Origin of the sequence: Streptomyces sp. MAR4 CNX-425, assembly GCF_048656465.1 — a bacterium.
Classification (GTDB): Bacteria; Actinomycetota; Actinomycetes; order Streptomycetales; family Streptomycetaceae; genus Streptomyces.
The window spans coordinates 1-56,465 of the sequence record NZ_JBMDLF010000020.1 but is presented as its reverse complement, the minus strand read 5'-3'; the positions used below and the strand labels follow the sequence as shown (position 1 = coordinate 56,465).

General features: G+C 71.9%; 41 protein-coding genes and 5 pseudogenes. 11 read left to right on the top strand and 35 right to left on the bottom strand.

Going from position 1 to position 56,465, the window contains the following annotated elements:
- The first annotated feature begins 241 nt into the window (after positions 1-241).
- Positions 242-2,620 (top strand): SpoIIE family protein phosphatase, encoded by a 2,379-nt coding sequence (locus ACHZ99_RS32875; protein WP_420308498.1) that lies wholly within the window; start codon positions 242-244, stop codon positions 2,618-2,620.
- Positions 2,621-2,710: 90 nt separating this feature from the next.
- Here the strand turns inward: ACHZ99_RS32875 and ACHZ99_RS32870 are convergent, their stop codons facing one another.
- The 9 genes from ACHZ99_RS32870 to ACHZ99_RS32830 all read right to left on the bottom strand — a co-directional run bounded on the left by ACHZ99_RS32870 (position 2,711) and on the right by ACHZ99_RS32830 (position 14,563).
- Positions 2,711-5,347, bottom strand: coding sequence for a hypothetical protein (locus tag ACHZ99_RS32870; RefSeq protein WP_420308497.1), 2,637 nt, complete (start codon positions 5,345-5,347; stop codon positions 2,711-2,713).
- The gene (locus ACHZ99_RS32865; RefSeq protein ID WP_420308501.1) at positions 5,344-6,078 is read right to left on the bottom strand and encodes an N-acetylmannosamine-6-phosphate 2-epimerase; all 735 of its coding nucleotides are present in this window, start codon (positions 6,076-6,078) and stop codon (positions 5,344-5,346) included. Before ACHZ99_RS32865 ends, ACHZ99_RS32870 begins: the two co-directional genes overlap by 4 nt.
- Positions 6,079-6,212: 134 nt before the next feature.
- Positions 6,213-8,036 (bottom strand): FAD-dependent oxidoreductase, encoded by a 1,824-nt coding sequence (locus ACHZ99_RS32860; RefSeq protein WP_420308496.1) that lies wholly within the window; start codon positions 8,034-8,036, stop codon positions 6,213-6,215.
- Positions 8,033-9,607 (bottom strand): DUF4127 family protein, encoded by a 1,575-nt coding sequence (locus ACHZ99_RS32855; RefSeq protein ID WP_420308495.1) that lies wholly within the window; start codon positions 9,605-9,607, stop codon positions 8,033-8,035. Before ACHZ99_RS32855 ends, ACHZ99_RS32860 begins: the two co-directional genes overlap by 4 nt.
- Positions 9,604-10,590 (bottom strand): ROK family protein, encoded by a 987-nt coding sequence (locus ACHZ99_RS32850; RefSeq protein WP_420308494.1) that lies wholly within the window; start codon positions 10,588-10,590, stop codon positions 9,604-9,606. The genes ACHZ99_RS32855 and ACHZ99_RS32850 overlap by 4 nt, the downstream gene beginning before the upstream one ends.
- Positions 10,587-11,345, bottom strand: a complete 759-nt coding sequence (locus ACHZ99_RS32845) for a GntR family transcriptional regulator (RefSeq protein WP_420308493.1) — start codon at positions 11,343-11,345, stop codon at positions 10,587-10,589. Before ACHZ99_RS32845 ends, ACHZ99_RS32850 begins: the two co-directional genes overlap by 4 nt.
- Complete coding sequence (locus tag ACHZ99_RS32840; RefSeq protein WP_420308492.1) at positions 11,342-12,277, bottom strand: carbohydrate ABC transporter permease; 936 nt, start codon at positions 12,275-12,277, stop codon at positions 11,342-11,344. The genes ACHZ99_RS32845 and ACHZ99_RS32840 overlap by 4 nt, the downstream gene beginning before the upstream one ends.
- On the bottom strand, positions 12,274-13,152 hold the full coding sequence (locus ACHZ99_RS32835; RefSeq protein WP_420308491.1) for a carbohydrate ABC transporter permease: 879 nt from the start codon (positions 13,150-13,152) through the stop codon (positions 12,274-12,276). The genes ACHZ99_RS32840 and ACHZ99_RS32835 overlap by 4 nt, the downstream gene beginning before the upstream one ends.
- Before the next feature lie 100 nt (positions 13,153-13,252).
- Positions 13,253-14,563: an ABC transporter substrate-binding protein gene (locus ACHZ99_RS32830; protein ID WP_420308490.1), complete on the bottom strand. Its 1,311-nt coding sequence runs from the start codon at positions 14,561-14,563 to the stop codon at positions 13,253-13,255.
- Positions 14,564-14,761: 198 nt separating this feature from the next.
- Here ACHZ99_RS32830 and ACHZ99_RS32825 point away from each other — a divergent pair, with 198 nt between their 5' ends.
- Positions 14,762-16,873 (top strand): glycoside hydrolase family 10 protein, encoded by a 2,112-nt coding sequence (locus ACHZ99_RS32825; RefSeq protein WP_420308489.1) that lies wholly within the window; start codon positions 14,762-14,764, stop codon positions 16,871-16,873.
- Positions 16,874-17,063: 190 nt separating this feature from the next.
- Here ACHZ99_RS32825 and ACHZ99_RS32820 read toward each other — a convergent pair.
- From ACHZ99_RS32820 to ACHZ99_RS32805, 4 genes and pseudogenes are all read right to left on the bottom strand, one after another.
- Positions 17,064-17,418: pseudogene (locus tag ACHZ99_RS32820) on the bottom strand (IS630 family transposase); the annotation flags it as partial.
- A 56-nt stretch (positions 17,419-17,474) separates the two neighbouring features.
- A complete protein-coding gene (locus ACHZ99_RS32815; RefSeq protein ID WP_420308488.1) occupies positions 17,475-17,729 on the bottom strand; it encodes a hypothetical protein in 255 nt (84 codons plus the stop codon).
- An 83-nt stretch (positions 17,730-17,812) separates the two neighbouring features.
- Positions 17,813-18,523: an RHS repeat-associated core domain-containing protein gene (locus ACHZ99_RS32810; protein ID WP_420308487.1), complete on the bottom strand. Its 711-nt coding sequence runs from the start codon at positions 18,521-18,523 to the stop codon at positions 17,813-17,815.
- Positions 18,520-18,933, bottom strand: coding sequence for a barstar family protein (locus ACHZ99_RS32805; protein WP_420308486.1), 414 nt, complete (start codon positions 18,931-18,933; stop codon positions 18,520-18,522). Before ACHZ99_RS32805 ends, ACHZ99_RS32810 begins: the two co-directional genes overlap by 4 nt.
- A 581-nt stretch (positions 18,934-19,514) precedes the next feature.
- Here ACHZ99_RS32805 and ACHZ99_RS32800 point away from each other — a divergent pair.
- The 4 genes and pseudogenes from ACHZ99_RS32800 (at position 19,515) to ACHZ99_RS32785 (ending at position 23,987) form a co-directional block, all read left to right on the top strand.
- A pseudogene (locus ACHZ99_RS32800) lies at positions 19,515-20,892 on the top strand (IS1380 family transposase).
- 509 nt (positions 20,893-21,401) lie between these two features.
- The gene (locus tag ACHZ99_RS32795; protein ID WP_420308485.1) at positions 21,402-21,974 is read left to right on the top strand and encodes a TetR/AcrR family transcriptional regulator; all 573 of its coding nucleotides are present in this window, start codon (positions 21,402-21,404) and stop codon (positions 21,972-21,974) included.
- A 439-nt stretch (positions 21,975-22,413) separates the two neighbouring features.
- On the top strand, positions 22,414-23,574 hold the full coding sequence (locus tag ACHZ99_RS32790) for an MFS transporter (RefSeq protein ID WP_420308484.1): 1,161 nt from the start codon (positions 22,414-22,416) through the stop codon (positions 23,572-23,574).
- Complete coding sequence (locus ACHZ99_RS32785; protein ID WP_420308483.1) at positions 23,571-23,987, top strand: Dabb family protein; 417 nt, start codon at positions 23,571-23,573, stop codon at positions 23,985-23,987. The genes ACHZ99_RS32790 and ACHZ99_RS32785 overlap by 4 nt, the downstream gene beginning before the upstream one ends.
- Before the next feature lie 202 nt (positions 23,988-24,189).
- Here ACHZ99_RS32785 and ACHZ99_RS32780 read toward each other — a convergent pair whose 3' ends face one another.
- The 13 genes from ACHZ99_RS32780 to ACHZ99_RS32720 all read right to left on the bottom strand — a co-directional run bounded on the left by ACHZ99_RS32780 (position 24,190) and on the right by ACHZ99_RS32720 (position 37,283).
- Entirely contained in the window at positions 24,190-24,960 is a 771-nt protein-coding gene (locus ACHZ99_RS32780) for a zinc ribbon domain-containing protein (protein ID WP_420308482.1), read from the bottom strand.
- 520 nt (positions 24,961-25,480) lie between these two features.
- A complete protein-coding gene (locus tag ACHZ99_RS32775; protein WP_420308481.1) occupies positions 25,481-26,044 on the bottom strand; it encodes a phage tail protein in 564 nt (187 codons plus the stop codon).
- 37 nt (positions 26,045-26,081) lie between these two features.
- Positions 26,082-28,043 (bottom strand): putative baseplate assembly protein, encoded by a 1,962-nt coding sequence (locus tag ACHZ99_RS32770; protein ID WP_420308480.1) that lies wholly within the window; start codon positions 28,041-28,043, stop codon positions 26,082-26,084.
- A complete protein-coding gene (locus ACHZ99_RS32765; protein WP_420308479.1) occupies positions 28,043-28,465 on the bottom strand; it encodes a GPW/gp25 family protein in 423 nt (140 codons plus the stop codon). The genes ACHZ99_RS32770 and ACHZ99_RS32765 overlap by 1 nt, the downstream gene beginning before the upstream one ends.
- Positions 28,465-28,782, bottom strand: coding sequence for a PAAR domain-containing protein (locus ACHZ99_RS32760; RefSeq protein WP_420308478.1), 318 nt, complete (start codon positions 28,780-28,782; stop codon positions 28,465-28,467). The genes ACHZ99_RS32765 and ACHZ99_RS32760 overlap by 1 nt, the downstream gene beginning before the upstream one ends.
- Positions 28,783-28,824: 42 nt before the next feature.
- Positions 28,825-30,654, bottom strand: a complete 1,830-nt coding sequence (locus ACHZ99_RS32755) for a VgrG-related protein (protein WP_420308477.1) — start codon at positions 30,652-30,654, stop codon at positions 28,825-28,827.
- Positions 30,651-31,373 carry a LysM peptidoglycan-binding domain-containing protein gene (locus ACHZ99_RS32750; RefSeq protein WP_420308476.1) on the bottom strand — a complete coding sequence of 241 codons (723 nt, stop codon included), beginning with the start codon at positions 31,371-31,373 and terminating at the stop codon, positions 30,651-30,653. Before ACHZ99_RS32750 ends, ACHZ99_RS32755 begins: the two co-directional genes overlap by 4 nt.
- 57 nt (positions 31,374-31,430) lie before the next feature.
- On the bottom strand, positions 31,431-31,856 hold the full coding sequence (locus ACHZ99_RS32745) for a phage tail protein (protein WP_420308475.1): 426 nt from the start codon (positions 31,854-31,856) through the stop codon (positions 31,431-31,433).
- A gap of 29 nt (positions 31,857-31,885) precedes the next feature.
- Positions 31,886-32,233 (bottom strand): hypothetical protein, encoded by a 348-nt coding sequence (locus ACHZ99_RS32740; RefSeq protein WP_420308474.1) that lies wholly within the window; start codon positions 32,231-32,233, stop codon positions 31,886-31,888.
- Between the two features lie 2,347 nt (positions 32,234-34,580).
- The gene (locus tag ACHZ99_RS32735; protein WP_420308473.1) at positions 34,581-34,739 is read right to left on the bottom strand and encodes a DUF6760 family protein; all 159 of its coding nucleotides are present in this window, start codon (positions 34,737-34,739) and stop codon (positions 34,581-34,583) included.
- Positions 34,736-35,239: a hypothetical protein gene (locus tag ACHZ99_RS32730; RefSeq protein ID WP_420308472.1), complete on the bottom strand. Its 504-nt coding sequence runs from the start codon at positions 35,237-35,239 to the stop codon at positions 34,736-34,738. The genes ACHZ99_RS32735 and ACHZ99_RS32730 overlap by 4 nt, the downstream gene beginning before the upstream one ends.
- On the bottom strand, positions 35,236-35,676 hold the full coding sequence (locus tag ACHZ99_RS32725; RefSeq protein WP_420308471.1) for a phage tail protein: 441 nt from the start codon (positions 35,674-35,676) through the stop codon (positions 35,236-35,238). Before ACHZ99_RS32725 ends, ACHZ99_RS32730 begins: the two co-directional genes overlap by 4 nt.
- Positions 35,677-35,711: 35 nt before the next feature.
- A complete protein-coding gene (locus tag ACHZ99_RS32720; protein WP_420308470.1) occupies positions 35,712-37,283 on the bottom strand; it encodes a phage tail sheath family protein in 1,572 nt (523 codons plus the stop codon).
- A 248-nt stretch (positions 37,284-37,531) separates the two neighbouring features.
- Between ACHZ99_RS32720 and ACHZ99_RS32715 the strand changes: the two genes are divergently transcribed.
- Positions 37,532-39,583 (top strand): DUF4157 domain-containing protein, encoded by a 2,052-nt coding sequence (locus ACHZ99_RS32715; protein WP_420308469.1) that lies wholly within the window; start codon positions 37,532-37,534, stop codon positions 39,581-39,583.
- Positions 39,584-39,627: 44 nt separating this feature from the next.
- Here ACHZ99_RS32715 and ACHZ99_RS32710 read toward each other — a convergent pair whose 3' ends face one another.
- From ACHZ99_RS32710 to ACHZ99_RS32695, 4 genes are all read right to left on the bottom strand, one after another.
- Entirely contained in the window at positions 39,628-41,661 is a 2,034-nt protein-coding gene (locus ACHZ99_RS32710; RefSeq protein WP_420308500.1) for an ATP-binding protein, read from the bottom strand.
- Positions 41,662-41,741: 80 nt separating this feature from the next.
- The gene (locus tag ACHZ99_RS32705; protein ID WP_420308468.1) at positions 41,742-42,524 is read right to left on the bottom strand and encodes a DUF4255 domain-containing protein; all 783 of its coding nucleotides are present in this window, start codon (positions 42,522-42,524) and stop codon (positions 41,742-41,744) included.
- Entirely contained in the window at positions 42,521-45,757 is a 3,237-nt protein-coding gene (locus ACHZ99_RS32700) for a hypothetical protein (RefSeq protein WP_420308499.1), read from the bottom strand. Before ACHZ99_RS32700 ends, ACHZ99_RS32705 begins: the two co-directional genes overlap by 4 nt.
- Positions 45,758-45,978: 221 nt before the next feature.
- Positions 45,979-46,698 (bottom strand): response regulator transcription factor, encoded by a 720-nt coding sequence (locus ACHZ99_RS32695; protein ID WP_420308467.1) that lies wholly within the window; start codon positions 46,696-46,698, stop codon positions 45,979-45,981.
- Positions 46,699-46,905: 207 nt separating this feature from the next.
- Here ACHZ99_RS32695 and ACHZ99_RS32690 point away from each other — a divergent pair, with 207 nt between their 5' ends.
- Positions 46,906-48,240, top strand: coding sequence for a hydrolytic protein (locus tag ACHZ99_RS32690; RefSeq protein WP_420308466.1), 1,335 nt, complete (start codon positions 46,906-46,908; stop codon positions 48,238-48,240).
- 481 nt (positions 48,241-48,721) lie between these two features.
- Positions 48,722-48,805: pseudogene (locus ACHZ99_RS32685) on the top strand (DUF397 domain-containing protein); the annotation flags it as partial.
- Between the two features lie 168 nt (positions 48,806-48,973).
- On the opposite strand, the gene ACHZ99_RS32680 reads toward ACHZ99_RS32685, so the two are convergent.
- Positions 48,974-49,351: a hypothetical protein gene (locus tag ACHZ99_RS32680; RefSeq protein WP_420308465.1), complete on the bottom strand. Its 378-nt coding sequence runs from the start codon at positions 49,349-49,351 to the stop codon at positions 48,974-48,976.
- Positions 49,352-49,489: 138 nt separating this feature from the next.
- Between ACHZ99_RS32680 and ACHZ99_RS32675 the strand changes: the two genes are divergently transcribed.
- Both ACHZ99_RS32675 and ACHZ99_RS32670 read left to right on the top strand, forming a co-directional pair.
- Entirely contained in the window at positions 49,490-50,005 is a 516-nt protein-coding gene (locus ACHZ99_RS32675; protein ID WP_420308464.1) for a hypothetical protein, read from the top strand.
- Between the two features lie 2,067 nt (positions 50,006-52,072).
- Positions 52,073-52,266 (top strand): annotated as a pseudogene (locus ACHZ99_RS32670) (ISL3 family transposase); the annotation flags it as partial.
- Between the two features lie 379 nt (positions 52,267-52,645).
- On the opposite strand, the gene ACHZ99_RS32665 reads toward ACHZ99_RS32670, so the two are convergent.
- The 4 genes and pseudogenes from ACHZ99_RS32665 to ACHZ99_RS32650 all read right to left on the bottom strand — a co-directional run.
- Positions 52,646-53,530 carry a hypothetical protein gene (locus tag ACHZ99_RS32665; RefSeq protein ID WP_420308463.1) on the bottom strand — a complete coding sequence of 295 codons (885 nt, stop codon included), beginning with the start codon at positions 53,528-53,530 and terminating at the stop codon, positions 52,646-52,648.
- A gap of 8 nt (positions 53,531-53,538) precedes the next feature.
- The gene (locus ACHZ99_RS32660; protein ID WP_420308462.1) at positions 53,539-53,856 is read right to left on the bottom strand and encodes a toxin C-terminal domain-containing protein; all 318 of its coding nucleotides are present in this window, start codon (positions 53,854-53,856) and stop codon (positions 53,539-53,541) included.
- Between the two features lie 40 nt (positions 53,857-53,896).
- Positions 53,897-54,736, bottom strand: a pseudogene (locus tag ACHZ99_RS32655) (polymorphic toxin-type HINT domain-containing protein); the annotation flags it as partial.
- Positions 54,737-56,090: 1,354 nt separating this feature from the next.
- The coding region (locus ACHZ99_RS32650; protein WP_420308461.1) for a hypothetical protein at positions 56,091-56,465 on the bottom strand (375 nt) is incomplete at its 5' end.

The following is a 56,465-nucleotide window of genomic DNA, read 5'->3' as shown; positions in this document are numbered from 1 at the left end:
GGCGTAAGGCCGCCGCGCCCGGGTCGCAGCCTCTCCGCGTGCGCCTTATCGTGGCTGGTAAGCCACCGCCGAAGGGCGCGGCTCGACTGCACCCGCGCGGTCGCTCAGAGCGCCGACCGCGTCGGGAAGGGGCGACCTGATGCCCGACTCCACGGACCACTCACACGGAGTGAGCGGGGGCGGCCAGGTGCGCGGGAGGCCCGGCAGCACTCCCCCGCCGGTATGTCCCTCCCCCGCCCTCGTGGTCACCGACCGCGAGGGCCGGGTCGCCTACTGGAGCAGCCGGGCGGGGGAGACGACCGGGACGCCCCGTGCCCACGCGGTCGGGCACCGCCTGGAACACGTCCTGGGCGGCACCCCGCCGCTGCGCGCCCGGCTCGCCGCCGCCATCGACCTCGCCCGGCGGACGGGACGGCGTACCGGCCCGGTCGTGCTGGAGGGCGCCGGCGCCCGCCACCTCGCCGTCGAGTTCCACCCGCTGCGCCCGTCCGGCGAGGTGGCCGCGGTCCTGTCCGAATCGGTCGCGCCGTCCGGCCGGGGACCGCAGTGGGAGTACCTCAGGGCCGTCCTCGACAGATCCCCGGTGCCGATGGCCGCCTTCGACCCCGACCTGCGCTACATGCTCGTCAACCGCGCCCTCCAGACACTCAACAACCTGCCGGAGGAGATGCACCTGGGCAAGACGATCACGGAACTGCTGTACGCGGCCGGGTTCTCCGCCGACCAGGCCACCCAGGTCCAGGCCACCGCACTGGGCGTGCTGCGGACCGGCGAGGGGGTGCGCGACGAGGTGTTCGTCCCCAAGCCGGGCGTCGACGACCCCCGGCGCTGGAGGACGTCGTGGTACCGGCTGGAGGGCACGGACGGCGGCGTCCTGGGCGTCGCCGTGGAAGTCACCGAGGTCACCGAGCACGAGCGCGTCACCGCCGAGGCCCAGACCAGCCGCGAGCACCTGGCGCTGCTCGCCGAGGCCGGCAGCCAGACCGGCTCCAGCCTGGACATGGCCCTTACCTGCCGGCAACTCGCCGAACTTCTCGTGCCCCGGCTGGCCGACCACGTCGCCGTCGACCTCCTCACCTCCATCCTGCACCCGGAGCGGCCCTGGAGCTTCCGCGAGGACACCTCCGCGGACCTCCAGCGGGTCACGCTGCGGACGCACGGCCCCGGCGAGGCGACGCTGCGCGCCGGGGTGGCCGCGGTCGGCGAGGTCTTCCGGCTGCCTCCCGGCTCGTTGATCCACCGGTGCCTGACGCGCAACGAGCCGATCCCGCTGACGGACTTCCCCAGCCACCCGCAGGACGGCGAGGCACACGGCCGGGCCGCGCAGGAGGCGATGCGCGCCAGCGGCATCCAGTCGATGGTCCTCGTACCGCTCCACGCCCGTTCCACCCCGCTGGGCATCCTCACCCTCGCGCGCCACCGCAACCGGGCCGTCTTCGAGGACGGCGAAATCCCCCTCCTCCGCGAGCTGGCCTCCCGCCTCGCCGTCAGCATCGACAACGCGCACCTGTACGAACGGGAGCGCGAGGCCGCCCACGTCCTGCAACGCCGCCTGCTGCCCGAGCGGACGGAGCAGCATCCGGGCACCGAGATCGCGCACCGCTACCTGCCCAACAGCGCCTCGCCCACCATCGCCGGCGGCGACTGGCTCGACACCGTGCCCCTGCCCGGCGTCCGCGTCGCGCTCGTCACCGGAGACGTCATGGGCAAGGGCATGGGGTCGATGGCCCTGATGGGCCAGTTGCGCACCACGCTGCGGTCACTGCTCACCGCGGGCCTGCCTCCCGACGAGGCGCTGCACCACCTCGACCGGCTCGTGGCCCAGGCCGGGCCGTTCCAGCTCGCCACGTGTCTCATCGTCGTGTACGACCCGGCCACCGGCGACTGCCGCGCCACCGCCGCCGGCCACCCCCCGCCCCTGGTCCGGAGCCCGCAGGGCGACACCTATTACGCCGGCGTGCCCCCGGGGGCACCGCTGGGCGTCGGCGACGTCCCCTTCGAGACGGTCGACGTCCCCGCGCCGAGCGGAAGCCTGCTCGCCCTCTACACCGACGGCCTGGTGGAGAACGCGGACGCCGACCTCACCCGGGGAATGGCGCTGCTGCGCCGGGCGCTCACGCGCAACGACCGCGACGCGGAGGGCATCTGCGACCGGCTGCTCGACGAACTGGTCACCGAACCCCGCACCGACGACATGGCCCTGCTCGTCGCGCGCGTACGGACCCTGCCCCCGGACGCCGTCGCCTCCTGGGAGCTGGACCTGTCCCCGACCGCGCCCCGCACCGCCCGCAGCCTGGTCCGCCGCCAGCTGGCCACCTGGGGGCTGGACGACCTCGTGGAGACGACCGAGCTGCTGGCCAGCGAGGTCGTCACCAACGCCGTCCGCTACGGCGCACCGCCCGTCGTCCTCCGGCTCCTCCGCCTGGGAAACCTGCGCTGCGAGGTCTCCGACCGCGGCCGGATGCTGCCCCACCTGCAACTCGCCGACCCCGGCGACGAGGGCGGCCGCGGCATCCACATCGTCAGCCTGCTGTCGCGCGCCTGGGGCACCGACCGCACCGACCGCGGCAAAACCATCTGGTGGGAACAGGACATCACCCCCACCGGCGCCACCTGGTGACGATCCCCGTGAGCGCCCCGAAGCGCTGCCCACTCGGGGGTCCGGAACGGCCGGGGCGGCGGGCGCAGCCGGGCAGGGCGGTGGCCGCGTTCAGGAGAGGCGCAGGCTGACCAGCGCGTAGGGCGGCATCGTCCAGGCGAGGCGGCCTCCTTCGAGCGGCGGCAGCTCCGTGCCGGGGTCGGCGCTCTCGTCGAGTCGGCAGGCGTCCGCGGAGCGGCCGCGGGGGGCGTGCAGCACCGTGGGCAGCGGCGCGGGGGTCGGGTTGGAGACGCGGAGGATGAGCCCGTTGCCGTCTTCCGCCGGTTTCAGGGCGGTCAGCAGACCGCCCTGGACGCCGAGGCCGGGGTCCGGCCGGGGCGCGGGGGCGTCGCCGCGCAGCTGCCAGGCGCGCAGGGGCGCCCGGGTGGTCGCCGCCAGCTGGGCCAGCGCGTGGTCGTCGGCCATGGCCCGGCCGACCGCCGTGGTGAGGGTGAAGGCCTGGGGGCCGTGGCACTGGGCCTCGGGGGTGGGGAGCATGGGGCCGGCTCCGGTGGTGCGGGTGCGCAGGTCGAAGCGGGAGAGCCAGCCGACGGCCCGCAGCAGCGTGACGACCAGTTCCTCGCCGGCCCCGGTGCCGCCGGGGATGCCGCGCATCTCCGGCAGTCCGGCCGCGGCGACCGCGACGCGCTGCGCGCCGCGGCCCACGGCGCCGATGCTCTGCACCGGCGCCGCGGCGCAGACGGCTTCGTGGCCGGGCCGGTCCGGGAGCGGGCCGAGGTCCGGTGCGATGGGGCGTTCGACGAGTGCGTAGTGTCCGTCGCCGGTCCAGCGGCCGGCCGGGCCGCCGGTGGGGAAGTGCATGCGCAGCCGGTGGTCGGACGCGCCGTTGTCGAGTTCGACGGTCCAGTCCAGGGCGCCCCGGGGGTCGCCGTGCCACGAGGTGACCGTCACGCGCAGGGGGAGCGTCACGGTGTCCTCGGCGCGGCCGTCGCGGTCCCCGGTCAGGGCCGCCGGCAGGGTGAGCCCGGCGTCGAGCCGCAGCGCGGTGCGCACCGGGGAGGTGATGCGCCGCACCGTGCGCACGACCGGGCTGACGAGCCGGTCGCGGCTCGGCGGGTCGTAGGTGTACGTGTCGCCGCGGTCACCGCCGTCGACGAGCCTCCCCAGGCCGGTCAGCAACTCGCCGTCGGGCAGCCGGAGCGTGAGCGAGGCGTCGTCGCCGGCGGTGACGACCGTACCGTCCGCGGTGGTGAACTCCTGCTGCCCGTCCTCGGTGTGCGCCGCGGCCGAGGGATCGGGGTTCGCCGCCAGCCGTACGCGGTACGCGGCGCTCCCGAGCCCCGGCACGTCCCGTGCCAGCAGGCATATCCGGTGCCGCAGCGAGGGCCGCGAGTCGGGCAGCAGGTCGAGGTCGGCCTCGAACGCCGTCTCCTCGCCGAGGGTCTCGGCTTCGAAGGGGACCGGCGCGCCGTCCTCTCCGGCGACCTCGACCGGGTACCGGCCGGGTGCCGTGAGCAGTTCGACCGTCACCGGACCGGTGTGGGCGAAGCCGTGGGGGTTGAGGACGGCGAAGGAGGTCCGCTCCTTGGGGCGGTCGCCGTAGATGCGGGTGTCGAGGCCGGCGGCGCCCAGGGCGCGCAGCATCACGTGCTCGCCGCTCTGGGTGACCCGTTCATAGCGCACCCGGTTCTCGCGGTGCACCTCGTCCACGCTGCACCCGCAGATGGAGTCGTGCGGGGCGTTGTGCAGCAGGAGGTCCCAGGCGTGCCGCAGGTCCGCCAGCAGCGCCGGGTCGGTGGCCGCGTGCAGTGCCACCGCCGGCTCCGCCCAGCGTTCGAGGAGGGTCTGGGCGGCGGCGTTGGCCTGCTTGAGGTGGGTACGGGCCGACAGGGTGCCCGGCAGCAGGAAGGTCAGCCGGTCGCCCGGGTGCCGCAACTCGCCCTCGACCAGCGGCAGTCCGCCGGCGGGCGGGTTCCGGCGGGCGTGTGCGAAGAAGTCCTCCAGCGTGCTTTCCCGCAGCCCGGCGCCGGCTCGCCGGGCCGCGTCCCGTACGGCCGTCACGCGCTCGGCGGTGTTCCGCGGCGCGAGGTGGTCGCCGCCGTTCATCAGCAGCCAGGGCCCTCCGGGCAGCCGGGTGCGCTCGGCTTCGAGGAAGGTGGCGAGCCGGTCGCCGACGGGCGCGGCCGGTGGGCCGCCGTCCGCCCACAGGACTTCGGCTGCGTGGTACGCCTGGTTCACGGCGAAGACCTCGGAGCCGTCGGGCGAACGCCAGCGGAACCGGGCGTGCGCGGGCGGGGCGCCGCGCCAGACCAGGGCCGTGTCCATGCCGAAGCCGGCGAGGATGCGCGGCAGGTCCGCGGGGTGGCCGAAGGCGTCCGGCGAGTACCCGACGGTGGCCAGCGTGCCGCCGGCCACCCGCCGCGCGGTGAGGAGGTTGCGGATGAGGTTCTCACCGGAGACGAGCTGGTTGTCGGCGAGTACGTGCCAGGGCCCGACGGTGAGGCGGCCGGCGGCGGCGTGCGCGCGGACCCGGCCGGCGAGGTCGGGGCGCAGCTCCTCGATGTCGGAAAGGACGGTCGTCTGGCCGTCGAGGTGGAACGCGGTGATCCGCCCGGTGTCGAGCTCCGCGCACACGTGCTCGGCGAGTTCGACCAGGCGGGCGCGGAAGGCCTCGAACGGGCGGTACCACTCGCGGTCCCAGTGGACGTGCGTGACGACGTGGACCTCGGCGCCGGGGCGGTGCGTCATGCGGGGGTTCCTTCGTCAGTCACGTCGGTGGCGGCGGCCGGTCGGGCCGCCGGAACGGGCACGTCGGCGAGAGCGCCGGCGAAGCGGGCCGTGATGTCGGCGGGCCGGGTGATGGCACCGCCGACGACCACGGAGTGCGCTCCGGCACGGAGCGCGTCGGCCGCCTGGGCCGGCGTCGTGTACCGGCCCTCGGCGACGACCGGCACGGGCTGGGTCCGGCTCAACCGCGCCACCAGCTCCAGGTCCGGGCCCTCGCGGGGCGGGCTGGCGGGGGTGTAGCCGGAGAGGGTGGTGGCGACCAGGTCCGCGCCGGCTCCGGCGGCGGCCCGGCCCTCCTCGGGGGTGGACACGTCGGCCATCACGACCGCGCCCGCCGCGTGCAGCCCGGCGACCGTGGCGGTCAGGTCCAGGCCGTCCGGGCGTGGCCGGGCGGTGGCGTCGAGGGCGACGATGTCGGCTCCGGCCGCCGCGAGTTCGAGCGCGTGCGCGAGGGTGGGGGTGATGTAGACCCCGGTGTCGCCGTCCTTCCACAGCCCGATGACCGGCACGTCGACCGCGGCGCGGACGGCGGCGACGTCGGCCGGCCCGTTGATGCGGACGGCGCGGGCGCCGCCGGCGACGGCCGACCGCGCCATGGCCGCCATGAAGTGCGGGCCGTGCAGGGCTTCGCCCTCGCGGGCCTGGCACGACACCACCAAGCCGCCCGCGCAGCGGTGCAGGTACCGTGCCAGCGTTGCTGCGCGCCTGTGTGCGGGTGCCGTCTGGCGCTGTTCCACGTGCCGCCCTTTCCTGTGCTCCGGCCCGGTGCCGGAGGTCGTGCGCGGGTTCGCCGGTGCCGAATCCCGTCTCCGTACAGAACCCCGGCTCACCGGGCGGCCGGTGCGTCCACGGGGCCGAGCGCCCGGTCCAGGACGTCGCCCAGTGCCCGGGCCGCCTCCCCCCAGGTGCCCGGGGGCCGCCCGGCGTCCGCGGCGTCGCCGACGGGTCCGGCGGCGTCGAGGCGCTCCTCGCCGAGGAGCGTGCACGCGGCCCGGTGGAGCGCGGTCAGCTCGGCGCCGGTGGCCGGGTCCGCGGGCCGTACGGTCAGCTCGGCCGCGCGCGGTCCGGCGAGTCCGCCGGCGGCGGCGAGCAGGTGGGCGGCACGGGCTTGCGGATCGCCGCCGCCGGGCGGCACGTCCAGCAGCCACGCCAGCGGCACGCCGGCCCCGGTGAGGTGCCGTTGCAGCCGGGTGAGTTCCTTCCGGTCCCCCAGCACGCGGGCGGGGGTACGGGACCGGGCGACGCAGTGCGCGGCGAGGGCGCCGCTCGCTTCGCCGACGGCCCACTCGCCGTGGTGGACCCGGTAGGCGGCCGCGGCGACCTGGGTCGCGGCGAGGTTCTTGGCCGCGGCCAGCAGGTTGACGGGCTCGGTGGCGGCGAGGGCGGACAGCGGGACCTGGAAGGGCGCCGTGGGGGCGTACGCGCTGGTGGGGTGGCCGACCCGGGCGTGCAGGTCCAGGTGGTAGAGGGCGACGCCGCCGGCGTCGGCGAAACCCGCCGCGCGTGCGCTGCCCGGGACCGGCAGCAGGTCCTGCTCGCGGACGGTGCGGCGGCCGCGCAGCCGGCGCGACTCGCGCAGGTACGCCTCGGCGGCGAAGCCGTCGGCGGTGCCGGCGACCTCGGGCGCCAGCCGCAGTCCCGGGTAGCCGCGGCCGGTGCCGTCGTCGCGCGGGCACTCGGTGCGCAGCCAGTGCAGGAAGGCGGCGGACAGCGCCTTGGCGCGGGTGTACGCGCCGTGCGGGTCGGCGAGGCTGGAGCTGCCCGCGTAGTCGTTGCCGGCCCAGTTGATCAGGGCGGCGTCGCGGCCCCCGAGCAGGGCGCCGGAGCGCAGCCGGCGGTAGGTCCAGAACGGGAGGTGCCCGTCCGGGCCTTCTTCGAACATGCGGTAGCGGTGGGTGCGGCCGTCCCATCCGCCGATCTCCAGCGTGAACGGCTGGCCGTCGCGCAGGCGTTCATAGCCGTCCGGTGCGGCCGCGGTGTGGTCCTCGCCCGGGACGTGCTCGACCACGAAGCCGACGGTGCACGACTGGACGGCCTCGGGCTTCGGGCCGCCGGGCAGGGCCAGGGACTCGCCGAACCCGTCCGTACCCTCGGAGCCCGCCACCCAGTCGGCGCCGGCCAGGGGCAGCAGAACGCCGGCCTCCGTGGCGTCGAGGAACAGGTCGGCCCGTACCTCCAGCCGCATCGGTTCGGCGCCGCCGGCGCCGCCCGCCCGGCGCATCAGGACCGAGGCGATCCGGTCGCCGTCGCGGATGACCCGGTGGGGCACGAGGCCGGTCAGGACGGTGAGGCGGCCGTCGTCGCGGTAGGGGGCGAGCAGCGCGCCGAGGGCGCGCTCGGCGGCGCCCGGTTCGAAGCACAGTCTGCTGACCCAGCCGTCGCCGGGGTTGGCCAGGCCGTCGTAGGCGCCGCGGATCAGGTCGCGGAAGGCCCGGTAGGAACGGGAGATGCCGCCGGTTTCCACGTGCGGGTGCTCGTCCAGGGCGGGCACGAGCTGGGTGGTGGCCTGGCCGCCGAGCCGGTCGCCGGGCGCGGCCAGCAGGACCCGGCGGCCGGCGCGGGCGGCGGCCAGCGCCGCGGCGACGGCGCCGAGTCCGCCGCCGACGACGGCTATCTCGGTCTCCCGGAAGGGGCGGGGGTGCGTGGTCACGTGTGCTCCACAGAAGGGTGTGCGGTGAGGTCGAAGTCGGCCTCGAAGGTGCGCTGCCAGGGCAGCCGTACGGAGCCGGGCGCCGGGCGGTACTCGGTGAAGGCGCCGAGTTCGCGCCGGCAGGCGGCGAGCTCCCCCTCGATGACGCCGAGCACCGGGGAGTCGGCCGGCAGGCTCTCGTGGCGCGCGGGGTCGCTGCCGAGGGCCGCCCGGCCGGCGGTGCGCGCCCGGGTCATGTAGGCCCAGTCCTCCAGCAGCCGGTGCAGCAGGAGCCGGCGGTGCGCCGCGCGGTCGAAGCGGCCCGCCCACCGGGCGGCGACGGCGGTGACGCCGTGCGCGGCCGCGGTGCCCAGGGTGTTGCCGGCGGTGTTCCAGCCGGCGTAGCCGGCCAGCCGCTCCAGGACGCCGTGCCGGCGCAGGGCCCGTACCAGCAGCGGGTCGGCGCCGTTGGGCTGGCCGCAGTCGGCGACGGCGACCGCCTCCCCGGCGTCGAGGAGGGCGGCGGCGCGCCGGGCCAGCGCCGCCGCCCGGTCGTGGGCCGCGGCGGGCCGGGCGGCCGGCGGCGCGATCGCCCAGTCGGCGCCGCTGCCGTCCGGGGTGTGCACCAGCAGCCGCAGGTCGCACGGCTCCCCGGCGGCCACGGCGACGGCGCCGCACGCCTCGATCTGCCGGGTCGCGGTCTGCCCGACCGGGCCGTTCTCGTACGGGGCGACGCGCTCCAGGCCGGCCGGCTCGGCCGCCTCCACGGCGACCTTCGGACGAGCCGTGCCGAGCCGGTCCAGGACCGTGCGGGCCACGAAGACGGTGGTGGCCTCGTCGGCTCCGGGCCGGACGGACACCGCGTCACCGGCGGCCAGCCAGCCGGCCCAGTTGCGCAGCCAGTCCAGCTCGGCGGTGGCCAGCGCGTACGGCGCGGTGTCGTCGGCGCCGACGACGAGGGAGGTGACGGTGCCGGCGGCCAGCAGCTCCAGCGCGGCCAGGTTGAGGGCGTGGTTGCGCAACCGGCGCCGTACGAAGTCCGCGCGCACGCCCGGCGGCAGCGGCGGCTCCGCGGTCGCGGGGTCCCCGGCGCCCAGGGCCGTTTGGTGCAGGTGGGCGGAGAGCCGGTGCAGGTCCGGGCCGTGCGGGTCCCAGTAGGCGGGCTCTTCGAGGGCGTCGGCCGAATCCGGGGTGCGGGTGACGAGGGCGACGGCGTGCACCGGGACCCCGGCGTCGGCCAGGGTGCGCAGCGGAGCCCAGCGCGCGGTGACGCCGGCCACGGTGCCGGGGGCGGTGCGCGAGGCGATCAGCCCGCCGTACCCGAGGGTCTCCAGCGCCACCACGGCGGCCACCGGGCGCGCGGGCCGGGCCTGGTCCGCGAGCCAGCGGCCGAGCGCCGCGTGGTCGCCGGGGGTGCGCAGCCGCGGCATCAGGTGCGCCGGCGGCGTCTCCACCCGCAGGCCGGCCACCGCGGCGACCATGGCGGGGAGCCTGGTGCACACGGGCCGTTCGTCCAGCGGCAGCAGCGCGATCCGCTGCCCGGGCCGGGGACCGCCGCCGGCCGCGGCCGGTGCGGGGCCGGGGGCGGTCACCGTACGGCCTCGGTCCCGGCCGCGGCACCGTCGGCCGCCGGGCCCGCGCCCGCCGCGTGGGCGGCTCCGACCAGGACGGCGTCGGACCCGAGAGCGGCGGTGGCGACGCGCACCCGGGCCAGCGCGGGCAGCGCCGTGTCGTACAGCGCCGTCCGCAGCCCGTCGAGGTACCAGGGTCCCGAGTGGGTGACGCCGCCGCCGACCACGACGACGTCCGGGTCGAGCGCGCCGACGACGCCGCCGAGCGCGGTGCCGAGCGCCCTGCCCCCGGCGGCCAGCGCCGCCCGCGCGTCCGGATCGCCCTGCGCCGCCAGCGCGGCCACGTCCCGCAGATCGGTGACGCCGGGGCCGGGGTGCGCCCGGCGGAAGCGCTCGGTCATCGCGGGGCCGGAGGCCAGGGCCTCGACGTGCCCGGTGCGCCCGCAGGGGCAGACTTCGCCGTCCGCCCCGGGCACCGGTACGTGTCCCAGATGGCCGGCGGCGCCGTGGGCCCCGCGCAGCAGCCTGCCCTCGGCCCAGACCGCGCCGCCGATCCCGGTGCCGGCCATGACCCCGACCGCACCGTCGGCGCCGGCAGCCGCACCGGCCGTCACCTCGCCGAGCAGGAACGCCTGCACGTCGCCCAGGACGGTGACCGGCAGGCCCAGCGCGGCCTCCAGGCGGTCCGCCACCGGCGTGCCGGCCCAGCCGGGCAGCGCGTCGGTGGCGCCGGTGATGCCGCGGCCGGCGCGCCCCACCACCCCGGCCGAGCCGACGCCGACGGCCGTCACCCGCGGCCCGCCCGCCGTACGGGCGTCGGCCAGCGAGTCCCGGGCCAGCCGGGCGGCGGCCGTCAGCACGGCCCGGGGGCCGTCCGCGGCGGGGGTCCGGCAGGTCTTCCGGAAGCGGACACGGGTGCGGGGGGCGACCTCGACGACGGCGGTGGTGAGGTGCGTACCGCCGATGTCGACGGTGAGCGCGGGCGGGAGGGTGCGGTCGGTCATTCCTGCCGTTCCCGGGAGATGGTGACACGGAAGTCGTAGCGGTCGGCCCGGTAGTGGCTGATGGCGCGCTCCACCGCCCGGCCGCGGGCGTCGCGCGTGACGCGCTGCACGACGATCGCCGGGAAGTGTGCGGGCACGCCGAGCAGTTCCGCCTCCTCGGCGTCGACGACGGTGGCCCTGATGGTCTGGTCGGCCGTCTCCGGCCGGGCGCCCTGCCGCTCCAGCAGCTCGTACAGGGAGTCCAGCTCGCCCAGGTCGACCAGCCCGGGGGCGAACGCCTCCGGCAGCCAGACCCGCTCCAGGCACATGGGCTCGCCGTCGGCCAGGCGCAGCCTGCTGACGTGCACCAGCGGGGTGCCGGGGGCCACGAACAGGTCGCGGGAGCAGGCCATGTCGGCGGCCGTGGTGGCCAGGTGGAGCAACCGGCTGCCCGGCGTCATGTTCCGGGCGCGGATGTCCTCGGAGAAGCTCGTCAGCCGCAGCGACTTGCTGATGGTGGCGGGGTCGGCGACGAACGTGCCGACGCCGTGGACCCGGTAGACGCGGCCCTCCTGGACCAGCCGCTCCAGGGCGCGCCGCACGGTCATCCGGCTGACCTCGTAGCGCTGCATCAGCTCGCGTTCACTGGGCAGCGGCTGGTGCGGCGCCAGCCCGTCCTCGATCCTCTCGATGAGGGCCCGGCGCAGCGACTCGTGCTTGGCCGGGCGGGCCGACGCCGGTCGCCGTGCAGATGTCTGTCCGGTTGTCTCGCTCATCCCTTGACCGCTCCCTCACCGACGCCGCGGAAGAAGTACCGCTGCAGACCGAAGAAGAGGACGAGCAGCGGCACCACGGCCATCATCGTCCCGGCGGCGATCACCCGCTGGTCGTTGGTGAAGGTGCCGGACAGGTACTGGATGCCCACCGTGAGGGTGTAGTTGGCCGGGTCGGACAGCACCACCAGCGGCCACAGGAAGTCGTCCCAGGCGAAGACGAAGCTGAAGATGCCCACCACGGCCAGGGTGCCGCGCACCGAGGGCAGCGCGATCCTGGCGAAGCGCTGCCACTCGTTCGTGCCGTCCAGGACGGCCGCCTCCTCCACCTCGACGGGCAGCGCGAGGAAGGCGCCGCGCATCAGCAGCACGGACAGGCCCGTGACGGCCAGCGGCACCATCACGCCCAGGAGGGTGTCGTGGATGCCCAGGGAGCGGACGATGAGGAACTCGGAGACCAGGATGGACTCGAACGGGATGATGATCGTCGCCAGGAACACGGCGAAGGCGACCTTGCGGCCCCGGAACCGCATACGCGCCAGGGCGTAGCCGGCCATCGAGCCGAAGAGCATGTTGGTCGCCGCGCAGCTCGCCGCCACCACCAGGGAGTTGGTGGCGTAGCGCAGCACCGGCACCGTGTCGGTGACGGTCCCGTAGTGCTCCAGGGTGGGGTGGTGCGGCACCAGCTGCGGCGGGTAGCCGAAGACGGAGTCGCCGGCGCCCTTCAGCGAGGTGGACAGCTGCCACAGGAACGGGCCGACGGTCACGAGCAGGACCACCAGCAGCAGCGCGTAGCGCACGCCGCGGGCGGCGAGGCGGCGCGTACGGGCCGCGCGGCGGCCGGCGGCGCCCCGGTCCGGTCCGGGCGGGGGCACGGAAGCGCCCTTCGGGGGCCGGGCGTGGCCGCCGGCCCGCGGTGTGGTGGTGGTGCTCATGCCCGAGCCTCCCGGGTGTTCATGCGGGTGACGAGGATGGACAGGCCCAGGGTCGCGAAGAAGAGCACCACGCTCATGGCGGAGGCGTAGCCCGCCTCGCCGCCCAGGCCGAGGCCCGTCTCGCGGATGGTGTACACCAGGGTGCGGGCCTCGGCGCCGGGGCCGGCGCTGCCGTCGCTCAGGACGTACACCTCGGCGAAGACTTTGCCCGCCGCGATGGCGGACAGCGTTCCCACCAGCACCATCGTCGGCCGCAGGGTGGGGACGGTGACGCTGACGAAGCGCCGCACCGGCCCGGCGCCGTCGACCTCGGCCGCCTCCAGCAGGTTGCGGGGCACGTTGGCCAGGGCGGCGAGGTAGATCACCATGTAGTAACCCAGCCCTTTCCACACGGTCATCGCCATCGCGCTGAGCAGCAGCAGGCGGGAGTCGGTGAGGAACGGCACCGGCTCGGAGACCAGGTGCAGGCCGCGCAGCGCCGAGTTGACCAGGCCGTCGCTCGACAGCAGCCAGGACCAGATGAGGCCGACGACCACCATCGAGGCGACGACCGGCGAGTAGAACACGGCGCGGAAGAAGCCGATGCCGGCGATCCTGCGCTGCACGAGCATCGCCAGCAGCAGCGGCAGCAGCACGAGCAGCGGCACCACGACGAGGAGGTACAGGGCGGTGTTCCGCAGCGAGAGCCAGAAGGCCGAGTCGTCCATCAGCCGGCTGTAGTTGTCCAGCCCGGTGAACGTGCCGCCGCCCAGGGTGCTCGCGTCGGTGAAGGACAGCACCAGGGTGTTGCCGAACGGCACGATGAAGAAGGTGACGGCGAAGAAGAGCGCGGGTGCGCAGAACAGCCAGGGGACGTACCAGCGGTGGCCGGTCACGCGGGCCTCCAGGATCTCGGTGCGGGCGGGCGGAGGGCGGTCGGCGCCTCCCCTTGCGGCCCGGCCGGGCCCGGCGGCACGCCGCGGGCCCGGCCGGTGCTCACTTCTGGGTGATCGCGTCGGCCGCCTCCACCGCCTTGTCGAGCGCCTCCCGCGGTGACTGGTCGCCCTTCAGCGCCAGTTCGACCTGGCCGATGACGGCCTGGGTGACGCGCTGGTCGTACTGCACGGGCACGAGGTTCTCGGCCTTGGTGATCTGTGCGGCGGAGATGCGGCGGGCCTCCGCCTCCAGGGAGTCGTCGTCCTTCGCGGTGAAGTAGGGGTTCTCCAGGGACTTCTCGGTGCTCGGCAGGACGGTGACGATCTTGCTGAAGGCGAGTTGGTTCTCGGCGTTGCCGATGAACTTGCTGAAGGCGACCGCCGTGGCCTGGTTGTCGCTGGACTTCGGCACCAGGTTGCCCATCACGGACATGTTGGTGACGCCGCTTTCGCCGGTGATCTGCGGGCCGACGCCGGTCTGCTCGGCGATCCCGGGCGCGTTCTCCTTGATGATCGTCAGGAAGTTCGGGCCGGAGGGGAACAGGCCGATACGGCCGCCCTGGTACGCCTCGGTCTCCTTGCTGTGGTCCTGGGTGAGCGAGTCCTTGGGGTAGACGCCCGACTGATACGCCTCGACCAGCGAGGCCAGGTACTTCTCCGCCCGGGGGGTGTTGAACGTCCAGGTCCGGCCGTCGTCGGCGATGATCGGGACGCCCTGCTTGGCGAGGTCGGTGATGAAGCGGTTCTCCAGCGCCGGGTGGATCCCGTAGCGCTCGCCGTCCCCGGCCGCCGCCAGCTTCTCGCCGTCGGCCAGCAGCTCGTCGAAGGTGGCGGGCGGCTTGTCCGGGTCGAGGCCCGCCTGCCGGAAGTGCTCCTTGTTGTACATGGTGACCTCGGAGGTCAGGTACCACGGGATGCCGAACGAACCGGGCTTGCCGGCGACCGTGAACGCCTCCCAGGCGCCGGGGACGTACTCGTCCTCGACGTCGCCCGCGACCTGGTCCATGTCGACGAACATGCCCTTGGCCGCCAGCGCCTGGGCGAACTGCGGGTTGAGGTTCACCACGTCCGGCAGCGACCCGGCGCTGGCGTCCGCGGTGATCTTCTCCTGCGCGCCTTCGAAGGGGATGTCCACCCACTTCACCTCGGTGCCGGGGTGCTGCTTCTCGAAGTCGTCGATGACTCCTTCGATGTAGTCGGTGAACGTCGGCTTCAGCTGGAGGGTCTGGAAGGTGATCTCGCCCTTCACCTCCCCTCCGGCGGCGTCGGCGGAGTCGCCTTCGTCTGCTGAGCCGCCCAGGCCGCACGCGGTGGCGAACGTGGCGGCGGCCAGGGCGGCGACCGCAAGGCGGATACCTCTCGTCGTGGGCATGGCGCTCCTCGGGGATGCGACAGGGAGACCGGCACGACCGATAGTGGTCCGTACCAGTTGCTCGATGGAAGATGTCAGCCCGCCGGTCGGGTGTCAACACCTGCCCGTTCTTTGGGATCGAGCCTCGACCGAACCGTTGACTTGTACGGACCAGTTCCTCATAGTGCCGTGAGTCACCCCTGCCAACCGGAGGTCCCCGTGCCCCTCAGGCGACACATCCCGCTCACCTTCGTCTCCGCGGCGGCCCTCGCCGCATCGCTGCTCGCCGCCGCCCCGAACGCCGGCGCCGCGCCGCCGGCCGTCGCCCCGGACGCCTCCTCCCAGGCGACCGCCCAGGCGACCGCCCCGGCGGCGGACCCGGTCACCGCGACCCTGGACGCCGTGGACCCCTCGGCGGAGAACAACCCCGGCGGCCTGGACTCCAACGGCGCCTGCTTCCCCGGCTGCCGCGGCGCCGAGCAGCTCCTCGCGTACACGCCGGCCTACGGCGAGACGACCGGAACCAACGAGTACGGCACCGAAGTCGTCGTCGAGGACGGCCGCGTGGTCAAGGTCGGCGGAAGCGACTCCCCCATCCCCGCGAACGGCCTGGTGCTGTCCGGTCACGGCTCCCGGGGCAGGTGGCTGAGCGAGCACGCCACCCTCGGCACGAAAGTGGAGATATCCGGCAAGCAGCTGACCCTCACCTTCGACACCGAAGCGCACCTGGTACGGGCCCGCCTCGCCCGCGACGACGCGCAGGCCCGCCTCGAAGCCGCCCGGGACAGCTGCACGGTCTTCCCGGAATCGGACGTACGCGACCGGCTGGACACGGCGGACCGGCGGATCGAGGCCGCCGCGGCGGCGCTCGCCGACGGCCGGGAGCCCGACGCCCTGGCGCTCGCGGCCGAGGCGCGGGAAGCCGCCGCCGCGGCGGGCGACGGGACCCGGGAATCACGCCCGGTGGAAGGGCGCGGGGTGTGGGTACGCCCCACCGAGACCACTCCCGAGGAGATCCGGAACACGCTCGACCGGATCGAGTACGCCGGGTTCAACATGGTCTACCTGGAGACCGTCTTCCAGGGATACACGATCTTCCCCTCCGACGCCGCCGAGCAGGCCGGCATCGAGGCACAGCGCCCGAACATGCGGGGATTCGACCCCTTGCAGGTGTGGGTCGACGAAGCACACAAGCGCGACATCGAACTGCACGCCTGGACGCACACCTTCTTCGTCGGCGCCGACGGCGCCGGCGGCCCCGGCGCCGTCAAGGGCCCCGGCCCGGTGCTGAAGGCCCACCCCGAGTGGGCCGCCGTGGAGCGCGAGGACGTCGGCGCCGACGCCCCGCGGCCCTCCACCCAGGAGCCGGGCTACTACTTCGTCGACCCGGCGATGCCCGAACCGCGCGCCTACATCCGCTCGGTGTTCAAGGAGGTGCTCACCGACTACGACGTGGACGGACTGCACCTGGACTACATCCGCTACCCCGTCTCCCTGCCCTACGACTCCAGCTTCTCCTACAGCGACTACAGCCGGGACGCGTTCGAGGCGAAGCACGGCGTCGACCCCTACACGCTGACGGAGTCCGACCCGAAGTGGGAGGACTGGAACCTGTGGCGGGAGAACAACATCACCACCTTCGTCGAAGGCATCCGCAACCTCCAGCGGAACACCCGGCCGGACACCGCCCTGTCGGCGGCGGTCTTCGCCGACCCCGTCGACGGGCTGAAGAAGAAGTTCCAGAACTGGGGCGCCTGGGTCGACGCCGGATACCTCGACTTCCTGACCGGCATGTCCTTCGGCTCCTCGCCGGAGTCGGTCGGCGAGGACACCCGGGTGATGCGCGAGCGCGTCGGCCTCGCCTACCTCTACACCGCCACCTACGGGCCCTTCAACGGCTCCCCGGCCGCCCTGATGGGCGACCAGCTGCAAGCCGTCAAGGACGCCGACTCCGACGGCACCGCCCTGTTCGCCTACAACCAGCTCACCGACGCCCAGGCGACCGCGCTCCACCACGGCGCCTACCGCACCCCCGCCCGCGCCCCCCACTCCGACCCCGCCACCGCCACCGCCCAGGCCCTGGCCCCCCTCCGCGCCCGCATCGACGCCGCCGCCGAGTGCGTACGCCCCGGCGACGCCCGGCCGGTGACCGCCCGGCTGCTGGCCGCGGAGAAGCTGCTGAAGAACGGCACGAACCCCGACGCGGCCCTCCGCCAGCTCCGGCAAGCGACCGCCGCCGTCGACCGGTGGGAAGGCGCCCAGCCGGACTTCACCGCGGCAGTGGGACGCGACCTCCGCATGCTGACCCGCTGGCTGCAACAGGCCCGCTGAGGCACCCAAGCCGGACGGCGGCGCCCCACCGCCGCCATCCGGCCCGCCCCACCCGGCCCGTACGGCCCAGCGACACCGTCCCCCGGCTCCCGTGACGCGAGCCGAAAGCCCGGCGATGCGGTCGGCAGCCGCGGTCAGGGACAGTTCGTGGAGCCCGGCCAGCCAAGTGTGCAGAACATCATGGAGGGGTGAACTCGCGCAGTGGCTCGACCAGGTGCACGCGCAGGTTGTCCCAGACAAGCACGACCGGCCCGCCGACTGGATGTGCGCTCTGAACATCCGGGACCGCGTGCCCGGCTTGCCACAGATCAGCCCAGCCAAGGACACCCAACGAGAGCCCCGGCACGGACCACCGGCGTTACGCCCTCGCCTCCCCGGCCACTCGCTCACGGCCACGCCATCGACCGCCCGCCCTCGTCCTCGAAGACGACCCGGCCGTCACACGCAGCCGCGATACTCTCACCCCGCGGCCAGACCTCCTTCTTCCACAGCTCCACCGCGTCATCGTCACGCTCGATCGCGCGGCGCGCGGGCTGCTGCCAGGAAGTTCACTCACACCCAGCTCAACGAGCCAGAGAACTTACCGCTTCCGGTCAGTAGGTCAGCCTGGGAGGATTTCCAATAGTCCTTCAACTGTGGCGACCGTGGCGAATAGCATCCCAACTCCGATGAAACCAAAACCTACGACCTTATTGATAATTCGTTGCGCCTTCTTGTCACGCGCCGAAGTTGCGAAACGGCTGGCCACGTTGCGAACATCAAGGACAATGGCTACACCCAATCCGACGCAGAAAAAGCCTGCAAGAAGCGGGCCGAGCAGGCCCCAGCCATCGACCTGGGTTCCATTGGCAGTCAAGACCGCGCAGCAGTTTTGCATACCACCGCAGAGCTCCTAAGCATCAACCACTCCTGGCCTCACTCGAATTGGTGCAGCTAGAGCTATGGCCGCCTTGGTTTCGGCAGAGATAGGCAACGCGTTGAGGATTCCTCCCAGGATTGAGGACTTGTTGTTCTCGTTTGGTTGCCGTAGCCGTGTTTGGTGACTTCGTCGTAGAGCATCTCACCGGTGGGGTCGGTTGCGGTGACGGGGGTGTTGTTTGCGTAGGTGTAGGCGTTGGCCTGGAGGGGGTTGGCGGGGTCGAGGAGGGGGTCGGGGGAGATGAAGGCGCCGAGGGTGGGGTCGTATTCGCGGGCGCCTATGTGGGTGAGGTCGGTGTCGTCGAGGGTGCCGCCGACGAAGCCCTTGGTGCCGGGGAAGTCGGGTCCGGTGCCGGTGCCGGTGGTGGGGCGGGGGGCGCCGAAGGGGAGTTGTTTGCGGCGGATGACGGCCTGGCCGACCGCGAGGGAGACCGCCAGCATCGCGGTGCCCTGGTGGTCGGAGACCACGAAGTGCAGGGGGCTGCCGGGGTTGCGGACTGCGACGGTTTCGTCGTCGTGGGCGTAGTAGCGGGTGCCGGTGACGCTGCCGTCGGGGTTGAGGCGCAGTTCGTTGCCTTCGGGCAGGTAGAGGGTGGCGGTGTTGTCGCTGCTCGTGGCGAGCAGGCGGTTGCCGTCGGTGTCGTAGACGTAGTCGGTGGTGGCGGCGGCGAGGTGGCCCTCAGCGTCCCAGGTGTAGGTCTGGTCGGCGGTGCCGCCGGTGCGGGTGGTCATGTTGCCGGTGGCGTGCTTAAATTTTCCACATCCGAGAGTTCTTGCGACATGAATCGCAGAACAGAGACGCATCGCACGAATGAATGCACATTCACTCCCAAGAAGGCGTCGCTTTGCGGAAGTACGAGCGCGATCCCGAAGGGCTGCGCACGCCCCAGCTGCTGAAGTAGATCCCGCAGCGCATCCCAGTTGGGGGCAGGCCCGCCGGGGATCTTCAACTCCCTCCCGATCTCGGACAGGAATTCTTTTTCTGTCCGCACTCCAGAGAGGTCCGCCTCAGCGACAGTGAATCCAACATTCCTCAATTTCCCCATCACATCTGGAAGCAGGTCTGATTCCAGAAAGTAGGGTTCTTTCGGCAGCCAGGGTAGTACGTCACTTACATCGATCCACGACTTCCATCGATCCATCAATGCACACCCTTCATCAGCGAACCTGTACTACCGCTTCGTAATGATCGGCAGTTACCCCCTGCGCCCAAAATACCGACGACCTCCCTCGCTGCCCCCCGGTCCGCGCAGCCGATCCGCCCCACCTTCACGCCTTCTCCAGCCGACATCCAGCCGGGGTGCGGAGAACGACAGATGACGGCAGGCGACGAGCCGTCAGACCATCCAGCCAGAATCCAGCCACGGTATGCGAACGGGCCCGAGACCGGGACGCCCGCGGCTGACCTGGGGGTTGACTCGACCGGGCCACGGCACGGCGGGGGGCCAGACATTGAAGCGGAATAGCACGTTCATAGCTTTGACCTGCGGGTACGCCGGGGAGGGGGGTGGATCCAGCCGCCGGATACGGCTGGGCCGGGGGCTCGCGTTCACGCTGAGTCCACGAGCCCGGCAAGGGTCCATCCTGGGCCCGTGCCCTAGCCTCGCGCTTTCATGAAGTGGGCTGTCCGACAGGTGATCAGAACAGCAGAAAGTGCCTCTGAACAGCGAGAATGAGGATTGTCGAGGTCCTTGTTCCCGCCACCGTCGGAGGCACTTCCCAGGTGAAGAAGCGTATCGGGTCCTATCCGCATGTCCGCGTCGAGGGCGGCGGTCACGGCGTCGCCTCTCAGGCCGGGGCGGTCCTGCTGGTCGAGACGGTCCGCAAGACCGGCCTGGACACTGCGATATCGGCGGCACTCGCGCCGTGGCGCAAGCCGCGAGCGGTGCACGATCCGGGCAAGATCCTGCTGGACGTGGCGCTCGCGGTGGCACTGGGCGGGGACTGTCTGGCGGATGTGGGCATGCTGCGGGCCGAGCCGTCCGTATTCGGGCCGGTGGCCTCCGACCCGACGGTCTCCCGTCTGATCGACACCCTCGCCTCGGGCGGGCAGCGGACACTGGCCGCGCTCCGTGCGGCACGCTCCGAAGTCCGCAAGCGGGTCTGGCAGTCGGCCGGCGAGGCGGCCCCGGACGCGCACGGGCAGGTGATCGTGGACATCGACGGCGTCCTCGTCCTGGCGCACTCTGAGAAACAGGATGCCGCCGCGACCTGGAAGAAGACCTTCGGCCACCACCCGCTGACGGCGTTCGTCGACCACGGACCGGGCGGATCCGGGGAACCCGTGGCCGCCCTGCTGCGGCCCGGCAACGCAGGCAGCAACACCGCCGCCGATCACATCACCACCGCCCAGCTTGCGCTGGCCCAGTTGCCGAAGACCTACCGGCGCGGACGGGCGGACACTGATCCGCACCGACTCCGGCGGCGGCACCCACGAGTTCGTCGCCTGGCTCACGCAGCGCGGACGCTGGCTGTCGTACTCGGTCGGCATGACCATCACCGACGCCATCCACGCCGCCGTCCTCAAGGTCCCCGCCTCCGCCTGGACGCCGGCCGTCGAGCCCGACGGGGAGATCCGCGACGGAGCCTGGGTCGCCGAACTCGCCGGCGGCGTCCTCAAGGGCTGGCCCAAGGGAATGCGGTTGATCGTGCGCAAGGAACGCCCGCACCCCGGAGCCCAGTTGCGCTTCACCGATACAGACGGACTGCGACTGACCTGCTTCGCCACCAACACCACCGACGACGCGATCGCCGCACTGGAACTGCGCCACCGCCAGCGGGCCCGGGCCGAGGACCGCATCCGCGCCGCTCGCACCACCGGCCTGCGCAACCTGCCCCTGCATGATGCCGCGCAGAACCAGGTCTGGCTGGAGATCGTCCAGATCGCCCTCGACCTACTGGCCTGGATGCCGATGCTCGCCCTCACCGGAGAAACCCGCCGGTGGGAGCCCCGCCGCCTACGGCTGCGGCTCTTCTCCGCCGCCGGGCAGCTCGTCACCACCGGACGGCGCCGCATCCTCCGCCTCGCCGGGCACTGGCCCTGGACCGACGTGATCACCAGCGCCCTGCAACGAATCGCAGCCCTGCCGAACCCCGGCTGACCAGCAGCGTCCCGCCCTCACGAGCAGCACGACCCCGACCGGAGCCGTGGAACCCGGCGCCCACCCGACGCGACAGCCGGGCCCCAGCGCTGCCCGCGATCAGCCCACGCAACCGAAACTGCCCACCAGAGAATCCGACGGACCGTCACGAAAGATCGAGGCTAGGCACGAAGGCCGCGGAGGGAACGGGTCTGCTGCAACCTGGTGTCCGGCGGGAAGCGTTCGCGGAGGCGTCAGACTCCAGCACGGGCTTCTTCGGCTCCCTGACCGAGCGTGGGGACGCGGACGGGCCGGGGCTTGAACGAACGCGGGGGCCACAACCCTCACCGCCAGCAGGGTCCTCTCGAACCGGGCGACCGGCGGGGTGGGCGGCGCTGCCGAGTAGCTGCGCAGGCTCCGCCTCCCCGGCTGCGCCGGCTGATCGGCTCCCGGACCACCGCCCGCAGCTGCCGCCGCCCCGTCGCCCGGGCGGGTTGACAGTCCGCGAGTGTGAGTGGTTTATTACTCATATGGCGAAGACACCAACATCCGGGCGGCAGCTTTCGACCGCCGACGAGCGGAGGAAGACGGTCCTGCGGACCGCGGTCAGCGCGTTCGCGGAGCGGGGGTACTTCGGGACCACGACCACGGATGTGGCTCGGCGGGCGGGTATCTCGCAGGCGTATGTCTACCGGCTGTTCCCGGACAAGGAGATGCTGTTCGCGGCGGTGGTGGAGTACTGCTTCGCCCGGGTCCGCGAGAGCTTGGGCGACGGGGTGGCGGCGGCCGGGGGAAGTTCGCCGGAGGCGGTGCTGGACGCGATGGGGGACGCCTATGCGCGGCTGATCGCCGACCGGGATCTGCTGCTGCTGCAGTTGCACGCACAGTGCGCTGCGGCCTCGGAGCCGGTGATCGCCGAGGTGGTGCGGGCCGGCTACGCGCGTCTGGTGGAGTACGTGCGCGGCGTCTCGGGTGCGGCGGAGGCGGACGTGCAGCGGTTCTTCGCCACGGGCATGCTGTGCCACCTGGTGGCCGCAGTCGACGCCCCGCAGATCGACGCCCCGTGGGCCCGGACGCTCTCCGAGGGGCTTCGCCACTACTGACCGGGGTCCCGGAACGGGACGGGAGGAGGTGAGGACAATGACCCGCAACGTCGCGCTGCGCTGGACCGCGCTCGCGCCCCTGGCCGTTCTGGACGTGGTGCTGTTCATGCTGTGGCGCTGAGCACCCCACGTCCGTACTCCGGGGTCATTTTTTTGGCCCCGAGAGTGAGTGATTGACCACACATAACACCTGACTCGAAGGAGATCGCCGTGACCACTCCTGCTCCCTCCCGCGTCGAGCGCCTCGCCTGGCGGTCCGCGCTCACCGTCCTGATCCTCGCGCTGGCCTTCATGGTCACGCTCTGGGACTGACCTCCCGGCCGATCCCGCGAGAGGAAGGTTCTCCATGGCTGCCGTATCGACTCGGCCGACCAGGCCGCCCCAGGCCCCGCCGCGTCCGGCGCGCGCCGCGGTCCTGGCATCGGCGATGTTGACGATCATGTCCCCGGCGATCATTTCGCCCAGCCTGCCCGCGATGCGGGAGGTCTTCGCCGGCGTGGCCGGTGCGGATCTCCTCATCCGCTTCGCGCTGACCGTCACCTCTCTCGCGATAGCGGTCAGCGCGCCCGTCTCCGGGCTGGTCGCCGACCGGCTGGGGCGCAGGCCGCTGCTGGTGTTCAGCCTGGTGCTGTACGCCATCAGCGGCACCGCCGGATTCTTCGTCACCGACCTGTACCTGCTGCTGGCCACCAGGGCACTGCTCGGGGTTGCGGTCGGCGGGATCATGACGGCGGTCGGCGCCCTCATCACCGACTGGTTCGACGGGCCGCGGCGTGCGTCGTTCCTCGGCCGGCAGCAGGCCTTCGCCGGCCTGGGCGGCGTCGTGTTCCTGCCGCTGGCCGGACTGCTGGCCACGGTCAGCTGGCGGGCACCGTTCTGGATCCACATCGCCTCGGCCGCCGTCGCCGTGCTCGCCGTCCGCGCCCTGCGCGGCGAACCGCGCGTGGAGCGCGCCGCGGTGCCCGGCCGCTCACCTCGCCCGCGCCACCGGATGATGACCGGCGGCATCCTCGGCGTGTACGTGCTGGCGCTGGTGGCGACGCTGGCGTTCTACATGGCGCCCACCCAGCTGCCGTTCCTGCTCCGCAGCCACGGCAGCGGGCCCACCGTCGCCGGCGCGGTGCTCGCCGGCAGCACCCTGTCCAGCGCCCTCGGCGCGCTGGCCTTCCCCGCGCTGCGCCGGCGCATCACCACGCCGCACGTCACCGCGGTCGCCGTCACCCTGCTCGGTACGGGCTGGGTGCTGGTCGGCACCGCCGGCACCGTCGCGCAGATCGCGGCCGGGCTGCTCGTCGGCGGCCTCGGGGTCGGTCTCGTCGTACCCAACCTCAACCTGCGGCTCAGCGAGACCGCCCACCCCGACCAGCGCGCCCGGGTGCTCAGCGGCCTGGTCACGGGGATCTTCCTCGGGCAGTTCCTCTCCCCGCTGGTCGCCCAGCCCCTCATCCAGGCCACCGGCATCGCCGCCGCGTTCACCTGGACCGGATCCGCGATGGCGGCAGGCGCCGTCCTCGCCGCCCTCGCGTCGTGGCCGCGCCGCACCGGCGGGAGCCACGCCAACCCCACTGAAAACACCGCACCGAAAGGAAGAATCCGATGATTCACCACGGCATCCGCTTCACCTTCAAGCCCGGCACCACACCGGAACAGCGCGAGGAGGCCCTGGAGAGCCTGCGCAACCAGGGCCGGGAAGTCCCGTCCGTGACGTCCTTCGTCGTCGGCCGCGACTTCGGCGGCGCGTACGAGTGGGGAGCCACCTTCGCGATCGAGGACCTGGACGGCTACTGGGAGTACCTCATCCACCCCTCCCACCTCCACACCGACCGGATCGGGCTGCCGCTGGTCGACACGTTCGCGTCGTTCGACATCACCGACGACCTCTCCCCGGAGATGGGCGAGCGGATCGCCGCCCTGCACCAGCGGCGCTACGACAGCCTCCCCGACCTCACCCGGCTGGTCTCCGACCTCGGTGAGTACGAAGGCAGCGCGGCACCGGGTCCGCACGCCGCCTGACCGGCGCACCCCGCGGCGCGGGTGGGTACCCCGGGGTACCCACCCGCGCCGCGTCCGTCCGGGGGCAACCTGCCGTCGGCAGCTCGCGCTCCTCGACGGCCCAGTCGCTGCCGGGACGTACGCCCGCGCATCCGGTTCGTTCGCCGAGCGCGGCGCGGCCGTGCCGGTATACGGCCGGGTTGATCGGACGTGGTGGACGAGGTCAGCTTCGTTGGAAGAACTCGACCTCGGCCAGCGCCAGGTGACGGTCCTCGGTGAGGCCGACGGCGGAGCGCAGAACCAGGCGTACCGTCTTCACGTCGCTGATGCCGGTGGGGATCGGCTGGCTGCCCGGTTTGTCGCTGAGGGTGAGCTCCTCGTCGTACTTCTCGCCGTCCTGCGTCGTCACCTCCATGCGCATCTGGAGCGCGCGCGCCTGACCGGCGTACTCCTCCGGCTTCGCGGACGCGCCATTGGTGATGATCAGGTCGACCAGCCGGAACGGCTTGCCGAAGGTGTACGTCACCGAAGCGCCCGTCGCGGGAGCCCCCCAGTACCTGTCGCGCAGTCCGTCGGTGGTGTTCTTCGCCGGGTGCCCGGGGACCTCGGCGCTCGCCTTGACGTCCATCGGCGTCACGGGTGTGGGCTTGCCCAACTTGTCCCGTGTGTCCTCGAACAGGGCACGCCCGGCCGGCAGCAGCAGGAAGCCGCCCGCGCACAGCGCCACCACCACGGCCAGGACCACCAGCAGCCGCACCCCCCGCCCCGAACTCGCACGCACCCGGCGGCGGAACGGCCGCACGGTCCGCCACCACGGCAGCGGGGCCGTCTTCGCGGCGGGCTTCAACTCGGCCGCGCAGTGCCGGCAGAACCGGCGGTTCGGCGCATTGGGCGTCCCGCAGGAGGGGCAGGGCAGGCCCGCTCCCTCGTCCGGCACCGCCGCCTGTCGTACGACGGGGCGGGGGGCCACCGGCTTCGCGGGCTGCACGGGCACGACGGGGTTCCGTGCCGGTGCCTCCGAGGTGGGGGTGGCCGGGGGGCGGAGGCCGGGCGGGTTCGGGGTGGTTGGAGCGGGTGCGGTGGGGGGCGTCGGTGGTGGGGCCGGCTTCTGCGGGGGCCGTGCGGTGGTACCGGATGGGGCGGGTGTGGAGCCGGAGGACGCGGATGCCGCGGGCGTGGGGGTCGATGATCCGGGTGCCCCGGCGCGGGGGGCTTCCTGGGCTTCGTCGGCATGGGGGGACTCCCCGTTGCCGGTGGTCGAGCGGCGCGTGGCGGCGGGCGTGTCGGTTCGGGTGTCGTCGAGTGCGGCCGGGGACGGGGAAGTCGCGGTCTCGTCCCGGCCGGGGTGGGTGTCGGGCCCCTCGTCGGCGCTGGAGTCCGCGCCCGCGGTCGGCATGGCACTCGCGTTCGCGTCCCGCGTCGTGTCCGACCAGCCCAGATATGCGCCGCAGTTGCCACAGAAGTCATCGCTGGAGCCGTTGGACGCTCCGCAGGCGGAACACTCCCGCATGGCGTCATCTCCCCTCGTCGGCGGGCGGGCCGGACAGGGCCTCCACCCGGCAGACGGTATGCGCCGGGCACATGGCCTGGACGATCTCCTGGACCCTGGCCGCGTCCACCCGCGCCGCACGGCCCGGCCACACCCGGACCAGGATCTCGGCGGGGGGCTCCGGCGGCAGCTCGGTTCCGGCGGTGCTCGACCAACGCGAGCCACCGTCGTTGGCCACGTCGGCGTGTACCCCGAGCGCGAGGTTCAGGGCCTCGACCAGACCGCGTCTGGTGCCGCGCCACCGGTGCAGCTCCACCGCGCGGACGACCGCCTCGCGGCGCACCTCGACCGGCCACTGCGGGTCGTCGGTGGCACCCACCCACGACGCCAGCCAGGCCAGGAAGTCGACCGGCGTCACCCACGGGTCGAAGTACGCGGGCAGGTTGTCGAGGGTCGCGAACACCGGGGCGAGGACGGTGTCCAGACCGGCGGTGAACCGCTGCGCGAAGCCGTCGTCGGCGTACAGGGCGGGCAGTTGCTCACCGATCGGGTAGCTGCTCGCCAGCCCGGGTACGGCAGCGCGGCTCATCGCGGTACCTCCGGCTCCACGCCGGTGTCGGCCACGCTCATGCCCGCGCCTCCCGCTCCAGCGCGGTGACAACGACCTGGTGCTGGTAGGAGAAGACCAGCGCACCCGCAGCCACGTCGATGCGGTCTGCCGGGGCGCCCCGGCGGCCGGTGATCGGGTCGGCGGGAAACAGGCGGATCTCCTCCACCAGCGCATCGCCGGTGGCACGTTGCAGGATGCCGAAGACCTCGCCGTACTGCACGGGCCGCCCGAAAGGCCACCCGGTCCCGTCCGGGCCGCCGTGCAGCGGGTTGAGGTGGCGGAACAGGGCTTCGAGCGCCGCCTCGCGGACCCGGTCGGTGTCGCCCGGTGCCGTCACGAGCCGGGCGACCACGGTGACGCCCTGGTAGACCGGGGGCTCCACCACGAGACGGGTGCCGATGAGGCGTCGTTCGTCGAGGCTCACGGTGATCGCTTCGAGGACCTGGTCGGAGGGGATCAGCTGCTCGAAGCGGAGCCGGTTGTCGCCCTCGTCGGCCACCGCGTCCGGCACCACCAGGACCCGTACCGCGCCCGCGTCCTCCGCGGCGGGCAGACAACGGACCCGGCGTACCGAGGGCGCGGCCTGACGGCTGATGATCTCATAATCCTCGGCGGTCACCGCACGCTCCTGCATCCGCAGTACGTCCGGCGCCCGCAGCTTGGCGTTGGCAACGGTCTCACCTGCGACCCCGCCGCGCGCCGCCTCCCGGTTGACGACGCTGGCCACGTACGGAACGGAGCTGCGCAGCACGGAGATCGCGCCGCGGGCGACGTTTCCCGCCGGCCCGCCGCCGGTGCGGTAGCGGGCCACCCGGACCTGAGCCCCCTTGGGCGGTACGGCTCCGCACTGCCGCAGCGTGCCGTCCGGCTCGCGCAGCACCGGGGGGAAGGTGAACTCGCCCGTGGTGGTGTCCACGCGGACGTGGCGGTCGGTGGGCCCGGAACGGCCGAAGTGCTCCACCACGTCCCAGCGTTGCCACCCCTCGGCCGAGGACACCTCCACCACCGGAGGCTCACGGTCGAGGAGGACCGGCGGGCTGCCGAGCCGGAACGTCTGCCCGGCGACGCCCTCCGACGTGCCGAGCGGCACGTCGGTCACGGTCTCGGCGTGCTCGGTGAACACGGTGCCGCCGACGGTGAACACCGCTGCCTCGCGCACCGTCGGGGACTCCGAGTAGAACGGCTGGCCGGGCTCCACCTCGGTGACCCGGCAGCGTAGCCAGCCCGCCCGGGTCCCGCCGATCACCGACGCCGTGTGCCCGGCCGGTACGTACACGATGACCTCACCGGGCTGGTTCAGGCCGCCGGTGGTGTCCGTGCCGGTCTCGCAGACCTGCCAGCCGCCGCCGTTCCACGCCTCCCACACCAGCGGGGGCTGGCGCGGGTCCACGCCGATGCCCTCCACGCGGCTGTCCAGACGCAGCGCGACCACGCAGCGCGGCACCGCCGTCGGCAGGCCGAACAGCAGCGCGTCACCGGGCTCCGGTGCCGCCTGGAAGCAGCGGACGTCCCGGCCTTCGGCGAGCGTGCCGGTCATGTCGGTCTGCGCACCGGAGCGTGGCGCGGTCACCAGTCGGATCAACTCGCTCGGCAGGATGAGCAGCTCGTCCGCGGTCGTGAACACCACGGCCTCCTCGGACTCGCCGCGCGCGGTGGTCACCTCGGTGCCCGCGGGCAGGGCGACCGTGTCGGGCTGCGGGGCCGACAGCCAGAAGTCGACCTCGGCGCCGGCCGCGGCAGGCGGGAAGAGGCGGATGCCCAGCAGGTCCAGGAACGCGGTGTAGTTCTTGTCCGGGACCCGGTTCAGCCGGTACAGCAACTGGTCCACCATGTAGGCGAACGTCTCGATCAGGGTGACGCCGGGGTCGGAGACGTTGTGGTCGGTCCACTCAGGGGTGCGCTGCTGCACGTACCGCTTCGCCTCGTCGACGAGCTGCTGGAAGCGCCGGTCGTCCAGGTTGGGGGAGGGCAGGGCCATCAGTCCGCGACCGGTTCCTCGGCCCCCTCCTCGGAGGGGGTCGTGTAGAAGGGAAAGACCAGGTTGCGCCGGTCGTTGGTGGAGCGCACGGAGTAGTGCACGTCGATGTAGAGGGTGCCGTCCTCGACGGCGTCGAAGGCGACCACCACGTCGTCCACCGCGATCCGCGGCTCCCACCGCTCCAGCGCCGCGCGCACCTGCTGCGCGATGCGTCCGGCGGTGGCGCCGTCGACGGGGGCGAAGACGTAGTCGTGGATACCGCAGCCGAACGCGGGGCGCATGGGACGCTCGCCGGGGGCGGTGCCGAGCACCAGCCGGATCGCCTCCTCGATCTCCCGCTCCCGTTCGACCATGGCGATCCCGCCGGTCGACCCGACCCGCAGCGGGAACGCCCAGCCGCGGCCGATGAACTGCTCGCTCATCACACACCGCCGATCAGGACGTTCGGGGCGCCGGTGACGATCATGGCGCCGCACGACGTCTGGTCGCGGGCCTTTGCGGCCGGCAGCCCGCCGATGAGCACGGTGCCCGAGGCGGGCCCGGCCGGGTCGGGCACGATCACGTTGCCCGGTCCCAGGGCCGCGTGCGGCGGTATCACGCAGGTGTGCACGCTTCCCACGACGGCGGCGGGGCGACCGCCGACGAGCACGGTGGCCACCGCCCTGGCGGCGGGCGGCGGTGGTGCGGCGATCACCCCGCCGTGGTTGGTGGGGTCGCCGGTACGGGCTGCGGCAGGCATGCGGCGCTCCTTCGCAAGGATCGTGGGTACGGCGGACAGAGGTCAGTTGATCCGGATGAGCTTGGCCTTGAGGACGCCGAGCAGACCGCCGTCGACGGTGACGTCCGACGAGCCGTTGACGCTCACCCTGCGGCCGCCGATCTGCACCCCGACCCGGCCCTGGATGTCCACGTTCCGGCCCGACACACTCACGTTGCCCTGTCCCGCGTCCAGGGTGATGCCCGTCTTGTCGAGCAGGACGGATGTGAGGGGTTTCCGCCGGCCCTTCGCGGCGTACACCGTCAGCTCGATCCGGTCCCGTCGGTCGTCGAGGAACACTTCGAGGCGCTCGTCGGCGGACATGAGTCTGACGCCGGACCGGCCCGGAGCCCTCGCGTCCAGCAACTCGACCCGGTGTCCCGAACGTGACACGAAGGAGCGGCGGTTGACCCTCCCTGTGGTCCTGTCGATCAGCTGGACATCGTGCGGCGACGGCTTGTCCACGCCGTTGTAGAGCCCGCCGATGACGTACGGGCTGTCAAGCAGGCCCTGCTCGAAGCCGACCAGGACCTCGTCGTTGACCTCCGGGCTGACCACGCCGCCGCCGCCCCTGCCGCCCCACTGCACGGTGCGTACCCAGTCGCTGACGTACGTGTCGTCCAGCCAGGGAAACTTCACCTTCACGGCGCCGCGCTCGGAACCGGCCGGCTCGCGCACGTCCGTCACCACGCCGATCGCCAGCCCCGGCATGCGTGGCCCGCGGCTCGCCGCGTTGGCGCCGGTCACCAGGCCGGTCAGGGAGCGGTCGGGGCTGGCGCCCACCCACACCGTCGTCCGGTACCCGCCGTGCGGTTCGAGGACGTGCCGCACGGCCGTCGCCGTGTACCGGCCCGAGAACGCCTGCCCGACGTTGCCGAGCGCCACGGGCTTGCCGACCCGCAGCAGGGGGTTGCCCTCGGCCACCGCCTCCAGCTCCCCGAAGCCCGCGCCGACCTGATCGGCCACCGCGTCCGCGACCGCGGTCGTCTCGGCCTGGGTGCGGTACGGGGTGTCGGTGACGGTCAGCTTCGACGACTTGCCGAACCGGGCGGCGAGCGCCGGGCTCAGACCCGGCACCACCGTGTCGCTGGTGACCGACGGCTGCCGGGCCACCAGCGGCCGCTTCGTGGTGACGTCCCAGCCGCGCACCTCCACCTGCTGCGCACCGTCCGCGGCCGACAGCGAGGCCCGCAGCGACAGCAGGTTCCGCCCGTACTCCAGCACCAGGGGATTCCGGGCGGCCGAGGTCGACGGCGCGGGCGCGCCGGACGCCTTCCGCGGCCTGGTGAACTGCAGCAGCCCCTGGTCGTCGACGCGCACCTGCGCACCGCTCTCGGCAGCCAGAAACTCCAGGAAGTCCCAGTCGGACACGTTCGCCTGCGAGAGCTGCTGGTACGTGACCGGTGCGGCCTGCACCGTGCCGCAGGCCAGCCCGGCCCCGGCGGCCACCTTTCGGACGATGGCCGCCGCCGTCATGTTCCGGTACGCCACCACCTTCCGGCCGCGCTGAAGGCGGTGCGCCTTGGAGTAGGCCCGCACCACCGTGAACGAGCCCGTGCCGTCCCGGTCCACCTCCAGGGCCGTCACCTCGCCGTTGAACAGCCGCTCGCGCGCCCGACCGGACACGGTCACCACCGACACCCGCAGCGGGGTGCCGATGGTCACGCCGGTCGCCCGCAGGAACTCGTGATCGGGATCGCGGAAGGTGAGCACCGCCGCGTCCGGCAGGCCCACGTTCTCGTCCACCGCGCAGCTCATCAGCTGGGCGGCCCAGACCGGCGGCAGTTCGCCGGGCGTCTCCACGATGGGGTCCGCCGCGAACGACCGGCCACCCCGTTCTCCGGGTGCGGTCACCGCTCCTCCTCACCACCCGCGTCACGCAGCCCCGGCACCACCAGTTCGGTGCCGGGCACGAGCACCATCGGGTTGTCGATTCCGTTCGCCTCCGCGATGACCCGCCAGGCCGTCGCGTCGCCGTACTCCCGCCAGGCCAGCATGGCCAGGCTGTCGCCCGCCACCACGGTGTGCGTACTGCGGGCGGTGCGCGCGCCGGACGTCGGGTTCTGGCCCGGCGGGTCAACGCTCGCCTCCTCGATGGACAAGGCGCAGGTGGCCCGCAGGGGCTTGCCGTCCACGTCGAACAGCGTGTACGACACCGACAGGCTGGTGAGCACCCCGTCGAACGAAGTCGTCCGCGCGGTGCCCCACTCGAACCGCACCCACGGGCTGGCCGGCTTCTTGCGGCCCAGGCTGACCGGGGTCGGCACGCACGCCTTCATCAGCTTCTCCACCGCCAGCTCCACGGAGTTGTCGCGGGTGGCCGTGGCATCCAGGAACACCTCAAGGCTCAGCTCGCGCGGACCGCTGCCGACGAACTCGGGCAGCGCCGACTGCCCCGCCATCCGGGACGGCGTGCGACGCCACTCGGTGGACTTGCGCAGCTCCAGCGTGGCGGGGTTGAACTGGAGGTTCAGCCGCGCGATCGTCCCGCCGGGCTTCGCCCCGACCGAGGCGGGGGGCTCCTTCAGGGTCAACTGTGCCCTGGCCCGGCTGGAGCGGGACGCTGGGGACATGCCCCGACCTCCTTATCTGGTGCGCGCACGTGAACGGGGAGCCTTGCCGAGGAGGCGTCAGGAAGGGCGCAGCCCTTCGTGGGCGATCTCCAGGGTCTCCACCGCCGCCTGCGAGTTGCCGGGGTCGAAGGACGGCCCCTGCCAGCGCACCGGGACGATCCCGAACACCTGCCAGCCGGTGATCGGGGTCAGGTCCGGCTTCAGCGCCACGATCTCGCCGTCCTTGGGCTCCACCCGCTTCAGCGTCTCGTCGAGCCAGCGGGCGATCTTCGCCGTGTCGGCGGTGACCGGGCGGGTCAGCGTGATGTTCGACCAGCTGACGCGGCCGGGTAGCTGCCAGGTGAAGCCGTTGTTGCCGCCCTCCTGATAGCTCTCCATCTCCACCTCTGCGCCCATGCCGGAGCAGCTGTGGAAGGGGCCGAGGTCGTTGCCGCCTATGGCGAGCCTGAAGAACACGCTCGTGGCGAAGATGCTGTCCGTCATTCGTCCGTCATCCGTTTCCTGCCGTGCCCTCAGCGGCGTCTGTCGTGGGGGCGGCCGATACGTTCCCGCCCGCGCCGCAGCTCGGTGCGCAGCAGCCGGGCCATCGGATCGAACAGGCGGCGCGCCAGGTCGTCCAGGTCGATGCCGGCGTCCTGCGGCGCCCCAGCACGCTGGGCAGCGCTCCTGCTCGACGAGCCGGGGGCCGGCCGGGACTGACCGCGCGCCGGTACCGCCCCCGCGGGTACGCCCTCGGGCGCGGCGAGGTCACCGGCAGCGGAGGCCGGCTGCGACCGGCTGCGCGCCGGCACCGACCCGGCCGGTACGCCCGTGGGCACGTCGAGGTCGTCGGCGCCGGGGAGCTGACGCTGCACCGGCATTCCCGGTCCCCGGGCCCGGTCGCCCGCCGCCGGCGCAGGGCCGGGCGCAACGTTCCCCGGCCGGGCCACGGGGACGTTCCCCGCCGGTGCCGATGTCCGCGCCGTGACCGGCGTGCGGTCCGCGAGCGGCGGCAACTGCCGGGCGGCCACAGGCAGGGGCCGCCCCGGTACGACGGCGGCCGGGGCGGCCGATCCGGAAGGCTCCGGGTGGGGCGGCGCGGACCGGACGACCGGGGCGCGCTGCACGAAGGCCGCGGAACCGGCCTCTGGTCCACCCGGGTTGTCCGGGCCGGGTCCCTCGGGCGCGGCACGCTGGACGGAGGGCGTCGCAGGGGCCGCCGCGGAGGGTACGGCCGCCGCCGGGACCGACGCGGGCGGCCCGCTCATCGCAGGGGGCACCGCGGACGATCCAGGCGTGGGCCCCGGGGACGACCTGTGCGGCCGGTCGGAGTCTCCCCGGGCGTCAGCCGGTGCGCCCGGCCAGCGTGCCACCACGACCGGACGGTCGCCGGTGCGGGCCGCAGCGGGCGGTGCGACGCCTTCCGGGGGCCGGGTGTTCAGGGTGAATGGGCGCGTGGGGAGCAACTGAAGGGTTCGGGGCGGCGCCGCCGCTGCGGCGGAGGGCGGAGGGCGGCCGGTGCCGTCGGCTACCGCCCGGGCGACGACGACCGGGCCCGGGGAACCGGGGTGTGAGAGCCGCCGCGCGCCGGGAGCCGGATCGTCGAACGCCGTGCCCCCGGTGTCGGAGCGGTCAGCGGGGCTGCGCTGGACCGCGGACTCCCCCGGCACCGGGCTGTCACCCTGCTCCGGGCGTGCGGGCTCGGTGAGCGCCCGGTCGCCCTGGTGCACCGGTGCGCGCCGGACGGCCGGCGACGGACGGGAGTCCCCGGTACCGGACCCGGGCACGTCGGCGCTCGGCGGCAGCGCGGGGAGCGGTGCACCCAGGCCACCGCGGGCACGGGCGCCGGTCGGGCGGGGGGCGGGGCCGTCCGGGGGCGCTCCCTGCACGCCGCCGGCGGATGCGCCCGACGTGCCGCTCGTGCCGCCCGTACCGTCCGCCCGGCGCTGGACGACGGGAAGTGCCGGACCGGACACGGGACCGGCGTCGGACGAGGCGGAGGTACGCGGCGCCAGCGGCGTAGCTGTGGAGGGCAGTCCACTCAGCGGGGCGCCGAGGGGCGCGCCGCTTCCCCGGCGTGTGGCGGTGCGCTGCGCGGGGGTGATGGATCCCCCCGCCGCACCGGCGGGTGTGGTCGGCGGGGAGGGGCTGCCGGATGCATCGGGACCGGTGCCAGGCGACGGGTGCGCGGCGGGCCGCAGGGCGGGGACGCGGCGTACGGGCCCCGGCCGGCGTGGGGAGACGGTCAATCGAGGCCCCACTGGGCGGAGCCGGACCGCCGGGCCGGGCGCCTCGGCGGCGCGGGACGCCTGCGGCGGTGGGCCTGTGGCCTCGGTCGCGGTGCGCCTTCCAGCCGGGCCGGAAGGCGTACGGCTGCCCGGACCGGGCCGCGTCCGGGAGGCGCTCCCGGAGTCCGGCCGCGGCGCGCGTCCCGACCGTGTCCGGGAGCCGGGCGCACCGGACGCGGGCCGGTCCACCACGCCGTCGCCGGCCGAACCCGGAACCACGGCCACGCGTCGTACCAGCGGAATCTCCGGAGCGACCGACCGGCGGCCGGTGTCGGCGGGGCTCACGACCGGGGCACTGCCCGGAGCCACGGCTCGTGGGACAGGAGCCGACGCGGGGAGCACCGCGGGGGAATCCGTGGACGTGAGGCCACGGCTCCGGGGAGACGAACCGGATCCCGCCGAAGCGGAGCCCGCCGACCGTGCCTCCGGCCGTGTCCGACGTGCACCCGGTGCTGCCGGGTCGGCGGGCGACGGCGGCCTCGCGCCGTCCGGGTTCCCGGCGTCCGGACCGGCCCCCGGCTCGTCCGCTCCCGCCGCCCGCACGGCCCGGAGCAGCAGCGGTCCTCCCCCGGTGTGGCCGGGCGGTCGGGCGGCGGGGCGGGTGACGCCGCGGACCAGGCCGGTCGGAGCGGTGGACAGCACGGCGTGGCCGAGGCTGTCGCCGAAGGACGGGTTCCGCCAGGCGGCGAGCCCGGCGCGGAAGGCGAGACCGTCGCTGACGCCCAGCGGAGCGCGGCCCACGGTGAGCGCCGGCGGCGCGGTACGGCGCCAGCCGCCATCCCAGTCGGCAGGCACGGAAGGAGCCGGGGCACCGGACGCGGAAGAACCCGGATGCCCGGACGCCGCAGAGCCCGACGCACCGGACGTGCCCGGGCCCCTGCCGTCACCGGAGCCCGCCCCGGCGGCCCGGCGGCGCAGCCTGTCCCGCCATCCCATGTACTCAACCGCCTTCGTTCATACGGGTGTTGATACGGGCGATCTCGGCCACCCACTGCCGGCGTTCGCCGTGGGTGAGGTCGAGGATCTCCGCACGTGGCCAGTGGAAGTGGTAGGCGATGTACGCGATCTCCTCCCGGAGCCGGGGAAGGGCGTACGTCACGATTCCCCCAGGCGCCCACCCGAGAGGTCGACCTCGAAGCCGCCCTCGCAGTGCGGGCAGGTCACCGCCGCGCGGGTGTGGCCCTCGCTGTTGACGCGGCGGTAGAAGTCCTGGAGGAACGCGACGTCGGTGGCGTACATCCGCTCCACGATCCCGGCGTGCACGTCGGTGAGCGAACCGATCCGGGTGATCACCTGGCTGAGCAGCACCACGCTCAGATACGCCGGGTTCTCCTTGACCCGCAGGTCGATCTGGGGCCGCAGCTCGTCACGGGCCGTGGCCAGGCGCATCGCGCCGTGCCGGTGCACGGTGCCCGACTCGTCCACGTACCCGCGCGGCAGCTCGAACTCGAACTCCGTGCGCAGCCCCTGGTCCTCCCGGCGCGGCGGGGCGGCGGGGGTGGCCGCCGCCGGCTCCGCCGTCTGCTCCGCCGCCTGGGCGGGCCCCGTGACCTGGAGGATCTCCTCCAGGCCGCCCGCCGTCACCGTACGGCGCCTCATTCGACGACGATCTCCTCGAACACGATCGTGACGGACTCGGTGGCCGCGGACGACTCGCCCGCGTTCAGCGACGGGCCCTCCCACTTGGAGGCCCAGCCCTGCATCAGCTGGATACGGCGGACCGTGCTGCCCTCGGAGTCCTTGATCTCGATGGTGAGGTTCTGCCGGGCGGAGTTCACGGCCCCGTTGTTCAGGGTTTCCTTGATCCACTTGGTGAACTCGCTGCTCTGGTCGAGTCCCCGGGTGATCGTGATCTCGCCGGCCAGCCGGGCTCCCGGCTGCTTGCGGATGATCTGCTTGCCCTGGTCGCTGACCTGCCTGACCTCGACGACCTCCTCCTCGACGGTCAGCCCGCTGATCTCCTGGATCGACTCGACCAGGTAGCCGCCGAGCTGCACGCCGAAGACGTGGGTGGAAAGTGCATCGCCCGTTGCCATGTCCGTCTGTCAACCCTTCCTTGTGGACCCGCGGGTCACTCGTCGATGAGGCTGGTGCTGTCGGAGAACTGCGCCAGCCGGAACACCACGAACTCGGCGGGCTTGACCGGCGAGACGCCGATCTCGCAGACGACCCGGCCCTGGTCGATGGACTCCTGCGGGTTGTTGTCGCGGTCGCACTTCACGTAGAACGCCTCGTCGGCGGTGCGGCCGAAGAGCGCGCCCCGGCGCCATTCCTCGCTGAGGAACGCGGTGACGTTGCGGCGGATGCTCGCCCACAGCCGGTCGTCGTTCGGCTCGAAGACCACCCACTGGGTGCCCAGCAGGATCGACTCCTCCAGGTAGTTGAACAGCCGACGCACGTTCAGGTAGCGCCAGGCGGGGTCGGAGGAGAGGGTGCGGGCGCCCCAGATGCGGATGCCCCGGCCCGGGAAGGCCCGTACGCAGTTCACACCGATCGGGTTCAGCAGGTCCTGCTCACCCTTGCTGAGCCGGATCTCCAGGTCCACCGCGCCGCGGATCACCTCGTTGGCCGGCGCCTTGTGCACACCGCGATCGGCGTCGCTGCGCGCCCACACGCCGGCGACGTGACCGCTCGGCGGCACGGTCGTGTTGCGTCCGAGGGCCGGGTCGAAGACCCGCACCCACGGGTAGTAGAGGGTGGCGTACCGGGAGTCGTAGCCCGCCTCGTCGTTGCGCCAGGTGCGCACCTGCTGGGCGGAGAGCCCGGGCGGGGCGTCCAGGACCGCCACCCGGTCGCCCATCTGCTCGCAGTGCGAGATCACGGCGAGCTGCACGGTGCGGAGGCCCTCGGCGTCGATGGCGCCGCGCTGGTAGGCGCTCATCAGGTCCGGCACCGCGACCATGGTGATCTCGTCGATGGTCTCCAGGCCGGCGAACCCGGTGCGGGCCCCGGCGTCGCCGACGTACTCGGCCGGGTCGAGGCGGGCCACCTCGCCGGAGCCGCCGGCAGCGGGAACGGCGGCGGCAGGCGCGGCCGGGGCGTCGGCCAGCGCCACCGTCTGGTTGGCGGGCCTGCTCTGGGCGGCGCCCTGCTCCTCGGTGACCTCGATCAGCTGGGAGGCACGGGCCTGGGCGACCAGATACCCCTTGACGTTCTTGCGGGTGGAGACGTCGTACGTCTCCACCACCTGATCGCCCTGGCGGACCAGGACCTTGAAGCGGTCCGCCGGCGGCTTCTCGCCGTCCGCGTCGGCGATCTCCACCGACACCCCGGAGGCGCCGGGCCGGGCCGCGACCAGGAAGCCGCCGAGCTGTGCCGGCTGTGCCGCCGTGGCCCCCCGCCGGCCACCGCCGGCGGCCGGGGCGGAGGCGTCCTCGGCGGCGCCGCCGATCCGCACCACGTACGCGGCGCCGCCGCCGTTGGCGAAGTATCCGTAGACCGCGTGGGCCAGGTACGTGCCCTCGGTGAAGCCACCGAACTGCTGGGTGTACTGGTCCCAGTTGGTGACCAGCGTCGGCGTGTGGAACGGGCCGTTCCCGGCGAGCCCGACGAACGCGGCAACGGCGGTGCCGACTCCTTCGATCGGCCGGGCACCGGACTGCACCTCCTCCACGTACACGCCTGGGGTGAGGTACGTCGGCATGCTCGCTCCTTCAGGTCTGTACAGCCGGCCACCTGTGTCCAGGGCGAGTCTGCGCGAAGGGCCCGCCGGGGCGGCAGGGACGTACGGACCGGGCCGGGGGCAGGACCGTTACCTTTCCCAGCCGCCCCCCGACCGCCCGACCGCCACCCGCGGCTGCCCTTGCTCTGCCCGTACGGACCTGGACGCGCCGGGCGCCCACGCGGTCCCCTGGGGGCCGCACCGGGAGCGCGGCGAGCAGGAGGCAGCGGATGCAGACGTCCAGGTCGCACGCCGAGCGGGCCCGGGACGAGCAGCCGGCCCACGGCACCGCCGCCGGCCGGAAGACGCCCTCGGCGGGCGCCGCCGTACCGCCTCCGCTCACCGCCGGCACGCTGACGGCGTTGCAGCGCGGCGCAGGCAACGCCGCGGTTGCCGGCATGATCGCCCGCCGTGAACGGGCCACGCCCGCCCCGGAGCAGCCGGACCCCGGGGTGCGGGGCGTGCTGCGTGCGGTCGGCCGGCCCCTCGCCGCGCCGGTACGTCAGGAGATGGAGTCCCGATTCGGCACGGACTTCTCCGGTGTACGGCTCCACACCGGGCCCGCCGCCGCCCGCTCGGCCCGCGCCGTCGGGGCCCGCGCCTACACCTCCGGCAGCCACGTCGTCATCGGCGACGGCGGCGGCGACAAGCACACCCTGGCCCACGAGTTGACCCATGTCGTCCAGCAGCGTCAGGGCCCGGTCCAGGGCACCGACCACGGCGACGGACTGCGGATCTCCGACCCCTCGGACCGCTTCGAGCGCGCGGCGGAGGCGAACGCGCACCGCGTCATGGCGGGCCCGGCGCCGATCCGGCCGCAGGACGCCGCACCCCCCGTGGAGTCCGGCGGCCTGGCGACCGCCACGGGGGTGGTCCAGCGCAAGGGTTTCGAGGACCTCTCGGGATCGCTCCCGTCCTTCGTGCCCTCCGCGTCCGCCCCCGTGGCGTCCTTCCTCAAAACCCTCACACGCAGCCCCGTGCAGGAGGACCCCACGGTCCAGGCGGTCCGCCGTGACATCGAGGCGTACGACAAGGATCCCAAGCGCGACCCCGTCCACTGCCTCGGCGAGGTGGCCCGGCTCACCATGGCGGTCAGCGACGCCGAGGACGTCATCGGCGACCGGCCCGAGACGGAGGTCAGGGCGGTCAGGGAGTTCCTGACCGCGGCGAACGAGGCGCTGACGGCCGAGAAGAACCTACTCACCGAGCAGATGCTCCGGGACGACGCGTTCCCGGATCCCGCCCGCGGCCCCTTCGACGCGATGACCGGGCGCGGCATGCTGTGGACCGAGGAGACCTGGGCCGACAGCGCCACCGCGTTCGGCATGAGCGGGCCGAGCTACTTCCGCGAGCTGTCCGAGCTGAACCGGCACGGTATGGCCAGGGAGATCACGGGCCGCGGCACCCCGAACTGGGTGGACGGCCTCAAGTCGTCCCTGGAGACCGCGCTGCAGCAGAGCGTGCTGTGCCACTACACGTCGAAGGAGCTCGCGAGGCTGGTCGAGCAGGAGGGCCGCCTGAAGTCCAAGACCGACCTGCTGAAGGAAAACCCCCAGGCGCCCAACAACTCCGAGGCGTACGACACCCACGTCCTGGCCAACGAGGGCTTCGTCTTCTTCTATCTGGAGGAGCCCGGCAGCGACTTCCGTCGCAGCCGCTTCGGCGGGGACGACACCGGCGTTCCCGAGGCGCGCATCGAACTCCGGCTGGCGGAGTCGTCCCTGCGCACCGAGGGCTGGCTGATGCTCAGCGACTTCGCCCAGCGCGAGTATCCGACCATCAGGGCCGACCCGCAGCAGCCGGACCAGACGGCGAGCAAGCTGCCGACCCGCGTGGACGAGATCCCGGCGGCGTTCACCCTGCCCGTGCGGAGCTTCGACCTCGGGGCGGGCAGGGCGGACGTGGACGTCGAGAAGGCCGAGGTAAGGAGAGACGACGAGACGGACAGCGAGCGCAGGTCCCTGATCCTCACCGTGATGGGCCAGGCCGCGGCGGACCCGTTCAGCACGATGACCTACGGCGGCGGTGCCGGGGCGCCGGAGTACAAGGAGCCGCTGCGCTCCAACACGCTCCTGGGTCCCGACATCGTGCCGGGGCTGGCGGACCGCGCGGTGCTGGAGATCATGCGGCTGGAGGAGGTCAACCCCGCGCTGGCGACCCGGCTCAAGGCGATGGGCGGCCCGGAGCTCATGCGGTACCTGCTCAAGGACCTCCTGCGCCCGCAGGCGATGCTGCCCGGCACCGTCGACCTGAGCAGGGCCACGGTGACCTACAGGTCCTGACCCGGGCCCGGCACGGCTTCGTCGACAATCCGTGGCGGGCGGGGTCACGCCCCGGCCACCGCCAGATACGGGCCGAACTCGCCCTCCAGCAGCAGCCGCCCCAGCTTGCGGTACTCCTGCGCCACCGCCGTCACCAACTGCCCCATGGTCAGCGGCCCGCCGGACTCGGCCGCCAGATACGCCGCGGTCACCGCGCAGGACCGGATCGAGCCGCCGGCCAGTTCGAAGCGGTCCGCGCAGAAGCCGAGGTCCAGGTCGCCGGCCCGGGGCAGCCGGTCGCCCAGGCACCGTTCCCACAGGGCGAGGCGCTGGCCGGCGTCGGGTACCGGGAAGTCCGCCACCACGTCCAGGCGGCGCGTGAACGCTTCGTCCAGGTTGGCCCGCAGGTTGGTGGTCAGCACCGCGATCCCGTCGAACGACTCCATGCGCTGCAGCAGGTACGCCGACTCGATGTTGGCGTGCCGGTCCTGCGCGTCCCGTACCTCGGAGCGCTTACCGAAGATCGCGTCGGCCTCGTCGAAGAGCAGCACCGCGTTGACCGCCGACGCCTCGGTGAAGATCCGCTCCAGGTTCTTCTCGGTCTCCCCGACGTACTTGTCGATGACCGTGGAGAGGTCCACCACGTACAGGTCCATGCCCAGATCCGCCGCGACGACCTCGGCGGACATGGTCTTGCCGGTGCCCGACTCCCCGGCGAACAGGGCGATCACACCGTGCCCCCGGCCGCCGCCGGGCCGCATGCCCCACCGCCCGAGCACCTGTTCGCGATGGCGGGCGCGCAGCGCGAGTTCGCGCAGCCGGCGGTGGGTGAGCGGCGGGAGCACCAGGTCGTCCCAGCCGACCGCCGGCTCCACCCGGCGGGCCAGCCGGTCAAGACCCGCGCCGTTCTGGGCCCGTACGGCGGCCCGCAGGTCGTCGGCGTGGACCGGGCGGCCCGCGAGGCCGGCCGTGCGTACGGCCACGTCGGCGGCGCGGCGCAGCTGCCCGGAGTCCAGGCGGTGCGCGGCCACCGCGCGCGCGAGTTCCCCGGCGTCGCCGGTGACGGAGCCGTCACCGGCGGCGGCCCGCTCCAGGGCGTGCCGCCAGCGCGCGGCCTGCCGTTCGGGAGAAGGGGCCGGCACGGTCAGGACGACCGGGGTGTCGGGCGCCCACGCCGGGTCCCAGCCGACCGTGCCGTGCGTGAACAGCGGGATCCCGCGCAGCGCCGCGCACAACGCCCGCAGCGTGCGGGCCCGTTCGGCGGGCTCCCCGGGCAGCGCCTCCACCGGGCCGAGGACGACTCCCGCACCGGTCAGGCGCGCTTCACGGGCGACCACGCGGGCCAGCTCCGGCACGTCACCGGAGCGCCCGGCGAGTGCCGCCGCGTCCACGGCGAGCAGGTTCGGCCCGGTCGCGTGCAGGGCGGCGACCGCCAGGCCCTCCGCGTCGCCGCCCCGGCTGCGCAGGTGGACGAGGCCGGCGCCGGTCCCGGCCGCGGCTGCCGCCCGCTGCACGTCCGCCGCCTCGGCGGTCGGGTCCTCCCGGGCCTCGCCGAGCACCCCGGCCAGCCGGGCGTCGTGCTGCGCGCTGCCCAGGAGATGCCCGGTGACCCGGTCGGGCACCACCAGGACGCGGGAGAGCGGCGGCCGTTCCGGCTCGGTGACCGCCACCAGACCACCCGCGACCAGCGGCGCTCCGGTGGCGAGCCGGAATCGCCCGGACGCCGCCCCGGCGAGCCCGCACAGCTCCAGCGCGAGCCCGACCGTGGGCCGACGGCGCGTCAGGTCGTCGTTGAGGTAGCCGTAGAGCCGCTCGAACCGCGCGTCCAGATCGGGTGCCACCGCGACGAGCAGCAGGTCCAGGTCCAGCGGCGACAGCCCGAACCGGTCGGCGAGAGTGCCGAGGAGAGAACCGGCCGGGGGCTGCCGGGGTTCGTGGCCGGGTACGTCGAGACCGCCGGGCTCGTCCAGGATGCGTGCCGCCGCCTCGGGGGTGAGGTACTGCCCCCGGTACGGGTCGTCGGGGTCGGGATCGGCGCCACGCCGCGCCGCCACCGCCCGCCGCACCCGCTCCTCGACCAGGCGGAGCCGCGTCCACAGGTGCTCGACGCCGACCGGACGGGCTTCGCCGTCGCACCGGGCCCGGGTACGGGCGGTGGCGGGCGGCTCTGTGGTGCGGGTCACGGATGACGGTCTCCCCTGCGGCGGCGCCGGGCCGGGGCCGGGCCCCGCTCACGGGGGCCGGCGAAGCCCTCCGGGCCCGGATCGCCCGTCTCCGTGTAGCGCAGCCGGCGCCCCGGCTCCGTTTCCCCGCCCTCGTGGTCCCTGCCCTCGTGGTCTCCGTCCTCGTGGTCCTCGCGGTCCTCGTCGTCCTCGCGGTCCTCGCGCCGGGCGTCCCGGCCGGCGGAGCGCACGACGAGCCCTTCGGTGACCGGCGGCGCGGCGGCCGTGCTCACTCCGGCGAGCGGCGCCCGTACCCGTACCCCGAGCGACGCCTTCAGCTCCCCGCCGAGCGCCGACCACACATCGGCGGCCGCCGGTACGTCGGCCCCCGTGCCCGCGGTGTCCAGGCTCACGGTCAGGCCCAGTTCGGCGAGGGTGCCGCTGAGCAGCCGCCCGGGCAGGGTGTCGGAGGCCACCAGGCGGGCCAGCACCTGCGAAAGCAGCCGGTGTTCGTCCTGCGGGCGGCCCGCCCACGCCGTGACCAGGTACGTTAGCTCGAACCAGCGCGGCGGGGCGCGCCGCGCCACGACGTGCCCCGCCGTGTCGTACACCTCCCCGGCTCCGCTGCCGCGCCGACCGGTGTCCTCGCGGATGTCGTACAGGAAGACGCAGACCGTCGGTGCGCTGCGCCGCGCCGCCCAGTCCCGGGTGGGGGCGTCGAAGACGACCTCGACGCCCGCCACCTCCAGGCCGGACTCGGCGAGCAGCCGGCGCAGCCCCTCGTCGACCTCATGGATCACCGGCGGGTCACCTCGTCCGGCGGCTGCACGCTGCCGCTGACCACCAGGAAATCGGTCCTCGCCGGTGCGAACCCGGAGCCGGTGGCGGTGATCCGGCGCGGCCCGGTCCGGTCCTTGGCGAGGATGAGCAGCTGGCCGGTAAACGTGCCGTCCGGCTTCGGGACGGTCGGCGCCGCCGCCGCGGTGATCCCCGGCTTCCAGGTGAACCGCACCGGCGCTCCCGGCGGGAAGTCCTTGCCCCGCACGGAGGTGACGAAGCCGGGCTTGCCGACCTCCGGCACCGCGACGATGCGCGGCCGGAGGATCCGCAGCCGCTCCCGTGCGGTGTTGTCGCCGCGGTCGGCATCCGTCCCGGTGGTGGTGAGTTCTCCCGTGACGTGACCGGTCAGCGCCTCGTCGGGACGGAGGACGACCCGGACATCGATGCTGTCGCCCGGATCGAGATCCGGCAGCGCGCACACCCAGCGCCGGTCGCAGCCCGGGGGCGGCCCGTTGTCCGGGATGCCCGCGGGCAGCCCGATGCGCAGTCGCAGCCCGGTCGCCAGCGCGTTGCGGCCGTTGCGCACGGTGTACGTCACCACGACGCGTCCGCCGACGTATCCGGGGTTCGGCCGGGCGGTGACGCGCACCCCGGGTCCGGCATCCGGCTCCTCCGCCTCCGGGGGCACCGTGGGCGGTGTGCCGGGCGGAGGGGTGGGCGTCGGAGTGGGAGTCGGGGTCAGGGTCGGGGGCGGAGGCGGTGTCGTCGGGGGTGGCGCGTCCTCCTCGACCACCGGCACCACGGTGCGGCCCGTGTTGTCGCCGGGCTCCGGATCGAGGACCGTACCGGTGACCGACCAGTCGACCGGCGCGTCGCCGGGCACGAGTCCGGTGAGGGTCACGTCGACCGGCGTGGTCGTGCCGGGCTCCAGCACCCCGACGTCGCACTGGAGTGAGGCGGCGTCGCAGGTGCCGCCGGGCCGGGTGACCCCGGTGATCTCCACGCCGGCCGGCGGGGCGATGGTCAGCGTGGTGCCCGGGGAGACGGCGGGGCCGTTGTTCACCACGTCGACGCGGACCGTGGTGGACTCGCCGACGGTGACCGCCGGAACGGTACCGGGCGCCTCGACCGTGAGGTCCACGGACTGCTGCACCGTCGGTTCCTTCTGCCGGCCGGCCAGACCGGCGGTGAGGGGGGTGACGTCGCCGGACGCGACGTCCAGGACCCGTAGTTTCTCGGGGCTGTTGGCCGCGGGCCCGGTGCGGGAGCTGAACACGATGCCGGTTCCGTCGCCGGTCCAGGCGGCGTCCCTCGGCTGGTGCGGGCCGGTGACCGAGGTGTCCGGCAACTCCTGGCCGCAGGCGCCGGGCAGGTCCCGGGCGGCGGCGGGCAGCAGCACCCGGCAGTCGTCGCCCGACAGGGACGTCAGCAGCAGGCCGTTCTGTTCGTCGTCGGCGCCGCCGCCGTTCTTGCGGTTGAAGGCGATACCCAGTCCGTCCGGGGAGAACGCCGGACTGTCGTCGATGACCTGGCAATTGCCCGGGCAGTTCGCCGCGCTCAGGTCGCGCTGCGCGCCCCAGTCGCCCACGGGCACGGTCCAGACGTGCTTGTTGCCGCCGGCCCCGTCGATCACCTGGTTGCGGGTGAACGCCAGGGTAGACCCGTCGGGGGACCAGGCGGGCTGGGCGTCCTGACCCTGGAGTTGCCCGGCGGGCGGGACGATCTCACCGGTGATCGCGCCGGTGGCGACCTCCGCGACCAGTACGCGGCTGGGGCCCGCGGCATCCCCGACGCCGCCCGGCGACGTGCGGGTGAAGGCCAGGTACCTGCCGTCCGGGGAGAACGTCGGGTCGGTGTCCCAGTCGCCGGGGCCGCGTCCGGCGAGCGGCATGGGTGCCGCGTTGGCGCCGTCGGCGTCCGCCATCCAGATCCGTTCGATCCGGCTGCCGGGTGTGTCCCCCGTGTCCTCGAAGCGGCTCACCGCGATACGGCGGCCGTCCGGCGTGTAGTTCTGCCGCTCCGTCCACGGGTCGTAGCCGGGCCTGGGCCGGAACAGCCGGTCCTCGCTCGTGTCGGTATCGGCCTCCGGGTCCTCTTCGAGGATCGTCAGCCCCAGGTCGCGGGGATCGGCCCCGTCCATCCGTACGTCCTGCAGCGTCGCCACGTGCGGGCCGGCCGCCGAGGTGCGCTCCACCACCACACCGCCGCCGGCGAGCGGGCCGAGCCAGGTGGGCGAGCGGACCTCCCGGTCCTCGTCCAGCACGAGCGAGGGGACCTGCTCGGAGTGCGCGGTCGTCCGGAACACGTGGTCGTAGTCGCCCTCGCACTCGCAGGTGATCTCGGGGCTCAGGAACACCACGCCGTCCCCGTCGGGCAGCCACGTTGCCCCATGGGCACGCCACTCGGCCTGCGCGCCCCCGAGGAGCGGTTCGTCACCGGTCCCGGACGCGTGCGCCACCCGCAGCCGAGGGACGCTCGGCCCGTCGACCGGGGTGGTCGTGGCGGTGTACGCGATCCAGTCCCGGTTCTCGGCGTCGTCCACCGGGTTCCACACCGGCTCGGTGGCCGCGCCGTTCGCGGGATCGGTGACCCGGGTGGCGGTGCCGCCCGCCAGGGGACGTACGTAGATCTGCGGTCCGACCGCCTGGTCGCCGTCGCTGGAGTACGCGATCCGCTGCCCGTCCGGGGAGACCGTCGGGCCCTCCTCGCCCTCGGCCGTGTCGGTGAGCCGGGTCAGGCCGGTGCCGTCGGTGCGCACCAGCCACAGGTCGCGCTGCGTCCCGCCGTCCGGACCGCCGGGCTCGGCCGAGTCGAACACCACGGCCAGGCCGTCCGGCGTCAGCCGGGGGTGCGCTGCGTCCCGGCCGGTGGTGAGCTTGCGGACCGAACCGTCGGCGGACCTCAGATAGATCTGCGGGTTCTTCTCGTCGCGGCGGCTGGCGAAGACCATCTGGTCGCCGAGGGCGGACGGGTGGATGTCGTAGTGGGCCGGGCCGTCACCGAACAGCGGTGTGCTGGAGGTCGTGGTGGCGACCTGGCCGAGACTGCGGTGCCGGGTACCGGCGTACGCGACCCGGGTGTCCGCGGCGTCGACCGGGTCGACGGCGTCGGCGGCGTCGGCGGCGTCCTTCACCTGCGGCTCGGCGCTGCCCGGCCCGTCGGCCGCCGTCACCCCGAGCAACGGGACCACCAGCAGCAACGCCACGCCGAGTCTCCCCAGGCGGTACCGCCCGCCGGAGCCAGCGGTTTCCATCACGGCCCCCTCTTCGCAGATCTGACGCGGCATCTGGATGCGCCCCCGCCACCCTCCCTCACCCGCACACGGCGAGGCAGGGCCGCGGGTCCCCGCCCGGGGGAAACATGCGGTGCGCTTTCGGGCAGTGCCGGGTTCCCGGCCGTCACCCGTTCCGCTGCGACGGTGCCCCGGCCGATCGACGGCCGCCACGTCGCGGCCCCCGGCGGAGCGCTTCGCCGTCAGATCAGCCCGTTGCGCAGCGCGTAGCCGACCGCGTGGGCCCGGTTGCGCAGTTGCAGGCGTGTGATGATCTCGTGCAGCACGTTCTTGACGGTCCGTTCGGAGTACGCGGTCTTGCGGGCGATCTCCGCGGTGTCCAGGCCCTCCGAGACCAGGCGCAGCATGTCCGCCTCACGCGTGGTCAGCGTGGCGAGAGACAGCCCGCCGGGGTCGAGCTCCGGGCGCTGGAGGCTGCCCACGTGGGTGAGCAGCTTGCCGAGCAGGTCGCCGGGCAGCACCCCCTCGCCGTTGGCTATCGCCGAGATCAGATGGAGGAGTTGACCCTGGTCGGCCTCGGTACGCCGCAGGACCGCCGCGACGCCGCACTCGATGACGCGTTGCAGTGCGCCGGTCCCGAGAGTGCTTATCACCAGGCCGGTGCGGGTGACGTGGGAATGCCGCAGTCGGTTCAGCAGGGCCACCACATCATCGTCGACGATGTCAACGACCACCAGCGACACCTCGGCCTGGTTCGCGTCGGCGTCGTCGACCAGGTCGACCTCGGGGCGCTGACGCAGCTGATGGACCACGCCGACGCGCAGGACCGGATCGGCGGCGTACACGGCCACGGTCACCCTGCTGGCACGACCGGAGCGAGAGGCCCACGTGGCCCGGGTCCGGGTGGGCACCCGTAACGCGGCGTCGGACAGGGCGGGACCGTTCTCCTCGATAGAGGACATAGGGGAATATCCTTTCGCGAGTTCGTCGGGGAGAGGTGCAGGACCGGAGCGAACCACCGGGGAGCGGCGGCACACAGGAGACAACATGCGACATTAACGACTGGCCGTTACAGGAGGGTTGACGGTGACTTCCCGGGCACCATGACTGCCCGCGTGCTGCCCTCGCACTCCTCGCGGCAGCCCCGGGCATGTCCCTACCGTGAGCGCGTGACGCCTTCTCCAGCCCCTCCCGGCTCCGGTACGCCCGGTCTCGACATCCCGGCCGTGACGGTGGCGCCGGGCGACACCGCGACCACCAGCCTGACCGTGCGCAATGACAGCGACATCGTCGAGGCGTACAGCCTGGAGGTCGTCGGGGAGTGCCGCTCCTGGACCATCGTCGAGCCCCAGCGGGTCTCCCTCTATCCCGGCACCTCGGAAACGGTGACGATCCGGCTGACGCCGCCGCGCTCCCCCGAGATCCAAGCCGGCGAGAAGCCGCTCGGCGTACGGATCCTGCCGACCGAGCACCCCGAGTCGGTGCGGGTTCCCGAAACCACCGTGCGGGTCGAGCCGTTCCACGAGCTCCAGACCGGGCTCACCCCGCGCCGTCGGCGCGGCTGGCTGCGCGGCCGCTTCCGGCTGACGGTGCACAACCGGGGCAACACCCCGGTGCGGGTCGGCTTCACCCCCGGTCAGGCGGGTGAGGAACTGGGGTTCGCCTTCAGCCCGGCGCAGCCGGCGCTGGAGCCCGGCGAGTCGACGGAGGTCGGGCTGCGGGTCCGCACCGCGAAGCCGGTGTGGTTCGGCGCCCCCGTGGTGTGGCCGTTCACCGTCGAGACCGCCGAAACCGGTGACCGGGAAGAGGAGCAGGCCCGGTGGGACGACCCCGCGGCACGGGGGCCGCTGGACGCGGAGTTCGCCCAGATCCCGATCTTCCCGAAGTGGCTGCTTGCGCTGCTCGCGCTGCTCCTCGCGCTGCTCCTCGCCTGGCTCGCACTGGTCCGCCCGACGGTGCGCAGCGCCGCCAAGGACGCGGCCGAAGAAGCGGTCCGGCCGCGTCCCGCGCCCGCCGGGGAGCAGCTTCCGGGCACCGGCGCCGACAACGGTTCGGGAGCCGAGCCCGGCGGCCAGGAGCCGGGAGCACCATCCGGATCGGGCGGCGACGGCAGCACCTCGGGCGACAGCGGCACCACGGCCGGCAGACAGCAGAGTTCGGCGACCATCGACCTGAAGACCGCCGCCGGGGAGACCAGGACCGGTACCTACCGGGTGCCCGCGGACACCGTCTTCGAGATCACGGACATCGTCGTCGCCAACTTCCAGGGCGATGAGGGGGTGTTGACGATCACGTTCGGCGACCGGAAGATCACCACGATCGCGCTGGAAACCTTCCGCAACCAGGACTACCACTGGGTGACCCCCATCGAGATCCCTGAGAACGACACCGTGACCATCAACGTGACCTGCGCGAAGCCCGGCACCCCGGCCACCGGCCGTCAGGCGCAGGGGTGCCACGAGGTCCTGAACGTGAGCGGAGTGCACAGCCGTACCACGCAGTGAATCGATCCTTCCGATTCCAGAATATGATGGCCAATGTTGGTACTTTCTGTAAAGAACAGGATCTGTCCGGGTTGGAAGTCGATGGCCCGGGCCCGCGAATGGGCCCCAGCGCGCCCACCTGCTATTTCGCCCCAAAGTTGACCGTCCATCACGTCCTGCCAACCACGGTGTTCGTACCCGGCGAACCCGACGCTCCCCTGCCGGCCCTGCAGCGCTCCGCCGGGAACGCGGCGACAGTCCGCGCGATCACCGCCGCCAAGACAGACGAACGGCAGGACGTGGCGGCCGCGGTGCCCGTCCGAAAGCTGAGCTACGGGACATTGAGGTTTCCCCGTGATCTTGGACACTCGATTCTTACGTGGTGAGGACGTGTCCTTGCTCGTGTCGCTGCCGCCCCAGTCCGGGTGTCGGCGCAGGCGTGTTCTGTCGGAGAAGGTTTCGACGAAGGTGAAGATCTGCCTGCGGGCGATGGCCCGGTCGGGCCAGTGGCGTTGTCCCGGTCCGTGACTCGAAGGACCCCGCAGGCCCTGCCCTGGTCTTCCCTGTCAGCTCGTTCTCCGATTGACCGTGTAGGTTCGACCGCTGCTGCGCGACGTCCTCGCCAGGTACGACCAGATGAACACCCGCGAGATTGCGCTCTACCTGTCGTGGCTGGGTGGTCGCCTTCACGGACGAACGAGCCCGAGAAAGTGGATAGCACCCTTCGCGTCGTTCGGCCGAAGGCGTCGCTCCCCTACGACGGGGCCGGGCGCTTCCGCTGTGCGCTACGCATGTTCGCACCCGTTGCGGATCGGCTGGCTGAGGTCGAAGTCGGCAAGGTCGAGATGCAGCCAGACGAAGGCATGCGGGCCGGCGAGCGGTCACGCCGATCGAGCGCTGGTGAGGGCATTGGCAGGTCGTCGTAGACCAGCTCGCTCCGGTCGCAGTCTGCAGACGCGATGACGCGCAGCACCGCAAGCGCCTTTTGGCGCTCCGCCTGGTCGATGATGCGGTCCTGGTTGTAGTGGCGGTGCTCCGGGTTGTACTGGGACGACGACCACTGGTTCTCGTTGCCCGTCCACTTCGCCTCGACGAGGATGTTGTCGGCGGTCGGCCCGCCGTCCACGTGCACCTGGCGGCCGTTCTGCAGCTTGAAGACCTGTTCGTAGTCGGTGTGCGTGACGGAACCGCTGGTACGGGTACGAGACCCGCTTCAGCAGCGGGGTCCGTGCTCCGGGACGACCCCGCCACCGCCCGGAAACGGCTGTGGATGAACCCGAACACCGGCTTCGGCTTCGCCTGCACCTCCTGCCGCACCACCGCCTACGAACGCCAGGAACTGACCGTTCTCGAAGAGACCGGCAACCACTGGCAGACGGGTGCCAAACAGATCCTCGCCATCGGCGATGTCGACGGCCCACCAGACACCGACGACGGCCAGATCGACACCCCCGACCACCCCGACCTCCTCGCCGCCGGCGACCCCGTAGCCTCCGAACAATTCGCCAACTACCAACCCTCGGCTGAAGCGGGACCCGTCCAATCCACGGTGGGGGCTGCCAACCCGGCAGCCCCCCCTCAGGGGTCGGTTCGTGAGCCAGGAGTCGTCGCCCGCCATACCCCCGCCGGAAACAGCGGATCCATGGCCCTGTTCACGCTGGATCAACGGGCCGGGCTACGGCCCACCCTGCCCCTTGCGCCCCTGCGCTCGGCCGCGAGGGCGTCCGGCCGCTGGGCGTTCTACGTGATCGTTCAGCAACGGCACACGGGGGCGGGAACGAGGTAGCCGTACAGACCGACGATGGTCTTGCTCGGTGAAACGGTGGCATCACGCGATTGCCACACTACGCGGCGCGAACAAGACCTCCGGTTTCCGTCGCCTTCCCGTCAGACGGCTGAAGGCGGCGGGCACCTCCCCCGCGACAGGCGGTCTCCCTTCTCCTACTCGCCCCGGGCCACCAGGCATCTACCGATTCGTACTCGACTCAGGCTGGTGGCCAGCACCCCACGAGGATCACGCGCTGTGATCGCCTCGCGAGCGGGCAATTTCGTTCGTGATCGCCGCGATTACCCTGTCGCCCCTGGTTTCCCGGTGGAGCCAAGAAAACAGGCAGCCCTTTTCCACAGCAACGGGAATGCACTGACCAACCCTCCCCGCTGTAGATTGTCAAACCGCTGTAGCCCACCTCCATTGTGAGAATCTCCGCGAGTTCCGAAATTCACCGCAATCACGCGACGTAGGAGACAATGAGGTGCACATACCGCACATCCCAGACGTCACTCCGACTGCCGCCATGAACACCAAAGCCAGCCAGTCCGTCACCGAATCAAGACTGTCAACTGCGAGGTGAGAAACAATGAACAGGAATGCCCCCGCAGAACAGGCCCGCGACCACGCGGAGAGCTATCGGCGGACGCCAAACGCTAACCCAACAACATCACAATTGCAAAAACACACAAGCCGACAGAGATCAGAAGAAAGAAGAGACCGAACCCCCTGACATATCCGGGAGAGGGAAATTCTCCCTTCCTGTGGGTGCGCGTACTTACATTGAGAGACCGCAGAAATCTTGCCACTTCTTGATTACGAAAGAAACAGGTCAAGCCACACACGCCAAAGAGCAGCCCGACGGCCAACGCGAAAACCTTCGCTCCAAGAGGGTCACTTCCTGCGTACTCCGTAGCCGCGACACTGGCTAGGTATCCCCGAGAAATATCTCCGAGCATGCTCTAGATACTTTCCTTAATTGAATTCGAAAGGCCTGAACGTGCAGGAAGCTCCCCCGGTCATGTTGGCAGGTATCGCTGGCGGGAAGATAATTGAAGCCAGCCCCGACCCCCACCTGAGAGAAGTACACGAGATCACCCCTTGAATTGCGCGTTCCTCCGGTATTGATCGACTGATGTGCGGTCATTATCTCACCCTCGTTGACGTTCAGCTGGCCTGCCCATCCTCGAAGCTGATCTATATCGTCGGCATTCGCGCTCGCCGACCGTGGCGCCGCCTCCCGCGCCGTCGACCAGGACACACGCCCGCCGGCCCGCCCGGCACGGACAGCGGTCGCGGTGGACGGCAAGTCCCTGCGCGGCACGGCGCGCGCCGACGGCAGCTGCGTCCACCTGATATCCGCGTTGCGCGGTGACGGCATCGTGTCGGCCCAGCGCGAGGTCCAACACCCGCTGTCACCCCATCCTTTCAACCTCAGCGGCAAACGTCGCAGAGCCCTCATCGACATCAGTGTCGATGAGGGCTCGTGCACGCCTTTTCAGGGTTCTGAACCCTCAGCCGGGAGGGCGTTGAATTACAAATAACCCATTTCGGCAAGGTGGTGGCGCATCCTTCTCACTGAAGCATCCACTCCCGGCCAGGCCCGGGCCCGCGTCCGGCCCCTCGCTGCCCCCCCCCGTCCGCGCAGCCGATCCGCCCCACCTTCACACCTTCTCCAGCCGATATCCAGCCGGTGTGCGGAGAACGACAGATGACGACAGGCGACGAGCCGTCAGACCATCCAGCCAGAATCCAGCCACGGTATGCGAACGGGCCCGAGACCGGGACGCCCGCGGCTGAACTGGGGTTTTGTTAACTCGACGGGGCCACGGTACGGCGAGGCTAGACGTTGAAGCGGAACACCGGCTGCACAGTTTTGACCTGCGGAGGAAGCGGAAGGCCGGGCCGTATCCAGCCAGGATCCAGCCGCCGGAAACGGGGGACCCATGCCCAGTTCGCGCTGGAATTCCGGGCGCGGCCCGGAGCGATCCATCGTCACCGATCTGGATACCGCCCGTCCGCACTTCGGCGTGGCAACTCCCGAACTGACCGAGAGTCGACTGGATCGAAGTGGCCCGCGCCACCACCGAGCTGCCCAGCCTTCGACGCTTTGCTCAGCACGTCCTACGCGACCTGGACGCCGTCACCACCGGCTTCACCCTGCCCTGGAATTCCGGTGTCGTGGAGGGCCACGTCAACAGGACAAGATGCTCAAGCGCCAGATGTTCGGCCGCGCAGGATTCAAACCCCTCCGCAAACGCGTCCTTCTCTCTGCATAAACCTCGGGCCCTGCAAGAGATCACGATGTGAAGGATCGGTCTCCTCCACAGCCATCGAATCGATGAGGTCGGCGAACTCGCTTCGCTGGTCAGTCGACAGCTGAGTAACCAGATGGACGGCACCCTCCAAGACCTTGACCCGTCATCAGCATCCATCTGCTCGTCCTCGCTTCCCTCAACGAACCAGAGGACGTCGACCAAAGCTTCCGCCAGGGCGCGGGTCAGCGACGGGTACACAGACATTGGAACGATCTCCCGCCAGACAGCCGATAGAGCGCGGCCATCTAACTACAGGCCACGGACGCCAACCAGGAGGAAATGGTCAGCTAGCCGCCCAGGAACCCGTACATCACCTCGACGGCGAAACGTAAACGTCAGATTAATCGAATAGAGCCGATGAGCGCACAACACCATCAACATCCGCACACACCGCAAAAAGTGGTTCATGTTCATCTTCTTGAGGCCATACCACAATATGCGAGACCTTAATTCCACGCTCACGCCGCACACTCTCATCGAATTCCTGACGGTCCGAAACCATTGCAGCTTTCCTCAATGGATGACGAGACTTCGACAAAAGGCGAACATTACCATACGGAACTGACCCATTTTCGATGCGCGTCCAAAGTTCAGATTCTTCATCTTCGACCCTCAAGGATGAGGCCGCCGGGAAGAGAGCACAAATCGACCTGGGTGGCAGGTCTGCCTCAGCAGCGGAAACTTCACTACCGTCGTGGAGTAGGTACCACTTCTCACCAGCCATCCCTCCTGCCCACTGCACCAAGAGGACTGATTCACCACACCCGTCTACTGACTGGCGGACAACGTCCCAGAACTTTCCGTCTGCCGGTCGATACGGATGCACGCGTGGGCGAACGATCGCATATGGACTATGCCGCACACGCCTCAATCCAAGACACACGATATCCTCGGCTGCGGACGCATCCCCTATCCTTACACCGAGGTAAATTTCACCCTCACCCACATGAATGTCAAGGATGCTGGATTCCAGCCGGCACCAGAATCCTTCCTGAAGGAGCATGCTCTCGATCAAATCGGAGGCTGCCGCACTAGAAACGATCGCTCCGTCGAAGTGGCGCCACGGAGAAATATTTCTCAATTGGTTGTGCAGTTCTGGTTCCCGAATAGTGAGACGCCTTTCAAGGTTCTTCTCGAGCACCGCGTACACCCGCTCGGAAAGAGTCCGCGCAGCCTCCAGGTCAGCAGGGTTACTCACACTTGCCGTCAGGCGGTACCAGCTCACACGACGACTCATGGGTTTATCCACTTCAATCCAACGACTTGACCCTTCACGTCAATATCCACATCATACGTTCCGGGCCGAGTTTTCTTCGACCAAAGATCTTGGATCCTGTTGGCTCCCTTGAACACACCTCCGTTATGCTGATCAATATCCCTTGTGATGTACCTCGGTTGACCAGGCCCCGGCTTCTTTATTTCAAAGACGTTCGCCTTGCCGTGGTTGCCTGGAACCTTCTTGTATCCGAGGAACTTTGCAGTATCCGCCTGCTGTGCCGCCGTAAGTTTGCTGCAATTGTGTACAAGTACGGGTGTCGTGCCCCAGCACATAGTACGTGTGGATGTTGTTGATGGTGAGGTCGTGCGTGCGTTGGCGCTTCGTGTAGTGGCGGACGCCCTGGATGGTGGCGGTGGCGCCGTCCGGGGTGCGCAGGGTCTGGCCGACAGCGAGGTTGCCGGCGTTGGCCCACCCGTTCAGTTCCTCTACCCAGAACGGGTGTGTGGTGGTGGAGGTCAGGGTGGTGGTCCGGCCGTCGGTTTTGATACTGAGATCGACGAAGTTCTTGTCGTCCTCAGTGTTGCTCGTTGCGACGACCTCGCGGATGATGGTATTGCCGGTCTCCGGGTCGGTAGCGACAATTTTGTCGCCGATTCTAAGGTCCTCAATGGGTTTGGAGCTACCGTCGGCCAGCAGCACTTTAGTGCCGGGGATGAAGCTGTGACACTTCTTCGCTGCCTTGATGAGTTTGATCGGCTTGAGTGCCTTGGCCCAGGGCAGGTCGAGCGCGGCGGAGCCGCAGGCGCTGGTAAAGCCGGGGTTTTTCAGACATTCCTTCCAGGCGCCGATGTCAGGTGCGACGATCGACAGGACGAACTGGTCAAAGGCGGTCTGTGGCCGGTCAAGCCAGCCGAGGTCGCCTGCGACGGCGCAGAAGTCCTTACTGGCCGGAGCAGTCTCTTCTGGATCACACGACGCCCGGATGTGGTGGTCCAGCCGGTCCTCCTCGTTGCTGAGCGTTGGGTACGTCGACAGTGGTCTTGATCGATTTGTGCCGAGGCAGCGGGACACTTCGTGGATCGGGATGCCGTGGGCCAGGGCTGTGGAGGCGAAGAAGTGCCGCAGGCCGTGAGGGCGGTGGGCATGGTGCGCTTGCCGCGCTCGCGTAGGGCGAAGAGGGTCTCGACGCCGCCCGCCGTTCTGGTGCCCCATTGGCGTAGGTGGGTGTCGATCTCGTCGGCGAGGAAGGCGGGGGGTGGGGATGTCGCGGTACTCGTTCTCGGCGCGGTGCTGGAGTGGGATGAACCGGGTGACGCAGTCCTCGCGGTGGGCCTTGGCCCTGATCTGGCGGCGGATGCGGAGGAAGCCGTCGCGGTGGCAGTCGACGGAGAAGGCGAGGGTCTCGCTGATCCGCAGCCCGGCGGCGGACTGGAGGTAGACCGTGAGCCGGTACTGGGGTGAGATCTGCTTGGCGATGAGGTCCACCTCGTAGAGGGTGGGGATCTCGTCCTCATCAACCGCGTGGGATCCGGCGCGCGGGAGCCTGATGCCGTCGGTGGGGTTTCGTAGCGCCGCTTCTCCCTGATCGCGGTCTTCAAGATGCTGGTGACCATCTTCATGCGGTCGCGGACCGCGCTCGGGGCGAGTTTCTGGCTGATGGCGGCCACGAAGGTCTCGACGTCCCTGGTCTGGATGCCGATGACGGTCTTGTCCCCCAGGGGGGGACGAGGTGGATGCGCAGGAAGCTCTCGTAGTTGCGCCAGGTTGCTGTCGGCGATGATCTGGCGGGCCAGCCAGTCGGGGGCGTACTCGTGCAGGGGGGACGTGATGGTGATCTGAGGGCCCGGCGACTATGACCCTCTGTAGTTCCCCTCTGCCCGGTGTCCGACCCAGGGCCGAACAACGCTTGGGCTCAGAGAGGAAAGATGGACTCGATGGTGATCCGTGCGGCCGGTGACCAGGGCAGATGGCCGGTTCCCATCTGTGTGGTGCCCTGCCGACGGTCCGAGGGGAAACGGGACGGCCGAGCGGCCACCCGGCGGCCCTCGCGGGCACCGACAGTGCCGTCCACACACGCCGGGCCCCGGGGCGCGTTCCCCCGATCGCTCGGCCGACGCGGGCGTACACGCCGTCTGCGCGTACCCCCTGCGCATTACCCGCCGGTCGGCGCTCTCCAGCCGATATCCAGCCGGTGTGCGGAGAACGACAGATGACGACAGGCGACGAGCCGTCAGACGATCCAGCCAGAATCCAGCCACGGTATGCGAACGGGCCCGAGACCGGGACGCCCGCGCCTGACCTGGGGTTTTGTTAACTCGACTGGGCCACGGTACGGCGAGGCTAGACGTTGAAGCGGAACACCAGATTCACAGTGTTGACCAGCGGAAATGCTGGAGAGTGAGGCTGGATCCAGCCAAGATCCAGCCGCTGGAAATAAGCTGAGCCATGACCCTGTTCACGCTGGATCGACGGGCCCGTTGAGGACCCAGCCTACTACTCGACCCAATCGAGCAAACAGCGTTGAATTAATACTCGGCTCAGGCTGACGGCCGGAGCCTCATGAAGATCACGCACTATGATCACCTCGGGAACGGGAAATTTCATTCTCGATCGCCACGATCACCCTGTCGCCCCTGGTTTCTCGGTGGAGCCAAGAAGCCAAGCGGCTCTTTTCCACAGCAAGAGAATGAACTGACCACCCCTCTCCACTGTATATAGTCAAACCGTTATAGCCCACCTTCATTTCGAGAATATCCTGAAGCTGAATGCCTGTTTTGTACCCAAGATTCTTCGCGATCACGCGAGTAGACGTAAGCGACAACGAAGTGCACATGCTGTACATTCCGGACGCCACTCCGACCACCACTGCGAATATCACAAACAGCCAGGCAGCCACCGAATCAAGGCCAACGACTACTCCTAGTGTCGCGATAGACAAGAA

Coding starts and splice junctions, on each gene's coding strand:
- ACHZ99_RS32805 (WP_420308486.1), bottom strand. CDS start 18,933: ATGGATCGATGGAAGTCGTGGATCGATGTAAGTGACGTACTACCCTGG.
- ACHZ99_RS32790 (WP_420308484.1), top strand. CDS start 22,414: ATGTCCCCGGCGATCATTTCGCCCAGCCTGCCCGCGATGCGGGAGGTC.
- ACHZ99_RS32715 (WP_420308469.1), top strand. CDS start 37,532: ATGCAGACGTCCAGGTCGCACGCCGAGCGGGCCCGGGACGAGCAGCCG.
- ACHZ99_RS32700 (WP_420308499.1), bottom strand. CDS start 45,757: ATGGAAACCGCTGGCTCCGGCGGGCGGTACCGCCTGGGGAGACTCGGC.
- ACHZ99_RS32795 (WP_420308485.1), top strand. CDS start 21,402: ATGGCGAAGACACCAACATCCGGGCGGCAGCTTTCGACCGCCGACGAG.
- ACHZ99_RS32725 (WP_420308471.1), bottom strand. CDS start 35,676: ATGGCAACGGGCGATGCACTTTCCACCCACGTCTTCGGCGTGCAGCTC.
- ACHZ99_RS32850 (WP_420308494.1), bottom strand. CDS start 10,590: ATGACCGACCGCACCCTCCCGCCCGCGCTCACCGTCGACATCGGCGGT.
- ACHZ99_RS32720 (WP_420308470.1), bottom strand. CDS start 37,283: ATGCCGACGTACCTCACCCCAGGCGTGTACGTGGAGGAGGTGCAGTCC.
- ACHZ99_RS32660 (WP_420308462.1), bottom strand. CDS start 53,856: ATGTGCTGGGGCACGACACCCGTACTTGTACACAATTGCAGCAAACTT.
- ACHZ99_RS32845 (WP_420308493.1), bottom strand. CDS start 11,345: ATGAGCGAGACAACCGGACAGACATCTGCACGGCGACCGGCGTCGGCC.
- ACHZ99_RS32760 (WP_420308478.1), bottom strand. CDS start 28,782: ATGCCTGCCGCAGCCCGTACCGGCGACCCCACCAACCACGGCGGGGTG.
- ACHZ99_RS32770 (WP_420308480.1), bottom strand. CDS start 28,043: ATGGCCCTGCCCTCCCCCAACCTGGACGACCGGCGCTTCCAGCAGCTC.
- ACHZ99_RS32745 (WP_420308475.1), bottom strand. CDS start 31,856: ATGACGGACAGCATCTTCGCCACGAGCGTGTTCTTCAGGCTCGCCATA.
- ACHZ99_RS32675 (WP_420308464.1), top strand. CDS start 49,490: ATGAACCCGAACACCGGCTTCGGCTTCGCCTGCACCTCCTGCCGCACC.
- ACHZ99_RS32870 (WP_420308497.1), bottom strand. CDS start 5,347: ATGACGCACCGCCCCGGCGCCGAGGTCCACGTCGTCACGCACGTCCAC.
- ACHZ99_RS32765 (WP_420308479.1), bottom strand. CDS start 28,465: ATGAGCGAGCAGTTCATCGGCCGCGGCTGGGCGTTCCCGCTGCGGGTC.
- ACHZ99_RS32810 (WP_420308487.1), bottom strand. CDS start 18,523: ATGACCACCCGCACCGGCGGCACCGCCGACCAGACCTACACCTGGGAC.
- ACHZ99_RS32785 (WP_420308483.1), top strand. CDS start 23,571: ATGATTCACCACGGCATCCGCTTCACCTTCAAGCCCGGCACCACACCG.
- ACHZ99_RS32830 (WP_420308490.1), bottom strand. CDS start 14,563: ATGCCCACGACGAGAGGTATCCGCCTTGCGGTCGCCGCCCTGGCCGCC.
- ACHZ99_RS32775 (WP_420308481.1), bottom strand. CDS start 26,044: ATGAGCCGCGCTGCCGTACCCGGGCTGGCGAGCAGCTACCCGATCGGT.
- ACHZ99_RS32695 (WP_420308467.1), bottom strand. CDS start 46,698: ATGTCCTCTATCGAGGAGAACGGTCCCGCCCTGTCCGACGCCGCGTTA.
- ACHZ99_RS32750 (WP_420308476.1), bottom strand. CDS start 31,373: ATGTCCCCAGCGTCCCGCTCCAGCCGGGCCAGGGCACAGTTGACCCTG.
- ACHZ99_RS32840 (WP_420308492.1), bottom strand. CDS start 12,277: ATGAGCACCACCACCACACCGCGGGCCGGCGGCCACGCCCGGCCCCCG.
- ACHZ99_RS32740 (WP_420308474.1), bottom strand. CDS start 32,233: ATGCCGGTGCAGCGTCAGCTCCCCGGCGCCGACGACCTCGACGTGCCC.
- ACHZ99_RS32730 (WP_420308472.1), bottom strand. CDS start 35,239: ATGAGGCGCCGTACGGTGACGGCGGGCGGCCTGGAGGAGATCCTCCAG.